Raw genomic sequence first — 57671 nt, 5'->3', positions numbered from 1 at the left:
CTAGTCCTTCTTTCCTGCGATCGCGGCGCGAGCGCCTGCGTTGACCACGAAGGTGAGTACGAAGAGCACGAGGCCTGCGGCGATGTAGGCGCCGGCCTGCAGCTGGTTGTTGAACTCGCCTGCGGCAAGGGCAATCTTGGTCGCGAACGTGCTGCCACCGTCGAACAACGTCCATCCGAAGCTCGACTGGACGCTGCGGATGATGATGTACAGGGCGATGGTCTCACCGAGGGCGCGCCCGAGGCCGAGCATCGAGCCGGAGACGAAGCCGGACTTGCCGAACGGGATGACGGTGGTGCGAACGACTTCCCAGCGAGTGGCGCCGAGGGCGAGTGCAGCCTCGATCTGTCCGCGCGGAGTCTGTACGAACACCTCGCGGGTCACCGCGGCGATGATCGGCAGGATCATCACGGCCAGCACGATGCCGCCGGTGAAGATGGTGCCGCCGCCCGCGATGGACACCGAACCGGTGGAGAACAGCGGGAACCAGCTCAGGTTCTCGTTCAGCCACTCGGCGAACGGGCTGATGGCGGGAGCAAGCACGTAGAGGCCCCAGAGGCCGAACACGATCGAGGGAACCGCGGCGAGCAGGTCGATGACGTAACCGAGTGGGCCTGCGACCTTCTTCGGCGCGTAGTTGGTCAGATAGATCGCGATTCCCAGTGCCACGGGCATGGCCAGGATCAGCGCGAAGATCGACACGGTCGCGGTCACCAGGAACAGGTCGCGAATACCGAAGATCATCGCGGAGGTGTTCGAGGTGTTCCACTGGCCGTTGTAGGTCAGGAAGTTGACCGTGTTGTTCTGCAACGACGGGATCGCGCGCCACAGCAGGAACACGCCGATGGCCGCGATGAGAACGATGACGAAGACACCCGAGCCCGTGGCGAGGGTGGAGAAGATCCGGTCACCTGGGCGCGTGACGGTGCCGCCCTTGGCTTTTTTGTCGGGCAATTGCTTGGGTTCTTCCGTGTTCCGCGGCACGCCGCCCGCGGAAATGCTCGCCGCAGATGGTTCGCCGGTGATCGAGTGGGTGTCGCTCATACCGCTCACGTCTCTCGTTTGGTGGCTTAGAGAGACGGGAGTCCCACCCGGGCGCCGCGGCTGTTGCTCGCGGCGCCCGAAGCGGGGTCTCGTCTCAATTGAATCAGGCGATCGCGTTGATCGCCGTCTCGAGGCGTTCCTTGAAGGACTCGGGCAGCGGGACATATCCGGCTTCCTCGAGGCCCTGCTGGCCTTCGTTCGCTGCGCTCAGCAGGAACGACTTGACTGCTGCGGAGGTGTCGGCGTCGTAGCCGGCGGAGCAGACGATCTCGTAGGTGGCGAGAACCAGCGGGTAGCTGTCCGCTGCGTTCGACGCGTAGAGAGCGTCGATGTCGATTGCGAGGTCGTTGCCTTCACCGGAGAACTCGGCGGTGTCGATGGCTGCGCCTGCGGTCTCGCTGGACAGCTCGACGGGTCCGTTGCCGAAGTCGACCGCGGCGGTGCCGAGGCTTTCCTGGTCGGCGAAGCCCTTCTCGACGTAGGTGATGGAACCGGGGGTGGCTGCTACGGCCTGAGCGACGCCCGAGGATCCGTTGGCGCCTTCACCGACTCCACCGGCCCAGTCCGAGCTGTGGTCGAGGGTCCATGCCTCGGGTGCGGCTGCGGAGAGGAAGCGCTGGAAGTTGTCGCTGGTGCCCGAGGAATCGGAGCGGTAGATCGGGGTGATCGGGGTGGACGGCAGGGTCGCACCCTCGTTCAGTGCGGCGATCGCCGGGTCGTTCCACGTGGTGATCTGGCCGGTGAAGATACGTGCGGCGACGTCCGGGCTGACGACGAGGTTGTCGACGCCTTCGACGTTGTAGGCAACGGCGATCGGGCCGAAGACGAGGGGGAGGTTCCATGCCGGGTTGCTCTGGCAGCGCTCGGCTGCTGCTGCGGCCTGCTCGTCCTTGATGGTCGAGTCGGAGCCGGCGAAGTCGACGAGGCCCGCGACGAACTGGGTACGGCCGTTACCGGAACCGCTGGTCGTGTACTCGACGGCCTGCCCGGCGCAGACACCGGAGTAGATGGACGTGAAGTTGGACATCGCGTTCTGCTGAGCAGACGATCCTTCACCGGTCAGAGGGGTCTTGCCCTCACACGTTGCTGCCGAGTCCGTGCCCGCAGCAGATTCGACGTTCGCGTCACTGCCACATGCGGTCAGCAGCATGGCGCCGATCGCCACTGCGCCTACGAGAGACGCGCTGCGCTTGAGCTTCACCTGTTTCCTCCGGGGAATCTTGTGCCGTGTCTCGTGTCCGCACTCGGGTCGTGCGTGTCACGAGGATCGAGGTGCCGGCCCGTTTGTCGTTCCTCGCACCGGGCGGCGTCGGCGCCACCCGCTGGAAAAGGTAAGGGCCGCCGGTGGACGGCTACCCCCGGGTTGGTTAACGGAAGATGAACAGAGTGGGCTGTATGTCCGGTTCTACGGACGTGCGTAGGCGACGTCGGTATGGAAACGCGTGAAACCGAGTCGCTCGTAGGTGTGCACGGCGGCAGCATTGTCCGCTTCGACGTACAGGAGTACGTCTCGCAAATCCCTGCCACGCAGGTAGTGCAGGCCCGCAAGCGTCAGCACTCGGCCGAGCCCTCGGCCCTGAGCCTCGGGGTCGATGCCGACGACGTAGACCTCGCCGATCTCGTCTTCCCCCGCCTCGGCGGGGTGGACCTTGGTCCAGTGGAAGCCGAGGAGCGTGTCGGTCCCCTCCTCGAACGCGAGGAACACTCCGGCCGGGTCGAACCAGGCCTCGTCACGCCGTTCGGCGATGTCCTTCTCGGTCCATCCACCCTGCTCGGGGTGCCACGAGAACGCCGCGTTGTTGACGCGGAGCAATTCCGCGTCGTCCTGATGCCCTCGATACGTCCGAAGCGAAACATTGTCCGGCACAGTGACGTCCGGCAACGCAGGCTCGGCGAGCGGACGCCTGAGCTGAAGCAACTCGCGAGCGACCGACAGCCCGAGCGTGGACGCCAATGCCCGTGCGGCATCGATGTTTCCGTGCGCCCAGATCCGGGCCCCGGCCCCGCCGTCGGCGAAGGATCGGTCGATCAACTGTGTTCCGATTCCGCGAGTGCGGAACTCCGGGTCCACCACGATCTCGGTCATCGTGGGCGATCCGGGAGCGGTGCCCGCGTACCCGACGACGCGTGAACCGGCCGTCGCGACCAGATGGGTCGTGTCGTCGCCGGATCCGACGGATTTCAGTGCCTGTTCGGACAGCGGCGCCGTGCCGTCGACCTCGGTTGCGCGTGCGGCGATCGCCCGGATCTCGTCGACGACGTCTGGCGCCATCTCCGCGGAATCGATGCGAGCGATATCGATCGAGAGAGTCATCGTCGGTCAGTTCGTACTTCCGTTTGTCGCGCCGCCCAGTGAACTGAACTCGGCGCTGTCCGATTCGTTGTCGTCGTCGCCGTCGGGAGTCGCCGGGCCTCCCTTGGAGCTACGGCTGGGTCGCACGGCCTTGTAGCCGACGTTGCGGACGGTGCCGATGAGCGACTCGTATTCGCTTCCCAGCTTGGCCCGCAGACGCCGGACGTGGACGTCGACGGTTCTGGTGCCTCCGAAGAAGTCGTATCCCCACACTTCCTGGAGCAGCTGGGCACGGGTGAAGACACGTCCCGCATGCTGGGCCAGGTATTTGAGGAGTTCGAATTCCTTGTAGGTGAGGTCCAACGGTCGACCGCGCAACCGGGCCGTGTAGGTGCCCTCGTCGATGACGAGCTCACCGAGCGTGATCTTGCCCGATGCCTCGGGACTCGCGATGCCGCCCGACCTGCCCACGAGGAGCCGCAACCGCGCGTCGATCTCGGCGGGGCCGGTCCCGGGGAGCAGGATGTCGTCGAGACCCCACTCGGAGTTGACCGCGACGAGGCCGCCTTCGGTGAGCACCGCGACCACCGGAATCGCGGAACCGGTGCTACCGAGCAGCCGGCACAGTCCGCGCGCTGCGGCGAGGTCGGTACGGGCGTCCACCAGCGCGATGTCCGCGGAACCTGCCTCGAGCAGCGAGGAGACCTCGGTCGGAGCGGGCCGCACGTGGTGAGCCAACAATGCCAAAGACGGCAGTACGGCCTCCGGGTTCGGATCGGAGGTCAGAAGCAAGAGCTCCATTCAGCCTCCATTCTTACCGCTGTCACTCAAAGACTCCTTCGCCGAGGTCGAGTCCTTGTTCAGGCAACAAGACTAACCCGTCCGACATACCTGTCGCGTGCCGCCGTGCCCGAAAGCCCCGGCGGGCATCGGTCACAATGGGCGTCATGCGCAAACTGATCATCGGACTCGTGAGCCTGCTGGCACTTGCCGTCGTCGTGGACTTCGGAGCGGCCGCGTACTCCGAGTACCGCGTCTCACGCGCAATCCGCGACGGCGGAGATCTGACCTCCGACCCACAGGTGATCGTCCACGGGTTCCCGTTCCTGACCCAGGCCGCCGACGGCAAGTATCAGAACGTGGAGATTCGAGCCCAGGACGTACCGACCGACTACGTGGAGTCGACGACCATCGAGGCCAACCTCCGCGGCGTCGCGGTACCCCTCTCCGACCTCGTCGACGGGTCGGTGGGAGCAGTGCCCGTCGACGAACTCGACGGCCGAGTGCGCATCGAGGCGACCGACCTCGGACGGTTCCTCGGTATCGTCGACCTGCAGGTTTCCGCTCCCCCCGCGGACAAGTCGGACGGCACGGGCGGGTCGGGCGGCTCCGGTATGACCACGAACGGCGGCGTCGTCCTGACCGGCACGGTGCCCGTGGGTCCGATCGAGACCAAGGTCGCCGTCCAAGCGGACCTCATCCTCGACGGTGACAGCGTCGACATCGTTGCGAGCGACTTCTACTTCGGCCCGGAGGGGAACGCCGATTTCAGCATTCCGGACTTCGCGAAGCCTGCGGTTCTCGGGCTCTTCACCAAGACCATCGACAGGCAGACGCTGCCGTTCGGGATTCTGCCAACCGATGTCTACGCCGAGGGTTCGCAGATCGTGATCGAGGGCAATGCAAAGGACGTGACCATCGATCTCGAGCAGATCGAGAAGCCATGACCGGAATCACAATTCTCGTGGTGACGCTCGTCGTCGCCACGGTTGTCGGGCTGGTCCTCCGGCATCGATCCGGCAGGGTGCAGGTCACCGAGTCGCACGGTTCGATCGATCGCCGCGCGCTGCTTCTCGACGCCGGGGCCGTGCCGGGCGCGGCAACGGTGCTGCACTTCTCGGCGGAGTGGTGCGGTCCGTGTGCTGCTGTCCGCCGGGTCGTCGACCAGGTGATCGGCGGCTCGACCGACGGAGGAACACCGCCGAGCGGGCCACGTGAACTCGAGGTCGACATCGACGCTCACCCGATGCTCGCGAAGGAAATGGGCGTCCTGTCGCTACCGACGACGTTCGTGCTCGACGCCGAGCTGGTGGAACGAGCCAGGATTTCCGGCGTTCCGAAGGCCGACGCCCTGCGTTCCGCCCTCGAGAACCTGTAGTTCTGCTGGTCCGCGACGTCCGGTAGGATGCACGGTGTGTTCACCGCCCACGAGCTGATGCTCACCAGTCGCCGCACGGTCGATCTGTGCCGACTGGGCGGTTGTTGCTGTCGCTGCCACTGATCTCACCGCCGGCCTCGTGGCCGCGCATCCATCCGGTTCGAGATCGTCGGCGAATCTTTCGTGTTCGCCGCGCCCATGCAGTTGTCTGTCATCAGCCCAGCACGCAGGAGCACGCCGTTGTCCCCAGAATCTCCATCGCCCACAGCTTCTTCCGCCGCAGTCGACCAGGTCGATGTTCGGGGGCCACGCTTCGCGGCGTGGATCACCACGGCTGTCCTGGTACTCGTTCTGGTTCTGTCCACCTTCCAGACCACCGCTGCTGCGGTGCTCCTGGCAGTACAGGCCGTCGTGTTCGCGATCGGCGCTGCGCGGGGGCCGAGGAAGAGCCCGTACGGGGCGTTCTTCGGACACCTCGTCGCGCCGCGACTCGGACCGACCACCGAACGTGAACCCGTCGCACCGCTGAAGTTCGCTCAGCTCGTCGGCTTCCTGTTCGCTGCAGTCGGCGTCCTCGGCTTCGCGCTCGGCGCTCCCCTCGTGGGAACGATCGCGACCGGCTTCGCGCTGTTCGCGGCGTTCCTCAACGCAGCCTTCGCGTTCTGCCTGGGCTGCCAGATCTATCCCCTCGTAGCGCGACTGCGGACACAATCCGCACGCGCTTGATCGCTCGACCCCTCCACCGACCGAAGTAACGCAAAAGATCGAAAGGAAACCCATGGCTCGCTCCGACGTCCTGGTCTCTGCCGACTGGGCCGAGCAGAACCTGAACGCCCCGAAGACCGTTTTCGTCGAGGTCGACGAAGACGCAAGCGCCTACGACGGCGGTCACATCGAAGGCGCAGTGAAGCTCGACTGGCGCAAGGACCTCCAGGATGCGGTTCGTCGCGACTTCCTGAACCAGGAGCAGTTCTCCGATCTGCTCTCGTCGAAGGGCATCTCCAACGACGACACGGTCGTCCTCTACGGCGGCAACAACAACTGGTTCGCTGCATACGCGTACTGGTACTTCAAGCTGTACGGCCACAAGGACGTCAAGCTCATCGACGGTGGACGCAAGAAGTGGGAACTCGACGGCCGCCCGCTGTCGAAGGACGTCGTCACCCGTGACGCCGCGCAGTACCGCGCCGAGGCTCCCGACCTGTCGATCCGCGCGTTCCGCGACGAGGTCATCGACGCGATCGGCAACAAGAACCTCGTCGACGTGCGGTCGCCCGACGAGTTCTCCGGCAAGATCCTCGCCCCCGCCCACCTCCCGCAGGAGCAGGCACAGCAGCGCGGCCACGTCCCCGGCGCCATCAACATCCCGTGGAGCACCACTGCCAACGAGGACGGCACCTTCAAGGACGACGACGCTCTCGAGGCGCTCTACAAGGAAAAGGGATACGACGACGGCAAGGCCACCATCGCCTACTGCCGCATCGGCGAGCGTTCGAGCCACACCTGGTTCGTGCTGAAGGAACTTCTCGGCAAGTCGGACGTCAAGAACTACGACGGCAGCTGGGTAGAGTACGGCTCCCTCGTCGGAGCACCCATCGAGTTGGAGGTTCACTGATCATGTGTGCTGCACCCGTTCAGGGCCAGGCCATTCCGGCAGGCGTCGACGTCGAGAAGGAAACCGTCATCACCGGTCGTGTCCTCGGAGGCGACGGGGAGCCTGTGGGCGGTGCGTTCGTGCGCCTGCTCGACGGCACCGGTGAGTTCACCGCCGAGGTCGTCGCGTCGGGCACCGGAGACTTCCGTTTCTTCGCAGCTCCCGGCAATTGGACGCTGCGTGCACTGTCGGCGTCGGGCAACGGCCAGGCCGACATCGCGCCGGAGGGCGCAGGCATCCACTCGGCGGACGTGACCGTCGGAGTCTGATCTCTCCCGTAGACCGAAAGAACCCCCGCACCGATCGGTGCGGGGGTTCTTTTCTGTGTGGTGTCAGCCGTGCGTCGTCTCGGGAACGATCTCGGTCATCGGCTCGGTCGACGGATCCGGCACCACGCTGTACTGCGGCGGGAAGACTCCGGGGGGAACCAGATTCAGCGACTCCAGGAACGCACCCAGATCGCTGTCGCGCGTGACGGTGCCCGGGGTGGGCAATGTCTGCGGATTCGGCTCACGCGCAGCCTCGGGGAGGGACTCCGCATCCCGGGCCGGAGCCGGGTCCACCTCGGAAGGCGCCAGGGGTGCGTCGTTGGTGTTCTTGCGTTCGCGTTCGGTCTGCGCCAGATCGGTCACCCAGGCGACGATCTTCTCGCTCTCCCATTCGCGGCCGTCGCCCGGATTGTTGTTCCAGTACAGGAGGTGCTGGAGGAAGCCGATGAAGATGTACGGCCCGACGACGACGTCGACGATGCCCTTGTTGTTCTCGACGAGGCCCTCACCCTCCTGGCGGAGCTTCTCGCGCACCTTGTCCGCACCGGGGCCGAGGGCCCAGTTGAGATCGGCGAGGAGCTGGTCGGGAGTCAACTGCTCCCAGGCCTTCTGTTCGTCGACCTCGTAGAGCTGATCGGACACCTTGAGCAGAACTTCGAGCAGCGTCTCGTCGGATTCGAGCCAGTCCTTGTTGGTGGCGATGTCGACGATGGCGCGGGTGGCGATGGAGCTCACGGCCCGCGCGAAATCGGCGACGGTCTGCAGCGGGTTGAGAATCGTCAACCGCATCTGCCCGAGAATGCCGAGAGCCAACTGCAGCGCGACGATGTTGTCCGGCGCGTCGCAGGCCAGATCGTACGGTCGGCACGACCATGTCACCTTGTCGTTCAGCGTTCCGTAATCCTTGGCGGTCTGCGACTGGAAGCCACCGTCGGTCGGGCCGGGCTCGTCGAAGTTCGGCACACCCGCCGGCCGGTACGGCGCACCGATCATGACGACTCCTGCGATGTCGTCGCCGGTGACCAGTGCGTTCGGATCACGATGGCCGAGCTCCATGGAGACGCGTTCGATGACTTCACCGCCGACGCTGTAACCGAGCAGGACGAACTTGGTGTTGTCGCCGCACTTGGTCTTGTACTCGTCGAGCAGGCGGTTGGTGGAGGCGATGCCCTCTGCGACGGACTGTTGGTAGGTGTCGACGTCGGAGAGCACGCCGACGCCGTAGGTCGACGGGTACGGAACGTAGAGCCAGCCGACTGAGCCAGGGCTGTTCGCGTTCGTTTGCCCGACGGGCAGTGTGACATTTCCCACCCAGTTCGACGCCGGGGACCGCGGCTCCTCGTTCAGGGGGTCGCGGTCGGCGTCGGAGTCCGTCGCACCGGAGACTGCGAGCATCAGCACGTCCGGGCAATCCTGGGCGTAATTGTTGGGGTCGATGTTCGGTTCGTCCGAGGATCCGGAGGACGAACCACTGTCCGCAGAGCCGCTGTCCGGGGCAGCGGAGGCTGCGGCGGGAACCACCAACAGCAGGGCCGTTGCAATTGTCGCGGTAGTGAACAGCCAAGAGCCAGCACGTGATCGGCGCTGCATGTACGGGTCCTTCCCCAGAACTTCGAAACGTTTTCGACAGCCGTCAGCGCCGGATCTCGATACTCCCCCGACCCGACGCCAGAAGAAACGTACCGTGCAGAACGCGATCTGTAGAGACGGGACGTGAATCGGACCATTCCTGTGGGCGATCGTCAGTGAGAAGCCACTATTGCGGTCACGACAATGTCGGGGCGCGGTTCGATCCTGGACCTGGCTGGGGTTAAACTCGGCGACGTGGTCATCTTCTTCGAGGTACTGCTCGCCGTCGCTGCAGTCGCCATCATCGCGTTCTCGCTCTATGTCGTCTACCGCCTGGTCACCGACGAATCGTGAGTGATCGCGCCGCCGACGAATCGGACGAGACCCGGTCTGCCAACGAGGCCATCGCCGAGGCAGCCGAGAAGTTCGCGTCCTCGTCGACGCGCAACATCCCCACGCTGCCGGATCTGCCGCATCCCGAGGACACGGCGAATCTGCGGCTGGGGCCGGATCTCAATCCCGCGCTGCTCGCACTGCTGCCGCTCGTCGGCGTGTGGCGCGGCGAAGGCGAGGGCCGCGACCCGGAATCGGGCGAGGAGTACGCCTTCGGTCAGCAGATCGTCGTCTCCCACGACGGCGGCGCGTACCTGGGCTGGGAATCGCGGTCCTGGCGTCTGGACTCCGACGGCAACTACGCGCACCCCGATCTCCGCGAGACGGGCTTCTGGCGGGTCAGTGGCGGCGACGGAGAGAAGGGCACCGAGAACGAAGAGGTCATCGAACTGCTTCTAACTCACAGCACCGGCGTCGTCGAGCTGTACTACGGCCACGCACTCAACCAGTCGTCGTGGGAACTCGCTACCGATGTCGTCATCCGGTCGACGTCGGGTGCGCTCGTCGGCGGCGCGAAGCGCCTGTACGGCATCGTCGAAGGTGCGGATCTCGCCTACGTCGAGGAACGCATCGGAGCCGACGGCGAACTCGCACCGCGGCTCTCCGCTCGGCTCGCCCGGTACATCGGCTGATTCAGTACATCGGCTGATTTCAGCCCTACACACCATGAGCATGCGAACGGCCCCCGAGCCATACCTGCGCTGATGCAGGTCTCGGTCGGACGGACCGAGAGCTCGGGGGCCGGGTAGCTGCCGTGGATTCGCTCGCCGCTCGCGCGGTAAAAGAATCCGTCAGCGGTAGCGGCTAGCTGGCAGCCACCTCACGCGTCCTAGAGTTCTTCAACTTCAGACCACCTCCTCTCTCGTGTACTCGACAACGTACGCCCGGATTTCGAGGCTCGCAAAGGGTTTTTTCGAAGTTCGGCCGACAGCGAACGCCCGAGGTCCACGACCTGGTCCGCACGGGTGTCCGGCGGCAGCTGGTGAGTGACGAGAACAACCGTTCTGTCCTCGTCGACGAGGCCGCCGTCGCGATCGAGCAACCGCCGGATCAAGTCGGAACCGGACACGTCGTCGAGATGTTCGGTCGGCTCGTCGAGCAGCAGTACCGGCGCGTCCGACAGCAGGGCGCGTGCCAGCAGTAGGCGTCGACGCTGACCGCCGGAAAGAGAGGCAGCACCGGCGACGAGAGTGGTGTCGACGCCGTCCGGGAGCTGGTCCAGCCAATCCCCCAAGCCGACCTTCGTCAGCGCCGCTCGTGCCTGGTCGGCGTCGACGTCGCCTCGGACGACCCGAAGATTCTCGAGTATCGACGTCTCGAACACGTGGGCGTCCTCGGCGAAGAACCGTGCGCCCGGCAGTTCTGCATCCCCCAGTCCACCGTCCGACGGCACGAGCCCTGCCAGTTCCATGAGCAGTGTCGTCTTGCCCACGCCGCTCGGCCCGACGACGGCGATTCTGGCGGCGTCGTGCGGTCCCTGAAGCGCCGCGCCTGTGCCCACCCGCCGAGGCTCGGGCGCGTCGGCGTCGTCCAACAGCGTCGTGATGCGCGACGCGGACAGACGCGCGCGCGTCAGAGTCACCGCTGCGGCGGGCAGGACCGATGTCGCTTCGAATGCCGCCAGTGGAACCAGCACGATGATGGCCAGGGCCATGGGCGACAGGGCGCTACCGGTGCTGCCGTACAGCGAGATTCCGACGAGCAACGATCCGAGCACGGATGCGCCGATGGACAGTGGGAGAGCCGCGTCGGCGAAGGCGGTGGGCATCGATGCGCGGTCGCGGGCGGTCACCGCGGCCCGGTTGGCGGCGGAGGCGTCGGCGAGGGTTCGTGTCAGTTTGCCCGCGACTCGCAGTTCCGGTGCGTGGTCGAGCGCGCGTACCGCGATGAGGGTGAATTCGGTTCGTGCGGCGACGCCTTCGGTTTCGGTGATCAGGGCTGCGCGTGCGGCCAGGATCGGTGCGACGACCCCGGCGAGCAGCAACGCGAGAAACAGGATCAGCGCCGCGCTCGGCGAGATCAGTGCAATCAGCACGGTTGCGCTGATCATCAGTATCGCGGACACGCAGATCGGAACGAGGGCGCGTACGACGACGTCGCCCATCGCGTCGATGTCGGCGCCTACCCGTGCCATCAGGTCGCCGCGGCGTAGGTCCAGAGTTGCGCGAGCATTGCCGTCGGCGAGTCGCTCGTACAGCCTGGTGCGTGCCAATGTCATTCCGCGGAGGGCGGTGTCGTGGGTGGCGAGGCGTTCGAGGTAGCGGAAGACGCCACGGGAGATGCCGAGGGCTCGCACGGCGACGACGGCGACGGTCAGGTCGAGCACCGGCGGCATCTGCCATGCTCGCGTGATCAGCCAGGCGGAGACGGCGGCGAGCGTCAGAGCGCTGCCCAGAGTCGCGACGCCGGCAGCCACGCTCGTCGCCACTCTCGCGGGCCGCAGTTCGAACAGCGCGAGTGCTCGTCGGAGATCGGTGTACATCTACGCGGCCCTCACGTTCACCACGACGTCGGCCCACGCCAGAACCGACGGCCGGTGCCCGACGACTATCACGGTCTTTCCCTGGTCGGCGATCTCGCGCAGGGCGGTGAGGACGCGTGCCTCGGCTGCGTCGTCGAGATGCGCGGTCGGTTCGTCGAGCAGCAGGACGGGTTTGTCGGTGGACAGGACCCGGGTCAGGGCGAGCCTCTGCACTTGGCCGAGGGACAGGCCGACGCCGCCGGTGCCCACTCTCGTCTCCCATCCGTCGGGTAGTTCGGCGAGGACTCGGTCGAAACCGACTGCGGCAGCGGTGTCGCCGAGCAGATCGATGGTGCTGCCGGTGAATTCCAGGTTTTCCCGCAGGGTTCCCGGTACCAGTACGGGCCGTTGCGGCAGCCAGGCGATCTGATCCCACCACGATCGCAGGTCGAGGCTGCGGGCGTCCACGTCGCCGACGACCACTCGGCCCTCGCACGGCTCGGTGAGCCCGAGCAGGATGTTCAGCGCCGTCGATTTCCCTGCACCGTTGGGTCCGGCGAGCACGGTGACGGTCCCGGGCGCGATGTCGGCCGAAAGTTCGTACGGTGCAACGGTTCCCTCGGATTCCCGTTGCCGAGTCTGTCCGCGGGCTACGCTCCTCGCGGACACCGATTCGAATCGGATTCCGGTTCCTGCGGCGTCGACGACGGCCGTTCCGGATGCGGTCGGTGCCCGTCGGTCCAGGATCGCGAATGCTCTGTCGGCGGCGGCAACTCCGTCTTCCGCGGCATGGAACTGGGCTCCGACGCGACGCAACGGCACGTACACCTCCGGTGCTAGTACGAGTGCGATGATGCCTGCCTCCAACGCCATGTCGCCGAACACGAGTCGCAGTCCGATACTGACGGCGACGAGGGCAACGCACAGCGTCGCAAGCAATTCCAACACCATCGAGGACAGGAACGCGATCTTCAGTGCCCGCATCGTCGCTCGGCGGTGCGCGTCGCCGAGCGCCTGGACTCTCGCCGCCGGGCCACGCTCGCGGCCCAGTGCGCGCAGCGTCGGAAGGCCGGCGACGAGATCGAGCAGTTGCGCGGACAATCTCGTCATCGATTCGAGCGTCTTCTCCGCGCGCCCCTTGGTCAGCAATCCGATCAGGATCATGAAGATCGGGATCAGCGGGAGAGTGAAGAAGATGATCAGAGCCGACGTGAGATCCTCGGTGAGGATGACCACGAGCGTGATGGGGGTGAGTGTCGCGGCCAGCACGAGCGACGGCACGTATCCGGTCAGGTACGGCGCGAGGCCGCCGAGTGCGCGCGTCACCACGATCGCGATCGACTCGCGTTCGGAGTCCAGGTCCCGGGGATCCATGTGCGACGCCGCATCGAGGACTTCGTTCTCGATCTCCTCCACGACTCGTGACGCGGCACGGTGGCCGTACCGCGCTTGCAACCACGCCGCGAGGGTGCGAACGACGATGGCGCCCAGGAGAATCCACAGCTGCGCTGCCCAGTCGGACATCTCGCGGGCGTCGGAGGTGATGACGCCCGCGAGGACGGTGCCGAGCATCACCGCGGACACGACGACGGCCGCGGTGTCGATCAGGGCGAGTACGACGATGAGGACGAGGTACCGACGGGCGGATCGCGAGTAGCGCCACAGCCGTGGGTCCACCGGTCCGCGGCCGGCCGTGACAGTCGTACTCACTTGGAACGACCGAGCGACAATCCGATCGAATCAGGAATGTGAGCGGTGGAAATGCGCTTGCGGAACACCCAGTACGTCCAGGCCTGGTAGCCGATCACGACGGGCGCCATGAACGCTGCTGCCCAGGTCATCACCTTCAGAGTGTACGGACTCGACGACGCGTTCTCGACGGTGAGACTGAAGGCGGGATCCGTCGTCGACGGCATGACGTCGGGGAACAGTGACCCGAACAGCAGCACGACGACGGCGATGACGGCCACCGTGGTGAACACGAACGCCCACCCTTCGCGGACCTTGGCCGTCAGCGCGACCACCGCGATCAACGATGCCGCGGCGACGCCGACGAGAATCCACGTCCACGTCGTGCCGTGGGCAAGTTGGGTCCACAGGGCGAATCCGCCGCCGACGATCAGAGCTGGGATCGACAGCCGCACAGCCATTCTCACCGCATCCTCGTGGACGTCGCCGGAGGTCTTGAGCGCAATGAAGACCGCTCCGTGGAGCGCGAAGACCAGTGCCATCGTCGCGCCGCCGAGCAGCGCGTACGGACCGAGCAGGTCGAGAAGCCCGGCTGTGACCTTCTTGTTCTCGTCGATCGCCACCCCGCTGACGATATTGGCGAACGCCACTCCCCACAACACTGCTGGCACCCACGATCCGATACCGATACCCAGGTCGCACCGCCGACGCCACACCGGATCGTCGATCTTGCCGCGGTACTCGATGGCGCAGATCCGCAGGATCAACGCGACGAGAATCAGCAGCAACGGGAGGTAGAAGCCGGCGAAGAGCGTGGCGTACCACTCAGGGAAGGCCGCGAACAACGCCCCGCCCGCCGTGATGAGCCATACCTCGTTGCCGTCCCAGACCGGCCCGATCGTGTTGAGAACAGCCCTGCGCCTCTTCTCCCCCACCTCTGCATCGGCGTGACGGCCGAGGAAAGGCATGAGCATTCCGACGCCGAAGTCGAAGCCTTCGAGGACGAAGTATCCGATGAACAGGACCGCTATCGCGATGAACCAGAATTCTTGAAGTCCCATGGTCGTCTTCCTCTAGTACGCGAACGAGAGTTGTTCGGAATCGACGTCCTCGTGGGGGTGCTCGTCGTGTTCGAGCGGTCCTTCGATCACGTAGCGCCTGATCAGGAAGAACCAGACACATCCGAGGGCGGCGTAGAGCAGTGTGAAGGTCACGAGCGAGGCGACGACCAGACCCACCGGGTGGTCGGACACGCCTTGGTCCACGGTCAACCGAATCTGGTCGATTCCGTTCAAATTCGGTGCCACCACCCACGGTTGGCGCCCCATCTCGGTGAAGATCCAACCGGCACTGTTGGCGAGGAACGGCGTCGGAATCGCGGCGAGGCTGAGCCACGAGAACCATTTCTGGTCCGGCACCCTTCCGCCGCGAGTGACCCACAGGCCTGCGAGGGCAAGCAGTGCCGATCCGGCGGCGAGGCCGATCATCATTCGGAATGCCCAGTAGGTGACGAACAGGTTGGGCTTGTAGTTACCCGGTCCGAACTGCTGCTCGTACTGTTCCTGCAGTTGGTTGACCCCTTGGACCGTTGCGCCGAAGTCGTTCTCGGCGAGGAAGGACGTCAGTCCGGGGATGGAGATCAGGTGTTCCACCGACTCGCAGTTGTTGTGGGTTCCGACGGTGAGAAGCGAGAACGATGCACCGGTCTCCGTATCGCACAACGATTCTGCCGACGCCATCTTCATGGGCTGCTGCTCGAACATCAGCTTGCCCTGGATGTCTCCGGTGATCGCGAGTGCGCCGCCCGCGACGATCATGACGACGAAGGACAGCCGAGCCGCAGGACGGAACATGCTGCGCGAGTTGTCGCTTCGCCCCTCGCCCGTCGATGTGCCGCGTGCCTCACGCACCATCCACCAGCCCGAGATGCCTGCCACGAAGGTCGCAGCCGTCAGGAACGCGCCTGCGACAGCGTGTGGGAATGCCGCGAGTGCGGTGCTGTTGGTCATCAACTCCCAGATGCTCGTCAGTTCGGCACGACCGGTCTCGGGGTTGAAGCGTGCGCCGACGGGATGCTGCATCCAGGAGTTGGCGGCGATGATGAAGTAGGCCGATGCGTTCACGCCGATCGCGACGAGCCAGATGGTGGCCAGGTGAACGAGTTTCGGCAGTCGGTTCCAGCCGAAGATCCACAGGCCGAGGAACGTCGATTCGAGGAAGAATGCGACGAGCCCTTCGAGCGCGAGGGGTGCTCCGAAGACGTCGCCGACGAACCGCGAGTACTCGCTCCAGTTCATTCCGAATTGGAACTCCTGAACGATTCCGGTGGCGACGCCGAGGGCGAAGTTGATGAGGAAGAGCTTGCCGAAGAACTTGGTGAGGCGGTACCAGGAGTCCTTCCCGGTGATGACCCACATGGTCTGCATCGCCGCGATGATCGGTGCAAGACCGATCGTGAGCGGCACCAGGATGAAGTGGTAGACGGTGGTGATTCCGAACTGCCACCTCGAGACGTCCAAGGCGTCCATGGCTACTCCGAACTCTCGGCCCGCGGGGAAGATACCGCTGCTTACGGGCGTGCCCCAGCGAGTTCGAGAGTACTACTACGCGTAGTAGTAGCTCAAGCGTCGGCGGCGGAGTCTCCGATCGATTCGACCGCCAGATCGACCATGGAACGCACGTCCTCGGCGATGGCCGGGACCGGAAGTTCGACGCCGTTGAGCGTCGTCACGCGGGCGGCGAGGGTGATGCTCGAGATCAACCAAACACCATCTGCTGCAACGAGATCGGCAGGATACACGTTCGCACGCTCGCAGGTGTACCCCTTGCTCGACGCGACCTGGAACAGTGCGTCGACCGTGGTTCCCGCGAGAATGCCCTGCTCCACCGGGGGTGTGACGAGAGTCTTACCGCGTGCGAGCACCACGGTGGACCGCGGACCCTCCAGCACTCGCCCTTCGCTGCTGGTGAAGATGACGTCGTCGGCTCCGAGACGCGCCGCGTGCCGTAGTGCTGCCATGTTGGTCGCGTAGGACAGCGTCTTGGCGCCGAGCAATCCCCACGGCGCAGACGCCGCGTAATCGACCGAGTAACCGCGGTTCAACGTGACCACCGAGACACCGTCGTCCCGCGCTTTCGTCACCCGTTCGTTCAGCGGCCCTACCGTCGCATAGCCCGTCGGTTCCCCTCCGCTCTCGCGACCGCGGCTGAGCACGAGCCGCAACGCACCCTCCGCGTCGGACGTCCGGGTCCATTCGTCCACTGCGAGGCCGACGACGAGACGCCACGAATCCAGGTCCGGTGTCGGCAGGTCGAGGGCAGCGGCCGACGCCGTCAAGCGGGCCAGGTGAAGTTCGACACCGCACGGCGCTCCGCCGCGTACCAGGAGCGTCTCGAACACCCCGTCTCCGCGTACGGCCGCGAGATCGTCCGCATGCAGCAGCGGAGCGTCCGCGTCGTGAACCTGCCCGTCCAAGGTGACTACTACGCGATCCGACATGAACGCAGCCTACGTGGGCCCTGATGTCCGTTTTCACGTCCCGCGACGACCCGCTGTCACCGTGTCGACCTACTATGGAGGACGTGTCGGATACTGCTGTGATCGCACCGAGCCCACTTCTGACTTTCCCCGACGCCGTGCCGTCCCCGGAGAACACGCCGGACAGTGCCGTCGCGTGGCATTACGGAAACCCGTTCGGCGAACAACGGGACGCGGTGTCGAACGCTGCGGTGATCGACCGGTCCCATCGCTTCGTGATCGCGATCAGCGGTGAAGAGCGGCTGACCTGGCTCAACACCATCTCCAGCCAGCTCGTGTCGAATCTGCCCGACGGGCACTCCGCGGAGAACCTCTCGCTCGACGTCAACGGGCGCGTCGAGCACCATTTCGTGCAGACCGATCTGGACGGTGTCACGTGGATCGACACCGAGGCCGCGCACGGCTCGGACCTGTTGTCGTTCCTGAAGAAGATGGTGTTCTGGTCCAAGGCGGAACCCCGTGAAGGCAGCGAACTCGCCGTGCTGAGCCTGCTGGGCGCCGAAGCCGAGGCTGTTCTGGCCGCAGTCGGCGCGCCGGTGCCCGCGGAGGTCTACGACGCCGCCCCGCTCACCGGTGGCGGTTTCGTACGCCGCATGCCGTGGCCGGGCCGCAACGCCTTCGACCTGCTGGTTCCCCGGGCCGCGTTGGCCGAGTGGTTCTCCAGGCTGCGCGACGCCGGCGCCTCTCCCGCCGGAACGTGGACGTACGAGGCCCTGCGCGTGGAGTCGATCCGGCCTCGAGTCGGCGTGGACACCGACGAGAAGACCATCCCGCACGAGGTGCGGTGGATCGGCGGTGTGACCGAACTCGGGGCAGTTCACCTCGAGAAGGGCTGCTACCGAGGACAGGAGACGGTGGCTCGGGTGCACAACCTGGGGCGGCCGCCTCGCCACCTCGTCCTGCTTCATCTCGACGGTTCCGCGGACGGCCGGCCTGCCACCGGGGATGCGGTGACCGCGGGTGGTCGCACGATCGGTCGCCTCGGCACCGTCGTCGATCACTTCGAACTCGGTCCGGTTGCGCTCGCGTTGGTCAAGCGCACCGTTCCTGCGGGAACCGAGCTCACCGCCGGTCCGTGTGCGGCCTCCATCGACCCGGATTCGATTCCCGATTACGACGACGTCCAGGCCGGCCGCGCCGCCGTCGACCGACTCCGCGGGCGATGATCGCTGGGCAGGTCGACGCGGTGTGCGTCGTGCACGCGGACGTTCCGGTGGGCCGTCGAGGTGTTGTGGACAGCGCCATCGACAAGCGGCCGGTCGATCACCCGGTGCTCGTGCACGCCGACGGGGTGACCGGTGACTACAGCCTGGACACCAAGTTCCACGGCGGCGGCGATCAGGCCGTCTACGCCTACGACTCGGCGGAGGCCGATCGGTGGGCTGCAGACCTGGGCCGGGAGATTCCGCCCGGCTGGTTCGGCGAGAACCTGCGGACGTCCGGGATCGCGGTCACCGACGCCGTCGTCGGTTCGCGGTGGCGTCTCGGTGAGGTGGTTCTCGAGGTGACCATCGCGCGCAAGCCGTGCTCGACGTTCGCTCGGTGGGTGGGCGAGCCCAACTGGGTCAAACGGTTCACCGAGCGCGGCGACGTCGGGGCCTATCTGCGGGTGATCACGCCGGGCGCTCTCGAAGGCGGTGTCGGCATCTCGGTGGAGGATGTGCCGTCACACGGAGTGACCGTTCGAGACCTGCTTCTCGGCCGAAACCCCGAGGGTCTGACGGAGCTTCTCGGTCGCGGCGATCTGCCGGTCAAGGTGGAACGGGACGCCAAGCTCGCGCTCCGAAAACATACCCAATCGTGATTCTTACCGGGACTCAGCACATTTTCGCAGGTTGCGGGCACTGCCTGCGCCGCTGAGATGAAGCAAACAGGCCGGACACGTACTCCGTATGAGCATCCGAGCGATTCGCGCGCTAGAGTGTGTGCCAGGAAGAAATACCAAATCTAACGGGGCGCCCAAATTTCCCCAGGCCGCCCCGCAAGTCCGCGAGGGGGCAACGCCATGGGCCGAGGCAGGGCTAAGGCAAAGCAGACAAAGGTCGCTCGTGAGCTGAAGTACAGCTCGCCGACAACGGACTTGGAGAGTCTGCAAAGAGAGCTCTCCGGTCATTCGTCCAACTCCCACCGTGGCGGTATCACCTCGGGCGGCATTTCCTCTTCGGACGCGGACGGCTATTCCCGCGCCGAAGAAGACGAATACGAGGACTGGCGACGCTGACAGCGAGTTGACAACGAAGTGAGGGGGAGCCGCACGGCGGCTCCCCCTCATTGTCGTTCGTGCTGGTCGCTCAGAAGCGTGGGTGGTTACCCAGCAGAAGCGCTCGCTCGGTCGCGGACTTGTCGCTCGACTTCTTGACCGTTCCCAGAGTCCAGCAGTCGATGTGCCGCGCCGTCAACACGGCCAGTGCACGGTCGACGTCCTCGGGTGCGACGATGGCGACCATGCCGACGCCCATGTTGAACGTCTGCTCCATCTCGGCGCGCTCGACGCGGCCACGCTGGGCGATCAGCGAGAACACCGGCGCTGGGCTCCACGTCGTACGGTCGAGTTCTGCGACGAGGCCTGCAGGCATCACACGTCCGAGATTGTTGGCAAGCCCGCCGCCGGTGACGTGGCAGAACGTGCGCACGTCGGTTTCCGCGGCGAGTGCAAGGCAGTCCTTGGCGTAGATCTTCGTCGGCTCGAGCAATTCTTCGCCCAGGGTGCGGCCGAACTCCTCGACGTGCCCGCCGAGGTCCATGTGGTTGATCTCGAGCAGAACCTTGCGCGCCAGGGAGTATCCGTTGGAGTGCAGTCCCGACGAGCCCATCGCGATCACGACGTCACCGGGACGCACACGGTCCGGTCCGAGGACTGCATCGGCCTCGACGACGCCCACGCCGGTGGCGGAGAGGTCGTAGTCCCCGTCGGCCATGAGCCCGGGGTGCTCGGCCGTCTCGCCGCCGAGGAGCGCACAGCCGGCGATGACGCAGCCCTCTGCGATGCCCTTGACGAGTTCTGCGACCATCTCGGGGACGACGCGCCCCACGGCGATGTAGTCCTGCAGGAACAGCGGTTCGGCTCCGCACACGACGAGGTCGTCGACGACCATCGCGACGAGGTCGAGCCCGAGGGTGTCGTGCTTGCCGAGCGCCTGCGCGACGGCGATCTTGGTGCCGACGCCGTCGGTGGACGCAGCGAGAATCGGTTCGCGGTAGTCACCCTTGAGCGCGAAGAGGCCGGCGAATCCGCCCAGGCCACCCATGACCTCGGGACGCGATGCCTTCTTCGCCAGCGGCGCGAACAGCTCGACGGCCCGGTCACCCGCGGCGATGTCGACGCCGGCCGCAGCGTAGGAAGCACCACCCGAGGAGGTTGCGCTCTGTGGTCGGGTTTCCTCGGTCATGCGGCTCCAGCCTTGTACTCGTGATCGTTGCACACCAAATGCGCGCAATTGCGCTCTAACGGTACCGGAGTCCGATCCGTCGATGCAGGATGCCGTGGATGTAGCCGAGACTATTTAGTTCGCGTAACGTTCTTGTTGCGTCGATGTGCCGGTCGGGGGACTTCGGACCAGGAGGCAACATATGTGCGGAATCACGGGATGGGTGTCCTACGGGCGGGATCTACGTGGCGAAAATCGAACGCTGCGCGCCATGACCGACACCATGACCCGACGAGGACCCGATGACGAGGGACTGTGGACGTCCGAGCACGCAGCCCTCGGGCATCGTCGCCTCGCCATCATCGACCTACCCGGTGGCCATCAGCCGATGATCCACCGCAGGCTCGACGGCACCGAAGCCGTCATCGTCTACAGCGGCGAGACCTACAACTTCCGCGAGCTCCGCGGAGTGATCGGCGGCGACTTCCGAACCAGCAGTGACACCGAGGTGGTTCTTCGCGCCCACGAGAAGTGGGGCGAGAACGCGGTCCCACAACTCAACGGCATGTTCGCGTACGCACTGTGGGACACAGCAACCGAGGAACTCCTCCTCGTCCGCGACCGCCTGGGCGTCAAGCCCCTCTACTACCTCGAAACCGAGGACGGAGTCCTGTTCGGCTCCGAACCGAAAGCGATACTTGCCAATTCACTGGCCTCCAAGAACGTCGGTATCGACGGTCTGCGTCGACTCCTCGGTTTCGTCGCCGATCCGTCGAACGCGGTGTTCGACGGTATGAAGGAAGTTCCGCCCGGTCACGTCGTTCGAGTGACCGCGCACGGTGCACACGAAGTGAAATACTGGGGCCTCGACGATCACGAGCACACCCATGACCTCGACACCACGATCCGCACGGTTCGAGAGCTGCTGGACGACACTGCATCTCGCCAGCTCATCGCCGACGTTCCTCTGTGCACACTCCTGTCGGGAGGGCTCGACTCGTCGGCGTTGACCGCACTCGCGGCCGGCCGGCTCGCCGCCGAGGGCACCGGACCTGTGCGGTCGTTCGCGGTCGACTTCGTGGGGTACGCGGACAACTTCGTCGCCGACGGTCTCCGCGACGCGCCCGACACGAAGTTCGTGCAGGACGTGGCCCAGCACGTGGCGTCGGACCACCGAGACATCGTGCTGAGCAACGACGACCTGCTCGATCCGGTTCACCGGGCAGCCGTGCTGGCCGCACGGGACTACCCGGGACTCGGCGACATGGACACCTCGCTGTATCTGCTGTTCAAGGCCGTACGCGAGCAATCGACGGTGGCGCTGTCCGGCGAGTCCGCGGACGAGGTGTTCGGCGGGTACGCCGATTTCCACGACCCGAACGTGGTTGCCGCCGATACGTTCCCATGGCTGGCCGGGTCGATGGCGCAGGGCAGGGACACGACGTCGCCGTTCTCGCTCGATCTGCAACGTCAGCTCGACATGGAGGGGTACTACGAGAATGAGTATCGGCGGGCGCTGGCGGAAGTTCCGAGACGACCCGGTGACGAGGGCCTGGAAGCCCGGATGCGCGAGATCTCCTACCTCTACCTGACTCGCTTCCTTCCGTTGCTGCTCGAGCGCAAGGACAGGATGAGCATGGCCGTGGGGCTGGAGGTTCGGGTGCCGTTCTGCGATCACCGCCTGGTGCAGTACGTGTTCGGTACACCCTGGGCGTTCAAGACCTTCGACGGCCGCGAGAAGAGCCTTCTGCGTGCCGCGACGGCGGATCTACTGCCGCAGTCGGTCGTGCACCGTGTGAAGAGCCCGTACCCGAGCACCCAGGATCCGCAGTACTCGAAGACGATCCTGCAGGAGCTCGGCGCCGTTCTGGACGATTCCAACGCACCGATCGCGGCCCTGCTGGACCGAACCGGCGTCGAGAAGATCCTGGGCGCTCAGAACGATCCGCACGCCCGGCATGCCGCGGAGCGGGTAGTCGGCATCAACTCCTGGCTGGCCGATCACACCATCAGTCTGTAGCGGCTCCGCCGCACGTCAGCGGATCAGGGCCTGCTGAGAGCACTCACGTTGGCGTTGGTGGATTCCGACGCCTGTCCGGCGGCGGTGGCGAGCATGCCTTCGAGGACGTGCTTGCCCAGTGCGTTGTCGGCGGGAAGCTCGATGGGGTACTTGCCCGTGAAACATGCGGTGCACAGCCGAGATTCGGGCTGCTCCGACGCCGCGATCATGCCTTCGGTGGAGATGTAACCGAGGGAGTCGGCACCGATGGCTTGACGCACCCCTTCGAGGATTCCGTCCTCGGAGTCGACGCCGTTGGCGATCAACTCGGCGGGAGACGCGAAGTCGATACCGTAGAAGCATGGCCAGCGGACGGGCGGCGACGCGATCCGTACGTGGATCTCGAGCGCACCGGCTTCCCGCAGCATCCTGATCAGGGCGCGCTGAGTATTGCCGCGCACGATCGAATCGTCCACGACCACGAGCCTTTTGCCCCGAATGACCTCTTTGAGGGGGTTGAGCTTGAGGCGGATTCCGAGTTGCCGGATGGTCTGCGACGGCTGGATGAACGTACGTCCCACGTAGGCGTTCTTCATCAGTCCCTGGCCGTACGGAATTCCGGAGCCCTGCGCGAATCCGACGGCAGCGGGCGTTCCCGACTCGGGAACCGGAATCACCAGGTCACCCTCGGCGGGGTGCTCCTCGGCGAGCCGACGACCGATCTCGACGCGAGTGGAGTGCACCGAACGGCCACCGATGACGGAGTCCGGGCGCGCGAGGTAGACGTACTCGAACACGCAGCCCTTGGGTTCCGGCGCCGCGAACCGCGAGGAGCGAACACCGTCGGCGTCGATGGCCAGGAGTTCGCCCGGCTCGATGTCACGCACGAATGCGGCTCCGACGATGTCGAGCGCTGCGGTCTCGCTGGCGACGACCCATCCTCGGTCCAGGCGTCCGAGGGACAGCGGACGGATTCCGTGGGGATCACGCGCGGCGTACAGCGTGTGCTCGTCCATGAAGGTGAGGCAGAATGCGCCCTTCAGAGTGGGGAGCAGTTCCATCGCAGCTTGCTCGATGGTGCGGTCTGCGGCCTTGTGCGCCAGCAGTGCGGTGACGACATCGGAATCCGACGTGCCGTTGCCCTGCAACCGGTCGCTGATCAGGCCCTCTTCGCGGGCTCGCGTCGCCAGTTCGGCGAAGTTGACGAGGTTGCCGTTGTGGCCGAGGGCGATACCCGTACCGGCCGTCGTGGTCCGGAAGATCGGCTGCGCATTTTCCCACGTCACCGAGCCGCTGGTGGAGTAGCGGCAGTGTCCGATGGCGACGTGCCCCGGCATGGCGCCGAGGGTCTGCTCGTCGAACACCTGGCTGACCAGGCCGAGATCTTTGAACACCAGGACCTGGGAACCGTCGGAGACGGCGATGCCGGCAGCTTCCTGGCCTCTGTGCTGCAGTGCGTACAGGCCGTAATAGGAGAGCTTGGCTACATCCTCCCCCGGGGCCCACACTCCGAATACGCCGCATTCTTCCCGAGGTTCGTTCTCGGGTTCGTCTACAGGCTTGCCTACCAGAAGATTTGGACTGTCGACCGAGATATCGGCAGAGGTCACAACACTGCTCCCTTGGGGGACGGGGCGGGGGGCATGTACCAGTCTACGGGCACACAGGCCATGGCAACGCATCGTGGGCGAGTGACATTCCCCGGTTGTCTGTTTTGCGGTAACCGGCTGTCCACTTGGCCTACGTCAGGCACGCAGGATCGGTAACCAATGTCCGACTTCGCTCGCCCTGCTGCCCGACGCCGTGATCGAACCGTCGTTCAGGGCGTCGTCGAACGCTCGGACTCCGGTCGCGACCTCCAGCCACGTGCGCGGATCGGTCTCGACCACATTGGGAGGTGTGCCCCTGGTGTGCCGCGGGCCGACGATGCACTGCACCGCGACGAACGGCGGAACCCGAACCTCGACGCTGGATCCCGGTGCGACCTGGGCGAGCGTGCGGGCGGTCGTGCGCACCGCGTCGGCCAGTGCCGAGCGCGGAGGCTTCGGCGCCGAGGCGTCGTGCACCCAGTCTGCGACGGCCAGAACGGCGGTTCGAACCTGCTCGGGGGTGACCGTCTTACTCGGAGCCATGCCGATCAGCCTATTCGGGTCGTTCCTGCAGGCTCCACTCCCGGCTCAGGACGCGGTCCCCAGTGCACAGAAGTCCGCCCGGCAGGTCACATCCGGCCCTGCGCGGTCGAATTGTATGCAGCCAGGACCGCTCCGGAGGCGTTCACCCCGTAGTGAAGAATCATCGGCGCGAGAACACCGCCGCGGCGTCGGAGCCACGAGAACAACAGACCTGCCAGATAGGTGCCCGCCACCGTTCCGGGAACGGAATCGCCGGCAGCACGGGCGGGATGGATGTGCCAGAGGCCGAAGAACACCGGCGACAGCGACGGGGACACGTCGTCGAACACGGCTCTGAACACCAGCTCTTCGGTGACGACGGTTCCGATCGGGATCCGAAACAACACCCACTCGGCGAGGTTGTCGTCCGACGGTCGAACTCGGGTGGCCAGCGCGGGTACGGATGCGATCACGACCGAACCCAGGGCGGGTACCGCCGCCGCACCGAGCCCCCACTTCAGACCGCTTCGCCATTTGCTCAACCCGAGCGGAGCCCGTGTCACTGCGGCCAGCGAAATCCCGAACGCTGCGTTCACCACCGTGCGCGGTCGGTCAGGCAAGTTCAGCGCAGGTACGACGGCCGTACTCCATGCCGTCGTGACCGCGCCCAGAGCGAGACCTTTCACTTCTCGGGGCCGTCGCGACCTGCGTATTCGTCCATCACGGCGCGCACTTTCTCGGTGTCCTCCGCAGTCCATCCTGCGGGCGCCGCAACGGCGACCCAGCCGTCGAGAACGAGGGTCCCGTAGTTGTGACCGTGACCGTCGGGCACGCCCGCGGCGTTGGTCAGATCGGCTGCGACTTGCCAGAAGGTGACGATCGGGAACCAGCGCATGTCGGGCAGACGGTCGGGGCCAGGAGCTTCCGACAGCCAGTCGGGGCGCTCGAACAGCAGGTCGGGCGACCACCAGACGACCGGGTCGGACGCGTGCTGCACGTAGAGGATGCGGGGACTGAGCCACGGCTGACCCTCGGGCGGGATCCCGGACGAGTTGTCGGCGAAACGGACGACGAGACCATCGGCGTAGACGGGCCGTACTTCGGGGCTACCCGGGTCGCGGCGGTTCTTGAACTGGGACCACAGCCGGTTCGCGTTCGGCGGCCCGACCCACAGGACGCCGTCGACGCTGTCCCGGATCTCGGCGAGACCGTCGAATGCACCTTCACCGGACTGCGTTCCGAGGCTTTCGCCGTAGACGTACAGCTTGGGCCTGGTGGCCTCCGGTTCCTGTAGCCAGCGCTCGTGGACCTTGTCGATCAACGCCTTACCCGCCTCGGCCGCTTTGTCGCGTTCGGCGAGGAACGAGATCCAACTGGGTAGGTAGGAGTACTGCGCGGCGACGGTGGCGACGTCGCCGCCGAACATCAGTTCCTCGGCTTCGATCGCGGTGGGGTTGACCCATCCGGTTCCCGTGGTCGGGACGACGACCAGGGCCTGACGCTCGAAGGCTCCGGTGCGTTCGAGTTCCTGTACGACGATGTCGAGCCGCTCGTCCTGTGTCTCGGCGGTCTCCAACCCGGCGTAGGCGCGGATCGGTTCCAGCGCAGGCTGTCCGAGGCCGTCGGAGATCTCCTGTGCGCTCAGTCCGCTGGAGACGAAGTTGCGTCCTTCGAATCCGAGGGTGTCCCAGGGCGCGAGAGATTGTGGGCTGCCGGATCGCTCGGGTTCGGTGGGTTGTTCTGCGCCTTCGCGAGTTTCGTTGTTCTGCAGGCTGAAGATCGAATTGGTGACGTCGGAGACTGCCCGCAGCAGAACACCTTGGACGAGCGCGATGACCAGAACGACGATGAGGACGACCCCGATGACGTTCGCGACCTCACGGGGCATCTTGACGACCTTGTTGAGCTGGCGCGCGACGAAGCGAACCAGGTCACGCAGCACACGCATGCCCGAGATGAACAGCGCGGCGACGCCGATGCTCAACGCACCGGTGCGGAAGTAGCCGGTGGTGGTCGTTCCCTCGGCGTCCATCAACGCGGCAAGTTCGCGCTGCCATCCGGCGGACAGGTACAGCATGTACAGCGATGCGAGGATCGCGAGCGGCGGGATGGCGAACTTGACGTAGAGCTCGACCCGACGCGGCAGGGGCCACCACGTCTTCCGGTCGAGGTACCACCTCCGAGCCGCCCAGCCGACGGCCACGCCGAAGCCGTAACCGATGGCCGCGTTGATTCCGCCGATCAGTCCCTGGAACAACCAGTCACGCGGCAGCAGCGACGGTGTCAGCGACCAGCAGAAGAACAGCGCGCTGAAGACGATGCCCGTGAAATCGAGTTTCAGCAGCCCCCACGCCCACATGACGAGGGGATGCCGCTCGGGAGAAGGCACCGCGAACTCGATCGGCAGACGGTGATGCGTGTGTTCACGCTCGACCGTGTCGACGGCCCCTTCCGATGCCTCTCCCCCGCTCACTGCCCTACCCGAAAAGTCTGGGAAGGGTGCTCTCGAAAGTGTCACGGAGTTCGGTCATCTCGACGGCGAACTGGCCCTGAACTTCGATCTCGTCCGAACCCTCGTCGACGACGCCGATGCGCGTCCACGGGAGGTTACGGGCGGTGCACATGCCGGTGAAGCGAGTCTCCTCGGTGCGCGGCACAGCGACGAGCACGCGGCCGGAGGACTCGGAGAACAAGGTGACGAACGGGTCGGCGCCTTCGGGAAGCAGGATGCGGCAACCGGTTTCGCCTGCCAACGCTGCCTCGACGACAGCCTGAGCCAGGCCGCCCTCGGAGAGATCGTGCGCGGCGGAGATCAGACCGTCACGAGATCCGGCGAGCAGAATGTCGGCGAGCAGCTGCTCGCGGGCCAGATCGACCTTCGGCGGCACGCCACCGAGATGATCGTGCTCGACCTGTGCCCAGATGGATCCGTCGAACTCGTCGTGGGTGTCGCCGAGGAGGATCAGTGTCTCGCCGGGCTCGAGGCCGAGTCCGGTGGGGACGCGGCGGTGCACGTCGTCGATGACACCGAGGACTCCGACGACCGGCGTCGGGAGGATCGCTTCGGAGCCCGTCTGGTTGTAGAAGCTGACGTTTCCGCCGGTGACGGGAATGCCGAGGGTGACGCAGCCGTCGGCGAGACCGCGAACGGCCTGCTGGAACTGCCACATGACGCCCGGATCCTCGGGCGATCCGAAGTTGAGGCAGTTGGTGACGGCCTTCGGGGTCGCACCGGTGACGGCGACGTTGCGGAACGCCTCGGCGAGCGCGAGTTGTGCGCCCTGGTACGGGTCGAGTGCGGTGTACCGGCCCGACGCGTCCGTGGCCAGCGCGATACCGCGGCCAGTCGTCTCGTCGATCCGAATCACACCGGCGTCAGCGTTCTCGGCCAGCACGGTATTCCCGCGGACGTAGCGGTCGTACTGCTCGGTGATGAACTTGCGGCTGCAGAGCTGTGGGCTGCCGATCATCTTCAGCAGCGTTGCCTTCAGTTCCTCGGCGGTCTCGGGGCGCTTCAGCGACGCCGTGGTGTTCGCGACGAGTGCGTCCTGAGCGACGGGACGCTGCACGGGCCGCGAGTACACCGGGCCCTCGTGGGCGACGGTCTTCGGCGGAACGTCGACGACGGTCTCCCCGTGCCACGTGATCTCGAGGTTGTCACCGTCGGTGACCTCGCCGATCACCGTCGCGAGAACATCCCACTTCTTGCAGACGGCCATGAACTTGTCGACGTTCTCCGGCGTCACCACGGCGCACATGCGTTCCTGGGACTCGCTCGAGAGCACCTCGGCCGGGGTCATGCCGGTAGCGCGCATCGGGACCTGCTCGAGCGCGATGTGCATGCCACCACTGCCTGCCGACGCGAGTTCGGACGTCGCGCAGGACAATCCGGCGCCGCCGAGGTCCTGGATCCCGACGACGAGCTTCTCGGCATACAGCTCGAGACACGCCTCGATGAGGACCTTCTCGGTGAACGGGTCGCCGACCTGAACGGCAGGAAGCTTCTTCCTGCCGCCTCCCGTCTCATCACCGTCGAACGTCTCCGAGGCCAGCACGGACACGCCACCGATGCCGTCGAGACCCGTGCGAGCGCCGAACAGGATGATCTTGTTGCCCAGGCCCGACGCGAACGCGAGATGCATGTCCTCGACGCGCATGACACCTGCACACAGAGCGTTGAGCAGTGGGTTGCCCGCGTAGGAGGCGTCGAACACCGTTTCGCCGCCGACGTTGGGAAGGCCGAGCGAGTTTCCGTAGCCGCCGACGCCGGAGACGATGCCCGAGAGGACGCGACGTGTATCGGGCGCATCTGCAGCACCGAAACGCAGCTGGTCCATGACGGCGATGGGCCGCGCGCCCATGGCCATGATGTCGCGGACGATGCCGCCGACGCCCGTCGCCGCACCCTGGTAGGGCTCGACGTACGACGGGTGATTGTGGCTTTCCACCTTGAACGTGACGGCCCATCCGTCACCGACGTCGACGACGCCTGCATTCTCGCCGATACCCGCGAGCATCGACTTACGCATCTCGTCGGTGGTGGTCTCGCCGAAGTACTTCAGGTGCACCTTGGAGGACTTGTAGGAGCAGTGCTCGCTCCACATGACGGAGTACATCGCCAGCTCGGCATCCGTCGGCCTGCGACCGAGGATTTCCTTGATGCGGGCGTACTCGTCGTCCTTGAGTCCGAGTTCTTTGTACGGCTGCGCAACATCCGGCGTAGCGACTGCGGCGGAGACAGTGTCAATTTTCACAAAGCTGTCGGACACGAGGAGTGGGGTCCCTTCCTGGAGCGAAATGCCAGGGGGAGTCTATCCGTGCAGGGTGACAGGCCCCAAAAGCAGCGTGCAAACATTGTGCCGTGGATACCCCTTCTGTCGCCTCTTCAGGCTCCGCTCCCATCGCGTTGACGGAGAACGATCTGGACGAATCGGGCGTCCTGACGCCTCAGATGGTGGTCAAGGGTGTGGATATCCCCAGAAAAGCCGTTGTCTGCTTCTTCGCGGAAGTGATCGAGTCCATAGCCGGTCAGGGCAAGGCACGCGTCCTGTCGGTGCTCCGATCCGAGCACGGCGAGCACCCCGTCTACGAGATCGAGCGGGGCGGTGAACGGCTCGCCGTGTTCCATCCGGGAGTCGGCGCACCCCTGGCCGCACTGTTCCTCGAAGAGGCGATCGCGCTCGGCTGCTCGGAGTTCGTCGCCGTCGGGGGCGCGGGAGCACTGACCGATCAGCTCGGCATGGGTCACGTCATGGTTGTCGACAGCGCTGTCCGCGACGAGGGAACGTCGTTCCACTACCTCCCGCCCGGACGGGTCGTCGACGCCGATCCTGCAGGCGTCACGGTGCTGCAGAACGTGCTGACGGAGGCCGGGATCGCGCACGTCACCGGTCGATCCTGGACCACCGACGCTTTGTACCGCGAAACCCGAAGCCGAGTCTCCCGGCGCGTCGACGAGGGCTGCCTGACGGTCGACATGGAAGCGTCGGCGTTCTGCGCGGTCGCCCGGTACCGCGGCGTGCGGTTCGCGCAACTGCTGTACGCGGGAGACTCCCTGGCCGCGGACTGGGAGCACCGCGGCTGGACCAAGGCAGGCACCGTCCGCGAACAACTGTTCTGGCTCGCGGCCGACGCGTGTCTGCAGCTGAGCTAGCTAGGCCGACGGAGCCAGGAACGCAGCGAGGGCGTCGGCATAGGCCTTCACATCGGAGGCGCCCATGAGCTCGCGTGCGCTGTGCATGGCGAGCTGTGCGGCACCGACGTCGACGGTCGACAGGCCCGTCCGTGAGGCCGTGATCGGGCCGATCGTCGAACCGCAGGGCAGATCGGCGCGGTGAACGTAGCGCTGCAGCGGCACCCCCGCCTGGTCGCAGGCCAGCGCGAATGCTCCTGCACCCGCGGAATCCGTTGCGTACCTGAGGTTCTGGTTGACCTTGAGCACGGGCCCTCCACCGAGTTCGATGCGGTGCGCGGGTTCGTGTCGGTCCGGGTAGTTCGGATGCGTCGCATGCGCCATGTCACCGGAGGCGCAGATGGATCCGGCCATGGTGCGGAGGAACTCCTCGCGACCGCCGCCGCGGCCCAACACGATTCGCTCGAGCACCGTGTTGAGCAGGTCCGAGAACGCGCCACGGTCGGACATACTGCCGACTTCCTCGTGGTCGAACAATGCCAGCACCGGGGTGACGTCCGTCGGATTCTGCACTGCCGCAATCAAAGCCTGAGTACCCGCGTAGCACGTTCCCTGGTTGTCGAGCCTCGGTGCGCTGACCAGTTCGCTCTGGGCGCCGACGACTGCGCTGGGCGCGAGGTCGTGCGTCATCAGCTCCCACCCGAGAACCGACGACGGGTCGACGCCTTCGCGTTCCGCGACGAACGAGATGAACGATCGCGGTGAATTACCCACGCCCCAAATGGCATTGACGTGTCGTTGCGGGTCCAAGGTCACGCCCTTGCGATCCTCGGACAGGTGAATTGCGAGCTGCGGGACACGGAGAATCGGTTCGTCGACCTTGACGAGCACCTCACGCAGCCCGTTGCCGTCGCGCACACTGAGTCGACCGGACACACCGAGATCGCGGTCGAGCCAGGAATTGAGCCACGCTCCCCCGTACGGCTCGAGGCCGACCATCTGCCATCCCGCCGACTCCAGATCAGGGTGCTGCTTGACGCGCAGGTTGGGGCTGTCGGTGTGTCCGCCGACGATCCGGAATGCAGTACTGCTGCTCTCGGTACTCCAGGCGACGAGCGACCCGCCGCGGATGAGGTAGTACCGCCCTGCCTCGGCCGGCCAGGCTTCGGTCTCGTCGACGCGGACGAAACCTACCTCCTCGAGCTGCACCGCTACGGTGCGGCACACATGGAACGGCGACGGCGACACGTCGACGAAATTGCACAGACCAGCGGCAGACGCAAGAGACGACATGGGAACCATTGTGTCAGTAGCTGCGTCGAACAGAGCAAGGACCACACATCGACTCGGGGGCGTCATGAATCATCTGGCAGCGCAGGCATCGGGACCGGCTACGACAGCCATCGTCCGCAAGAAAGTGATCGAGGCATTCGGCAGGCACGGGGTGAAGCTGACGAAGATCGACGCCACCACTCTGAAGACCGACGACGGCCACCACGTGACGCTCGAGAATCTGACGGCACGCTGCCTCGGTGCTCCGCGGAAGTACTGGGGCGAGATCATCGAGATCCATGTCGCAACCATGCTCGAGTCACAGCGACTGAGTGACCCGCAGTATCTGCTGAACATGCCGGACGACGAGTTCTACATGCGATTGCGTGAGCGGGTCACTGCGCCGAGCGCGTTGCCGGGCAGGGGCGACTTCCGCTATTCGAGTCCGCTGGTCGATGCGCCGAATTCACCACGCCGAGTGCTGAACTTGACGTTTCCGGACCGTGCGTTGACTCTCGAAGGTCGGTATCTGGAGAATCGAGACCTCGAGGCCGCGTGGGCGTTCGGTCGCGACAACACAGCCGCGATGACCTTCGACGATCGCGAAACACTGACCAAGGACGATGTGACGATCGACGTGTGCAAAGGCGATTCGATCTATCTCGCATCCAAGGTCGCGAACATGCCCACGCTGATCGCCGATCACCTCGGCGATTCACCGTTCGGCGTTCTGTTCGTCGTTCCCAATGCCTACGAGATCGACTACTACAAACCCTTCGAGTTCGACGCCACCGTTCGTGCGTCGACACTGCTCGTGCAGTTGGCGCGCATATTCTCTCGGGACACCCCGAATCCGCTGTCCCAGGATCTCTACTTCTGGCGTGACGGGCAGTACTGCCAGGTCAACGGTAGTTCGTCGGCAGATCTGTTCGAGCGGACTCTCGCCGAGCTCTAGTGCGCGCCCGAGACGCAGAATGCGTTTCCGTCCGGATCGGTCAGGGTGACCCAGCGGAATTCGCCCATCGTGTGCTCGTCGACCTTGGACGCACCCGAATCGACCAGAGCCGTCACCTCGGTGTCGAGATCCGCCGTCGTCAGATCCAGGTGGATTCGGTTCTTGCCCGGCGTCGGGTCGTCGACCTTCTGGAAGGCAAGGCGGTACGGCGCCGAGGGCAGCGAGACGGTGTAGAACCACCCGTCGTTCTCTTCTTCGATGGTTCCGCCGGTCCTGGCCGCCCACCACGTCGCGAGCGGTCCAGGATCGGAGGAGTCGATCGTGATCATCACCGGTGTCAGGGTCATGCGTCGGAGAATAGACCCTGCTTCCTGCTAGGCCGAGACGATTGCGTCCAGTGCCGAGTAGAAGATGCCGAGGCCGTCGTCGCTGGGGCCGGTGAGGGGCTCGGTGGCGTGCTCGGGATGCGGCATGAGTCCGACGACGCGGCCGTTGGGCGAGGAGATTCCGGCGATGTCCCGCTGGCTACCGTTCGGGTTGGATCCGCTGTAGCGGAACACGACGCGGCCTTCGCCCTCGAGCTCGTCGAGCACGTTCTGTGATGCCTGGAACCGGCCTTCGGCGTTCTTGACCGGGATCAGGATCTCGGCACCCGTCTCGTAGCGCGACGACCACGCGGTGTCCGAGTTCTCCACTTTCAGCCACTGGTCGCGGCAGACGAAGTGCAGGCCCTCGTTGCGGGTCAGCGCGCCGGGAAGCAGGCCGACTTCACACAGAACTTGGAAGCCGTTGCAGATGCCGAGGACCGGCATGCCGCCTTCGGCCGCCTTGACGACGGATTCCATGACGGGTGCGAACCGGGCGATCGCGCCTGCACGCAGGTAGTCGCCGTAGGAGAACCCGCCGGGGACGACGATGGCGTCCACGTTCTTCAGGTCCGCGTCGGCGTGCCACAGACTGACGGCCTCGCCGCCGGCGAGCGTCACGGCGCGGGAGGCGTCGACGTCGTCGAGAGTTCCGGGGAAGGTGATGACCCCCACGCGGGCGGACGAGTTGCGTGTGCTCATGCTTCTCGGGTGACCTTCCAGTCCTCGATGACGGTGTTCGCGAGGAGCGATTCCGCGATCTTCTCGAGCTCGGCGTCGTCGACGCTGTCGTCGACCTCCAACTCGAACCGCTTGCCCTGCCTGACGTCGGAGACGCCTGCTACGCCGAGACGACCAAGCGCGCCTGCGATGGCCTGACCCTGCGGGTCGAGGATTTCGGCCTTGGGCATGACATCGACAACTACTCGGGCCACGAGGGAGCTCCTTGGATAAGACAAATACCGGCGGTGAAGAGTTTACGCAGCACCAGCGCGAGCCGCGAAACTGCGCTTAGTGTGGAGGAATGAAGCTGACGCACTTCGGACATTCCTGTGTACTCGTCGAGCTGAACGGCACCACGGTGCTGTTCGATCCCGGCAACTTCTCACACGGCTTCGAGGGCATCACCGGGCTCGACGCCATTCTGATCACCCACCAGCACCCCGACCACGTCGACCTCGAGCGTCTTCCTGCACTGGTGGACGGCAATCCGAACGCAGCGTTGTACGCGGATCCGATGACCGCGTCGCAACTCGGCGAGCGGTGGACGGCCACACACGCGGGCCAGACGTTCTCCGTCGGCGGCATCCAGGTGAGTGGTGTCGGCGGAACCCATGCCGTCATCCACCCCGAACTGCCCGTGATCGACAACACTGGCTATCTGCTGGGGACACCGGAGAATCCGGGGCAACTGTTCCATCCCGGCGACTCGTTGTTCGTTCCCGAGCAGAAGGTGGACGTGCTGGCGCTCCCGACTGCGGCGCCGTGGTCGAAGCTCTCGGAGAACGTCGAGTTTCTGCGCGCAGTCGCACCTCGGACCGCGTTCCCGATCCACCAGGCCGTCGTCGCCGAGGAGGCCAGGGGAATCTACTACGGCCGGTTCAAGGACATGGCCGACGAGAACACCGAATTCCGCGAGCTTCCTCAGGAATCCTCCCTCTCCATGTGAGTAAAAATATAGGCCGGGGACAGGAGCGGAGCCTGCGGAGCGACCCGATGGCACTGTCATCTCCACTCACATCAACCGGTCACCTCGGGCGGCAGAGTGTCCAGCATGATCACGGAGCTTCCGTCCCACTGGTAGCGGATTGCGGCGGGGCCACCGTCGGGTGCTGCGAACGCCTCGTCGGCGACGAGCCAGCGATAGTTCACGGTGATCGTGTCGGCGGTCTGGGTTGCAACACTCGTGAAGCTGTACGGCGCTGCCGTCGCCGTGCCGAGGTACACACCGCTGCCGAAGAACAGAATGTGCTCCGGTGTGCTCGCGGTTGCATACGGCGACGCCGCAGCTTCCACCCACGTGAACGCCGCACAGGGATCACCTGTCCGGCCTGCGGTCCAGGCTTCGTCCGGGAAGTATCGCGGAATGGATGCCACAGCATCGGCGACCACGGCAGCGTCCACACATGTCTTCGGCTGGACCGGGGTCACTGTCGGAGCTGCGTCCGCCGTCGGGATCCTGATGTCCGACGGAAGGGCAGGGACCGGCGACGGAACCACGACCGACGGCAGCGCGCCCACCGAGGGTGCAACCGTCGGCGTCGCGGCCTGCTGCCCCGGCGCGGCAGTGGATTCCGACACTGCGGTCGCTGTGCCGCCATCGGTGTTTCCGCAGGCCACAGCGGCCATCATGCAGAGGGTCACGAGCACGATTCTTTTCATGGCGCCGCCTCGACATCGATTGCATCGTCGAGGGTTACATCCACTGGACCAGGTGGTCCGTTACGTCACGATCTCATAACCCCGCGAGCGGTCAGGCTGCTCTCACCCTGCGAACGTGTTCGTACACGCCCGGTGTTGCACCGCTGTAGAGCGCCAGGTCGACCGCGTCCAGGATTGCCTGCCGGGGACCGCTGCGGCCCAGTTGTTTTGCGCTGACCGCCAATCGGACGGTGCCGCCGCGTCGGGCGGTACGTCCGGCGCCGATGACCAGTGCTCGACACCACCAGGGTTCGGCTTTGAAGCCTTCGCCGATGCCCAGGACTCGTGCCCGTACGAGCGATCCCGATTCCAGATCGTGAATTGCACTGAGGCCGGCGATCATTCGAAAGCCGGCCTCGGGCAGAGCGGCAACTGCTCCGGGTGATGCGATCCACCGCGGCGCTGCGAACACCCTTGTGCGCAAGCCGGTCTGCTCCATGACCCGGTCGGCGGCCATGAGCCGCAGCCGTGCTTCGTGACGTGGAAGTGCTGCGAATTCGGCTCGGCGACGCTTGGTCGCGGCCTGGTCGTACCCGTGCAGGACTATCGCATCCCCCAGGTCCCGACGCCCTCGCAGCCAGTCCTGGGTGTTCTCGTCTTTCGTGAGCCGGTACTTGTCCTTCAGCCGCGGCGCAACGAGAAGCGACTGCGCGACGCCACGCTTGTCCAGTTCGAGGGCGAACTCCGCTGCGTTGTCGCAGGTGTCGTCCCTGATTCCGCTCACCGACACGATCAGTGCTCCAGACATGCCGCGAGCCTCGCACACCGATGTGAACGAGGCTCGACGGCAGAATTGATCGCGTCTAAACGGCGATGTTCTCCTTGGGCAGGATCTTGTCGATCGCAGCCAGTACTTCAGGGGCGTCCGGCTCGGTACGTGGGCGGAAGCGGTTGGTGACGACGCCCTCGGGTGAGATCAGGAACTTCTCGAAGTTCCACTGGATGTCTCCTGCGACGCCTTCTGCGTCCTCGGTCTTGGTGAGCTCCGCGTAGAGCGGGTGCCGGTTCTCTCCGTTGACCTCGATCTTCTCCGTGATGGGGAAGGTGACGCCGTAGGTGGTGGAGCAGAACGTTTCGATTTCCTCGGCGGTGCCGGGCTCCTGACCACCGAACTGGTTGCAAGGAACGCCGATGACGGACAGTCCCTTCGCCGAGTATTCGGTGGCAAGCTTCTCGAGTGTGGCGTACTGAGGCGTCAGGCCGCACTTCGAGGCGACATTCACCACGAGGACGGCTCTGCCCGCGTACTCGTCGAGCGAGGTGGGCGCACCGCCCAGCGTGTTGATGCCGATGTTCTGGACTTCAGTCATTCCACGAACTTACCTGTGGGTACCGACTTCTGGTGAGTTGGCTGTCCGAACACACAAGAGCGACCCTCCGAGTGGGAGGGCCGCTCTTGTACTACACGCCTGGTGACGGGGGGTGCGCGTCACCAGGCGGGGTCTTTTACGCCTTGGCTGCGGCTTTATCGAGCTCGACGCGCTTGTCGTCTTCCGGGAGATGGTCGTCGACCATGGTCTCCTCGTCGAACGGCAGGTCTCCGTCGAGGACGGTCTTGACGCGTGACGCGTCGATCGTCTTGGTCCAGGTTCCCACGAGAAGGGTTGCAACTGCGTTGCCGGAGAAGTTCGTGAGTGCCCGGGCCTCGGACATGAACCGGTCGATGCCGACGATCATGCCGACGCCGTCGAGCAGTTCGGGGCGGTGGCTCTGCAGGCCGCCCGCGAGGGTTGCCAGACCGGCACCGGAGACTCCGGCAGCACCCTTCGACGCGATGATCATGAAGAGCAGCAAGGAGAACTGCTCGGGGATCGAGAGCGGCATGTTCATCGCGTCGGCGATGAAGATCGACGCCATGGTCAGGTAGATGGCGGTGCCGTCGAGGTTGAACGAGTATCCGGTCGGGACGACGATGCCGACGGTGGTGCGCTCGACGCCGACATGCTCCATCTTGGCGATCAGACGCGGCAGAGCCGACTCGGACGAGCTCGTCGCGACGATGAGCAGGTATTCGCGCCCCAGGTACTTGGCCAGCTTGAAGATCGAGAAGCCGGACACGAACTTCAGGATCAGGCCGAGGAAGCCGAACACGAAGATGAAGCACGTGATGTAGAACGCCAGCATCAGTGTGCCGAGCTGAACGACAGCGTCGAATCCGGTCTTGCCGACCACACCGGCGATGGCGCCGAAAGCGCCGATCGGGGCGAGCCACAGGATCATCGTCAGGATGCGGAACACGAGCTTCTGCACTGCGCCGATGCCCTTGAGGATGCCCTCGCCCTGCTTGCCCATGGCCTGGAGTGCGAAGCCGACGAGGATGGCGACGAACAACGTCTGCAGCACCGAGCCTGCGGTCAAGGACGACAACAGCGACTCGGGGATGATTCCGGCGATGAAGTCCATCGTGCCGCCTGCACCTTCGGCGTCCTCGGCGTACTCCGAACCACCGCCTGGCACGATGTTCAGGCCGGTGCCTGGCTGGATCAAGTTGCCGACGACCATGCCGATGCCGAGGGCGATCGTCGACATTCCGATGAAGTAGGCGAGCGCGAGCCCGCCGACCTTGCCGACACTGGCTGCAGCTTTGACCGAGCCGATGCCGAGAACGATGGTGCAGAAGATGACCGGGCTGATCATCATCTTGATCAAGCTGACGAACAGGGTGCCGAGCACTGCGAGCTCGACACCGAAGTCCTTCCACAGGAGACCGACGGCAACACCGGCGACCACGGCGATGATCACCGCGATGTAGAGCCAGTGCGTCTTGTCGCGCTTCTTCTTCGGTTCCGGCGCCGGATTCCGGTTTTCAGCATCGATGCTGGTAGTCATGGGTACGTCCTTTGTGACTAATGGAGTGAGTTGGATCACGCCTTGCTAGAGGACGATGTTGGTGGAATTCGTGACCGTAGTCACGAATACGTTCATTCTGTTCACGAGAACCGGGTACGAAACAAAGGAACGAAACGTGGCGAAGCGTCCGACGAGCGTTGCAGGGCAAGTTCTGATCCTGCAATTGATCGTCATGGCCGTCATCGTGCTTGCCGGCGGGTTCCTGACCATCGTCAACGAGCGGTCCAACAGCGACGAGGCGACCCGCCGCGAGGTCATCGCCGTCGCGGCGAGCATCGCCAACGAACCGTCGACGCCGACGGCGATCGCCTCGGACGACCCCACTGCGTACCTGCAACCGGAGACCGAACGAATTCGAAAGGTCACCGGCGTCGACTTCATCGTCGTGATGGCGCCGGACCGAACTCGTTTCACTCACACCACCGTCGACCTGATCGGTCAGCCGTTCAGCGGCAACATCGATCGCGCACTCGAGGGTGAGACGTTCACCGAGACCTACGTCGGGTCGCTCGGTCCCTCGATCCGCGCGGTGACGCCGGTGACCGACTCCACCGGCGCCATCGTCGGCCTGGTGTCGGCCGGGGTGACGAGGGACAAGATCAGCGATCAGTTCCTGGCCGGGCTTCCTCTCATCGTCGGGGTGGTGATCTCGGCCTTCATCGTCGCCGCCGGCGGCTCGGTGGCACTGAGCCGACGACTTCGTCGTCAGACGTTGGGCATGGCGCCGGACGAGTTGCGTTCGATGTACGAGCATCACGACGCCGTTCTGCACTCCATCAGCGAAGGGTTGCTCGTGTTCGGCAAGCGGGACACGGCGGAAATCGTCAACGACGAGGCCAGGCGGCTCCTCGATCTCCCCGACGGCCCTGTTCGACGGACGGACCTGCCGGAATCACTGCAGCACATGACGTCCGGCGGCGAACTCCACCTGACCGAAACCCGCGTGCTGGTCGTCAACTCCGACCCGGTGATGTGGGAGGGTCGACGCCTCGGCGACGTTCTCACGATCCGCGATCGAACGGAATTGCAAGGGGTGATCGGTGAACTCGATTCGGTGCGGAGCTTCGCCGAATCGCTGCGTTCGCAGGCGCACGAGTCCGCGAATCGCCTGCACACCGTCATCACGATGGTGGAACTCGGTCGGCCGCAGGAAGCTGTCGAGTTCGCGACTGCGGACCTCGAACTGTCGCAGAACTTGATCGACCGATTGATGAGTGCCGTGGGTGAACCCGCTCTGGCCGCCTTGTTGTTGGGCAAAGTCAGTCAGGCAGCCGAGCAGAGCGTCGAACTCACGATCACCGAGGACACAGCACTCGAACATGCCGGCATCGTCACTCCGCGGGAATTGGTCACGCTGGTCGGTAATTTGATAGACAATGCAATCGATGCGTCGAAGGAAGCAGAGCAGCCGTGGGTCGAAGTGACGGTGCGTGATTCGGAATCGGAGCTGATGGTTCGGGTGTCCGACAGCGGCCCGGGGATGCCCGCCGACGTACTGAGAACTGCACTGACCCGCGGATACTCGACCAAATCCGGGTCGCGCGGCCTGGGTCTGGCACTGGTGACACAGGTGGTCAATCGGTATCGCGGATCGCTGACCTCCGAGGTCACCTACGGTTCGGTGTTGACCGCGACCATTCCGCTGGGGAGGCCCTCGTGATCCGAGTGTTGATAGTCGAGGACGAACCGTTGATCGCCGAGGCGCATCGCAGCTACGTCGAGCGCGTTCCGGGTTTCACCGTCGTCGCCCTGGCGCACACAGGGTCGGCCGCACTGCGGGCCGCAGCCGAAGCCGTCGAACCGATCGACCTGGTGCTGCTGGACATCGGCCTGCCCGATTCCAACGGCATCGACGTCGCCGCAGCGCTCGGCGGCCTCCGGCCCAGCCCGGACGTCATCGCCATCACGTCGGAGCGTGACCTCTCGGTGGTCCGATCCGCCGTGGCCCACGGTGTCGTTCTGTACCTACTGAAGCCGTTCACGTTCGCCGCGTTTCGGGACAAGCTGGACCGGTACCGCGAGTTCCACGACGCCCTTCCCGCGGGAGAGAACGCCGCGAGCCAGCGGGACATAGACCGCGCGATGTCCCACCTGCGCACCGCGGACGAACGCGCCTCGACCCCGAAAGGCATTGCACCGCAGACGATGGACGGCGTCACCGCAATCGTCCGCGACGCCCCCGACGGGCTCAACGCGTCCGAGGCCGCCAAGCTCGTCGGAGTCTCGCGCGTGACGGCCTGGCGGTACCTCGAGCGCCTCGCCGACGACGGCCTGGTCACCCGGAACACCGAGTACGGAAAGGCCGGTCGCCCGCAGGTCAGGTACGTCTGGCGCTGACACTCACATACGGGCGCCGGTCTGCTGCACGATCCAGGCGTATTCGAAGGCGGCTTCCTTCCACTTCTCGTATCGTCCACTGACGCCGCCGTGGCCTGCGCTCATCTCGGTCTTGAGCAGCAGGTCGGAGTCACCGGTCTTGGTGGCACGCAGTGCGGCAACCCATTTGGCGGGCTCGACGTAGAGCACACGGGTGTCGTTGATGGACGTGATCGCGAGGATCGCTGGGTAGTCCTTGGCTTCGACGTTCTCGTAGGGACTGTACGACTTCATGTAGTCGTACACCTCCTTGTCCGCCAACGGATTGCCCCACTCGTCCCACTCGATGACCGTGAGCGGCAGCGACGGGTCGAGAATGGAGGTCAGTGGATCGACGAACGGAACGTTCGCGAGGATGCCGTTGAACAGCTCCGGCGCCAGGTTCGCGACAGCACCCATCAGGAGCCCGCCCGCGCTACCACCGTCGGCGACGAGGTGTTTCGGCGCCGTCCGACCCGTGTCGATCAGATGCTGTGCAGCGGAGACGAAATCGGTGAACGTGTTCTTCTTGGTGAGAGTCTTGCCGTTCTCGTACCAGTGGCGGCCCATCTCGCCGCCACCGCGCACGTGTGCGACGACGAAGACGATTCCGCGGTCCAGTAGCGAGAGCCTGGCTACGGAGAACGCCGGATCCATCGATGCTTCGTACGATCCGTAGCCGTACAGCAGGGTCGGAGCAGGGCCTTCGGGAACGTCCTTGCGCAACACGATGGACAGCGGAATGCGGGTCCCGTCGGCCGCGACGGCCCAATCTCGATGCTGGACGTAGTCGTCGGCGCGGAAATCACCCAGGACGGGCTGCGCCTTACGGAGCAGCAACTCGCCTGATTTCACGTCGTAGTCGTACACCTGCCCAGGGGTGATGAACGAGGTGTAGACAAGACGAAGAAGTGGCTGCGTCCACTCGGGATTCGAGCCGGCGCCGACGGCGAAGAGTTCTTCCTCGAACTCGAGTTCCTCGTAGTCGCCGTACCCCTCGGGTCCGATCGGCCAGATAGCCAGCCGTGTCAACGCTTCTCGGCGGTAGTTGAGTACGAGATGGTCGGCGAACGCGTCGACGTCCTCGAGCCTGACGTCGTCGCGGTGCGGAATCAGAATGGTCTGGTTCGACGGATCGTCGACGGGTGCGTCGGCGAGGAGAAAGTTCTCCGCCTTCTCGCCGTCGGTTCCCCAGCCGTTGACGGAGCCGTTGTGCTGGATCAGGAATCGATCCTCACCGTTCACCACGGCATGCTCGACGCTGTACTCCACACCGGTTTCGCGCGGGAGTACGACGCGGAATTCGCCTTCCGGATTCTCGGATTCCAGGACGAGGCATTCGGAGGTGATCTTGGAGCCGACCCAGATCATCAGGTACTTCTCGCTACGGGTGGAGCCGAATCCGACCCAGTAGCTCTCGTCCGGCTCGTGGAAGACCTTGACGTCCTCGGAGGATGGTGTGCCGAGCTTGTGCCGCCACACGGTGTCGGGACGCCAGGATTCGTCGACGGTTTGGTAGAAGACGTGACCGTGGTCGATCGACCACGTCGCTCCGGTGGAGACCTTCTCGATGGTGTCGGGCAGCATCTCATCGGTGCGCAGGTCCTTGAAACGCAACGTGTACCGCTCGTCGCCCTCGGTGTCGGTCGAGTAGGCCAGGAGGTTACCGTCCTGGCTGATCGAGAATGCTCCGAGGGAGAAGAAGGTGTGCCCCTCGGCCTCGATGTTGGAATCGAGAAGGACTTGCTCGCCCGGCACCTCACCGGACAGAGTGGGAGGTGTCCAGTCGTCGGGAGAATCCACGGCGCAACGGCATTGGAGGCCGTAGGACTTGCCTTCGATGGTCCGCGAGTAGTACCACCAGTCGCCCATACGCGTCGGGACCGACAGGTCTGTCTCCTGGGTGCGTGACTTGATCTCGTCGAAGATCTGTCCGCGGAGTTCCTCGAGACCGGCGGTCTGCTGCTCGGTGTAGGCGTTCTCGGCTTCGAGGTAGGCGATCACCTCGGCATCTTCCTTGTCCCGCAGCCACTCGTAGTTGTCGACGACGGTGTCGCCGTGGTGGGTCCGTTCGAGGGGGACCTTCTTGGCAATCGGTGGAGTAACTGTCATGGCTTGACCCAATCGTCGAAGTTGAGGCCTGAAATGCGTTCGTAAGCCTCGATGTACCGTGCACGAGTCGCCGCGACGACGTCGTCGGGAAGAGCGGGCGGCGGCGTGTCACCGTGACGGTCCCAGCCCGATTCGCCCGTCAGCCAGTCGCGGACGTACTGCTTGTCGAAGCTCGGCTGGACGCGACCTTCCTCGTAGCTGTCGGCCGGCCAGTACCGCGAGGAATCCGGGGTGAGCACCTCGTCGGCGAGAACCAGGTTGCCGTCGGCGTCCTGCCCGAATTCGAACTTGGTGTCGGCGAGGATGATTCCGCGGTCGAGTGCGAAATTGGCAGCTCGGGCGTAGATCTCGAGGGTGTCCTCGCGAAGTTTGAACGCCAATTCCTCCCCGACCTTGTCGACGACGGCGGCGTAGTCGACGTTCTCGTCGTGCTCGCCGAGAGCCGCTTTGGCCGCGGGCGTGAAGATCGGCTCGTCGAGCTTGCTGGATTCGACCAGACCGTCGGGCAGGCCGACACCGCACACCGCGCCGGTCCGCTGGTAGTCCGAGAGCCCCGAACCGGTCAGGTAACCGCGAGCGACGCATTCGATCGGCACCATCTCGAGGCGCTTGACGACAAGAGCCCGTCCGAGCAGTTCCTGAGGGATCCGCTCGTCGAGCGGATCACCGGCGAGGTGATTGACTCCCCCGAGCTCTTCGAAGAAGAACACGCTCATCGCCGTCAGGACACGCCCCTTGTCGGGGATCGGCGTATCGAGGACGTGGTCGTAGGCGGAGATGCGGTCGCTTGCGACGAGAAGCAGGTGGTCGTCGTCGACGATGTAGAGATCGCGAACCTTGCCGCCGGCCAGATGCTGGTAGCTACTGAGTGTTGGGCGCACGAAACCAACCCTATCTGGGCCTGATGTCGCCATGTCTCGGCGACAGGAGAACAATGGTTGCTGATGGCAACCAACGAGATCGCAGACGTCGGCTTCCGGTCCGAGCGCGGGCCGGTACTCATCGCTCTGATGCTCAGCACGTCGCTCGTCGCACTGGACTCCACGATCATCGCGACGGCCGTGTTGACCATCGTGGACGATCTCGGTGGTTTCAGTCAGTTCCCGTGGCTGTTCTCGATCTATCTGCTGGCCCAGGCCGTGTCCGTGCCGATCTACGGGAAGCTTGCCGACCTGTTCGGCCGCAAGAAGGTCATGCTGTGGGGCATCGCAGTGTTCCTCCTCGGCTCGATTCTGTGCGGCCTGGCGTGGTCGATGCCCGCGTTGATCGCTTTCCGTGCGGTTCAGGGACTCGGGGCGGGGGCGGTGCAGCCGATGTCCGTCACGATCGCGGGCGACATCTACACCCTGCAGGAACGCGCCAAAGCCCAGGGCTACCTGGCCAGCGTGTGGGCCATGTCGGCAGTGCTGGGGCCTGCACTCGGCGGTGTGTTCTCCGAGTTCCTGTCCTGGCGCTGGATCTTCTTCGTCAACATCCCACTGTGCGCACTGGCCGCCTGGATGCTGATCCGACGCTTCCACGAAGGGCCCGTCGACCGCTCGAAACCCACGATCGACTACCTCGGTGCGGGTCTGCTCACCGTCGGCGCGGCTGCGCTGCTTCTCGGGTTGCTGGAAGGCGGACAGTCCTGGGCATGGGCGTCGGGCACGTCGGTGGGGATCTTTGCACTCGGGGTCGTCTCACTGGCGTTGTTCACCTGGCAGCAGACCCGCGCGCCCGAGCCGATACTGCCGCTCTGGGTGTTCACCCGGCGCGTCCTCGTCGTCAGTAGCCTGGTGTCCCTCATCGTCGGGGCAATCGTGCTGGGGTTGACGTCGTACGTCCCCACCTTCGTGCAAGGCGTCCTCGGCACCGGTGCCATCGTGGCCGGCTTCGCTCTGGCAACCCTCACGCTCGGCTGGCCGATCGCGGCGTCGCTGTCCGGCAAGTTCTATCTGAGGTTCGGATTCCGCGCGACGGCGTTGACCGGCGGGTCCATCGCGCTGGTCGGAACCGGATCGGCAACCCTGATAGGCGCGCAGTCGCAGATCTGGATGATCGCCGCCGTCTGCTTCGTCGTCGGGCTCGGCATGGGTCTCATTGCAAGCCCGACGCTGATCGCCGCGCAGTCGTCGGTCGAGTGGTCCGAGCGTGGCGTCGCGACGTCGACCAACATGTTCGCGCGCTCCATCGGCAGCGCCGTCGGCGTCGCGATCTTCGGTGCAATCGTGAACTCGCATGTCTCCGGGGATCCGGAACCGCAGCAGCTGTCCGACGCCATTCATCTGGTCTTCCTGGGCGTCTTCGGTGCGGCAGTACTCATGCTCCTCGCCGCAACGTTGATGCCCAAGGCGGCTCCGCCGCAGGTGAGTCGACGGACATCTCAGCCGTGACGATCTACTGGGCGAACAGCGTCTGCACCTGATCCAGGGTCGAGATAACCCCGTCGTAATCCGGTCGGTAGCTCGTAGCAGGCAGCTCGAAGACGTTGCCGGACGCAAAGGCAGGCAGACTCGCGTAGGCGGGATCCTGTTTCAATTCGTCCAAGCTACGACCGGCGACCGGAACGACGATGATGACGGGTGCGCTCGCCACCGGAGCCAGGAGTTCGGGGCTGATGATGAACGAGTCACCCGAGCCGTAGAGCTCGGGGTTGTCGGCTTTGGTGAGCACGTCGTCCGGTTCGAGGCCGACGTTCTTCAGCAACTCCGGCAACGTTGCAGTCTGCGGGATGAACGCGGGCTCGTTGGTGCTCAGCGACAACAGGTACGACACGGGCGATCCCGGCACCGTGATGGCCCCTTTTACTTCGGCGACCTTGTCGTCGTATGCCTCGAGCAGTCCGGCAACCTTGTCCGACTCACCCGCAGTGTCGGCAACGGCTTCGAGCTGCCCCTGCCACGTGTTGACGGACGCGGGTATCAGAACAGTCGGCGCGATGGCGGTCAGCTGGTCGTATGCTTCGTCTGCCTGGACGGCGGAAATTCCCTGTCCGCCACCGATGATGAGGTCGGGTTCTGCCTGTGCGATCGCCTCGATGTTCAGCGCTTCGCCTGCGGGCAGTTCTTCGGTGCCCTGCTCCTCCGCCTTCTCGGCCCACTGCGGTGGGAACCCGCCGTCGAGGTTGGTCACGCCCAGAAGCCGCGTGTCGGTGATGGCGATCGGTGCGTCGAGGGTGAAGAGGTATCCGGCCAGTCCTGCAGACAGCACCGCGATGCGTTGCGGATCGGCCGGCACGGTGACGTCTCCCTTGTCGGTCGAGATCACCCTGGTCTCGCTGCTTGTGGCTCCCGTCTCGGTGTCGTCGCCGGGCGAGCTGTCGCTACTGCATGCGGTGAGACCGATCGTCACTGCGGCGAGCGCGGCGATCACGCGCACACTGCGCCGCCGAAGAAGTGAACCGGACAACGTAAATCCTTTCGAAAGCGCGAGACATCAGTAGTGCTCGACCAACTCAGCATTCTAGATCGATCACTCGCAGTTGTGGTGGGTCAGCTTTTGCGGTGCACCACACCGCGCGAGACGAGATCGACCGTCAGGACCACCGCCAATGTCTGAGCGAGCAAGAGTCCGGTCAACACGAGTATCTGCACGGCTCCGGCCTGGATGGCCGAACCGCTGGCCAACAGCACACCCACGAAAGCTCCGGGCAGTGTCACGAGCCCGACCGTCCGCGTCTGATCCAACCCAGGCAGCAGCGCGTCCCCGGCAGTGGGACGAACGACTTCGAGCCGCGAATCACGTTCGGTGAGGCCGAGACTCAACGCGGCTTCTACTTCACCGTGCCGCTCGGACAGTGCATCCAGAGCTCGACGAGCCGCAAGCGACGTCGCTGTCATCGTGCCGCCCAGAATGATGCCACCGACGGGCACGATCGCAATCCCCTCGGCAGGAACGACTCCCGTCGACAAACACAATGGAACGACGACGCCGATACCCACGGCCAGTGGGACCGTCAACCACAGCCCGGATCTCCCGGCCTCCGAACGACGAATGGACGTGAAGGCAGCCGCAGCGAACATGACGACCAACACCAGCAACGAAGACCACAGATGAGCGAGCGCCGCGGCCAGGACCAGCGACACCGCGGCCAACTGCAGGAACCCACGGCCAGCTGCCGACGGCACCGTCCACACTCGCCCGATGGCAGAAACTCGATACACCAAGGCCGCCAGCAGGACCATGACCACGCACAGGACTGCAAGGGGAACGCCGGGCTCGACCAGGGAAGAACTCACTCATAGATTATCCACGTGAGTGGAAATATAGGCGGGAGCCTACATTTCCACTCACAGACCGACGCGCTCCAGCATGGCGTCGAACTCCTCGCTGGCCTCGGCTTGACTGCGGCCTGCGGCCAATGCGCCGTTGTACACCGCCAGTGCTTCTTCCTGGTACTTCTTGTATTTTTCCAGCCACTGCTCGGAGTTGGCGCGCCAGTACCCGATGATCTCGAATCGAGTCACCGGGTAGCCGAGCTCCTTCCGGAAGTACTTTCGCACGACGCGGGACGACGCAGCCTCACCGGCGAACCAGATGTAACCCTCGCCGTCGGGCAGTTCCCACTGACGTGCCGCGTCTTCGAGCACACTCGCGGAATCACCGTTGCCGGAGCCGAATCGCCAGTCGTACGTCACGTCGCCGGCTGTCTCGAACTCCTGCTTGTCACTGCGCTCGAGCACCTCGACGATCGCGTGAGCTTTTGCGCCACTCGGCAATTCCTCGATGATGCGTCCGAGCGCAGGCAGACCCGTCATGTCTGCGACGAGCAACTGCCACTGCGCCGTAGCCGGGATGTTGTACCAGGAACGTGGCCGCGTCCACAGCAAAACCTGGCCGACCGTCGCGTTCAGCGCCCAGGTGGCAGCAACACCGCCTTCGTGCGCGACGAAATCGATGACAAGGTGCCCGGAGTCGGCATCGAACCGACGGACGGTGTAGTTGCGGCCCTCGGGCGCATCCTCGATGCCGTGGAACCACCATTCGCCGTCGACCTCGGTCATCGCAGGCGGACGATCCTCACCCTCACGCGCGAAGAACAACGTCACGCATTCGTCGGGGGCCCCGATGCTCACGTAGTCGGCAACGTCCTCACCACCGAACGTCACCCGCACCATGTGCTTGGTGATCTGCTCGACGGCAACAACTTCGGCGTAGTAGAAACCCTTGCTCATTCTTCCTCGTCCAGATGTTCGTGGGTATCGGAGACACCTCGGCGCCAATATCCCGTGATCGAGCTGTCCCCCTTGCCCAAACCCAGATCCTTCCGGATCCAGGACCGCAGCGGACGTATGTCCCCGGCCTCGCCGGCGAGCCAGACGAACACCGAAGCGCCGTCCGGAATCTTCGTCGATCGTACTGCCGTCTCGAGCCCCGACGCCTCACCGTGCGGCGTCACAATCCAGTGGACGTCGATTCCACCCGGCGGGTCCAGCTTCTGAATGCTCGATTCGGTGTGCACTTCGATGTACACGTCTCCGCGGGTGTCACGCGGCATCTCCTCCACCCAGCGAGCGATCGCAGGCAGCGCGGTCTCGTCGCCGACGATGACGAAATGGTCGTATCCCGGATCGATGATCACCCCGCCGGGAGGTCCCGCGACATGAAGGGTGTCACCCGGCCTTGCCGCGATCGCCCACCCCGATGCCAGCCCATGTCGGTGCACGACGAAATCGATATCGATCTCCCGCTCCTCGGGACGGTACTTCCGGACTGTGTACTCACGGGTGGTCGGGAAGGGCTCCGGCCAATCGAGATGGTCGCCGTCGGGCACCGGTAGCCGCAGCTCACCGGTGTCGACGTCGGGGAAGATGAGCTTGACGTGCTCGTCGGCGACCTGACTGACAAATCCATCGGCCCCGGCTCCACCGAACGTCACGCGGATCATCGTGTCGGTGATCATCTCGGTCCGGACGACCTCTGCCGCACGGATCTTGATGGGATAAGGCTGGCGTCGGGCGGGCGTAGGCACTACAGGCTCCTGATCGATTAACATTCGAAGTTAGGCTAACCTATAGAACTAGTCGGGCGCACCCCCTGTGATTCGTCGAACCCCTACGGCCAACCCCGTCGACGCGTCCGCTCGCAGCACCGGAACCCCACCGTCCATCCCCTCCCACTGGAACACGAGCCTGCCGACGTATGACATCCGCCTGGAATCCGCCCAAGCACATCCCCGTTTTCTTCGACATTCCGGACACGCCGCCGCAGCGTCGAATCAGAATCCGCGACGGCATGTCGCCGCTACGCCTCTCGGCGTCGATCATCCGATCGGCAGGCTGGCATGCGGCACTCGGGTGCCTGCTCCTGGTGCTGTACAACACCGCGACGACGCTCGTTCCGCTGGCATTGGGTGCAGCCATCGACCGCGGCATCGGGCCGGTCACCACGGGCACCCCTGCCGGTGAGGCCGTCGGTGGGTTCCTGCAGTGGCTTGCCGTCATCGCAGGCCTCTATGTGGTCATGAACTTGACGTATCGCTTCGGCGGGCGCATCGGTTGGTTCGCTGTACAGCGTGCGAAGTACGAGCTGTCGTCGCGAGTGATCGAGCGCATCCTCGACGCACGCGGAACCGCAGGCGGACCGCAGCTGCCAGGGCGGCTGCTGTCGGTGGCAACCTCCGACAGCGACCGGGCCAGCAGCGCAATCTATTTCGCGGTGTATCCACTCGGCCATATCGTCGCAATCGTCGTCGCGGCTGTGTCGCTCTTCGCCATCCACCCGGTTCTAGGCTTGACCGTCATACTCGGGTCGCCATTGCTGTTGGCGCTCATGGCGGTTGTCGCGCGTCCACTGCAGAGACGCGCAGAGGAAGAACAAGATGCCGTCGCGGACGCGGCAGGCATCGCCGCCGATCTGGTGTCCGGCTACCGAGTGATCACGGGCATCCACGCTCAGCGCGCCGCCACTGACCATTATCGAGGTGTGTCCCGATCGGCCCTGCGCGGCACACTCGCGGCCAACAGGGCAGAGGGCGCGGTCATCGGCATCAACAATGCGCTGACCGGTCTGTTCGCGGGCGTGGTGACCGTCATCGCTGCAATGCTCACGTTCAACGGCTCCATCACGATCGGCGGCCTTATCGCCGCTGCCGCCATGGCCCAGGTGCTTCTCGATCCGCTGAGAAGTCTCATCGAGGACGCCGCAACGTTGGGTGCGATGGTGTTGGCGTCGGCCAAGCGTGTTCTCGATCAACTGCACATCGGCCCCGATCCGGAGGCGCTCGGAACCGCTCCGATCCCGGAGTCCCCGACGCTTCGGATCCACTCGCCCCAGATGACCGACCCGATTCTCGTCACGCCCGGCGAGTTTCTCGTGATCGACCCGTCCGCGATCGATGCCGACGGGCTCGTCGCCGCGATGACCTTGACCTCGCGCGGCGAGCAAGACAAGACCCCGGGCATCACACTCGACGGACGTCCCTTGCGAGAACATGACCCGGCCGAGGTCCGCCGCCGAATACTCGTCTCACCCCATCAGCCGGACCTCCTCGAACCGACGTTGTTTGCCAACGTGGCGTCCGCGGAGGCAGTTCCGGGGTCGGACGAGCACACCAGCGCCCGCGGCGCGCTGCAGGCAGCCCGCTGCGACGGCCTGGAGCACGAACTTCGCGACGGCTACGACACCGATATCGGCGACGGCGGCAGAACCCTGTCCGGTGGCCAACGCCAACGCGTCGCACTCGCCCGCGCACTGCATCGCCGTCCGCCGGTACTCGTTCTGCACGATCCCACGAATTCCGTGGACTCGGCCACCGAGCACGACATCGCCACCAGGGTACGTTCTGCGCGAGAAGGATTGACCACGATCGTCATCACGTCCTCGCCCGCCTTTCACGCAGTGTCCACGCACAGCATCGCAGGAGAACATTCGTGAGCGATACCGAAATGCAGCGTCTGCCGGTCGCCGACTGGCGCGAGATGCGTAACGAGATAACAGAACTCGCCGAGGGCAAGAAGCTGAGGATCGCGGGCATCCTCCTACTTCTGCTGATCTCGGCAGCCACGACGCTCGTCCTTCCACTGACCATCGGGTGGATCGTCGACACAGTCACCGCCAGTGAAGCGTCGGGAATTCCAGCGGTGTTCTGGTGGCAGTTGACTGCACTGGTGGCCGCTGCCCTCATCGGCGGCGTCGTCGAGTTCTTCGGCATGGTGGCGCTCGGACGCGTCATCGACACGATGGTCGCGGACCTGCGCGAGAAGTTCATGGCGGCGACACTGGATCTGACGGAGACCGAGGTGGAACGAGTGGGTGTCGGAGACATCGTGACTCGTGCCGCATCCGACACGCGGAACGTGTCCGACGAACTCCCAGCAATTCTGCCGACGCTGTCAGCAGCGATCTTCACGATCGTGCTGACCGTCATCGGGGCAGCGGCCATCGACTGGCGCTTCGGCATCGCGTTCTTGCTTGCCGCGCCGTTGTACGTACGGGCATTGAGGTGGTACCTCCCCGCGGTGCCGCCGGTGTACGGCGCACTGCGCTCGGCAGACAGCACCCGCGGCGAACGCGTACTCACCACACTCACGGCGCTTCCAACCGTTACCGCATTTCAGGTAGGCGATGCACGTATCAACGACATCCAGAGCGCAACATGGGATGTGGCACGGTGGGAGGTGCGCGCTCGAATCATGCAGAACCGTTTCTTCAGCCGCATCAACCTCGCCGAGGCGGTCTGCCTGCTCCTGATCGTCGGATGTGGTTTCGTTCTGGCTGCGCGGTACGGCACGTCACTGGGTTCGATCACCGCCGCCTCGCTGTTGTTCCTGCAGGTCACCGGACCGATCTCGATGCTGATGTTCGTGATGGACGACTTGCAGTCCGCCGCAGCATCTCTCGCTCGGGTCGTGGGTGTCACGAAGAACTACGCCGCCCCGGCCGCCGCGCCGGACTCGACCGTGAGGCGAACCGGCCCCGTCGTCTCGGTTCGTGATGCATCCTTCTCCTATCTGCCGGAGCACCCCGTGCTGAACGGCGTCGATCTGACGCTCCACGCCGGGGAGCACCTCGCGATCGTCGGCACGAGCGGTTCGGGCAAGACAACGCTCGCCCGTCTGATCGCCGGCGTGCGCGAGCCGGGCGGCGGAACCATCGAGGCATCGGTACACCGATCGCGGATCGCGTACCTGAACCAAGAGGGACGAGTCTTCTCGGCAACACTGCGCGAGAATCTGGCGTTCGCCGCGCCGGATGCTTCGGACGAGTCACTTACGCACGCACTGTCACTCGTCGGCGGGGATGTCCTTCTCAGCTCGCTCCCCGGTGGCCTCGACACCGAACTCGGCGAGGAAGGTCACCGCATCACCGCGGCGGACGTTCAGCTGCTCGCGCTGGCCAGGCTGGTCCTGCACGACCCCGCGGTGGCGATTCTGGACGAGGCCACGGCAGAAGCAGATTCGCGCAACTCGGCTCTGCTCGACGAGGCCACAGCGAAGGCACTACATGGCCGGTCGGCGATCGTCATCGCGCACCGACTCTCGCAGGCGCGTGCGTGCGACCGTATCGTCGTCCTCGAGCGGGGGTCCATCGTCGAGGAAGGCACCCACGACGAGCTACTCGATGACGCGGGCCGCTACGCCGAACTGTGGGCCGTGTACAGCGCCGACATACAACCCCATTCCGAGGTAAGGCTAGGTTAAGCTGAGCTAGGTTAGGCTATCAATGTCAGCCTCGCCGGACCTACGCCGAGGAGCACCCGTGAAGACCTGCATCGCCACCGTGTCACTCGGCGGAACGCTCGAGGACAAACTCGACTGCATCGCCGCGGCAGGCTTCGACGGCGTCGAAATTCTCGACGCCGACCTGACGGCTGCATCATCGAGCACCGCAGACATCCGTCGGCGATGCGACGACCTCGGATTGACCGTCGACCTCTACCAACCGTTCAGGCGCGCCGAAGGTGTCACCGAAACCGAATTCGCCGACGTACTCCAACGTTTCCACCGCGAAAGCGACATCATGGAGGCGCTCGGCGGAGATGCAATCCTCGTCGTCTCCAACACCGACGACGACGCCATCGACGACCGAGACCTCTCCGCCTCGCAATTGCACGCACTCGGCGAGGCCGCAGCAGAACATGGCGCCACCGTCATGTTCGAAGCGCTGGCCTGGGGCACCCACATCAACCGCATCGCCGACGTCGAAGATGCACTGAGGCGCGCCGACCACCCGTCGTTGTCACTCGTCGTCGACACCTTCCACCTCTATGCGGTGGGAGACGGAATCGAACAGATCCACGCCCTCGACCCCCGCGGTATCGGCTTTCTTCAGGTCGCCGACGCCCCGTGGATGGATCTCGAGCTGATCCAGTGGAGCCGAAATCACCGCTGCTTCCCCGGAGAAGGCGAGTTCGACGTACTCGCCCCCGTTGCCGGCGTGATCGAAGCCGGATACACCGGTCCGCTTTCACTGGAAATCTTCAACCCCGGATACCGCGAACGCCCCGCAGCCGACGTCGCGGCACACGGGGCAGAATCGCTCGACGCCTTGATTTCTCGTCTGCAATACACCACAACGTGAGCGGAAATGTAGGCCTGACCTACATTTCCGCTCACATAGGAAGGGATAGATGACCGCGTCCACTCACGACCTCGCACCCCTCGTCCTGGACGGAGTCGTCCCCTATCCACCGGAGTTCGCGCAGCGCTACCGGGATGAGGGCATCTGGGTGGACCAGACGTTCACGGAGTTTCTGTTCAGCTCGATCGAGCAGCACTCGGAGGAGACTGCACTGATCTTCGGTGACACCCGGATTACGTACGGCCACCTGGGCGAGCGGATTCTGACGCTCGCGGCCGGGTTCGAGCGTCTCGGAATCCGGCGCGGCGACCGCGTCGTGGTCCACCTCCCGAACATTCCCGACTATGTGGCGCTGGTGTTCGCACTCTACGAGATCGGCGCAGTACCCGTCCTCACCCCGATCGCGTTGCGCCTGCACGAAATCGGTTACATCGTCGAAGAATCCGGTGCCCGCGGGTACATCGCCACCGCCGCGCACGACGGGAACGATCTCGCAGCCCTCGCAGCCGAGCTGAAGTCGACGTCGTCCACACTCGAACACACGATCATCGTCGACGCCGATGGACTTGAACCGCTTCTTGCACAGGGCACACTGGAACATCGTCGACGATCGCTCCCGTCGGACGTCGCTTTCCTGGCATTGTCGGGAGGCACGACCGATCGCCCCAAGCTTGTCCCGCACACCCACGAGACGTACCTCGCCTCCGTGCGGGCGGCAGCCGCGATGACCGATATCACCTCGGACACAGTGCAACTCGTCGTGCTACCGATGTCGCACAGCTTCGCGATGCGCTCCCCCGGTTACCTGTCCACTCTCGCTGCCGGCGGCACAGTCGTCATGGCGCCCAACGGGAGTCCGGACGTGAGCTTCCCCCTCATCGACGAGCATGGTGTGACCATCGTCGCGCTGGTTCCCCCGCTCGCGCTGGCGTGGTTGAACTCGTCACTGAAAGAGCGATACGACCTGTCCACGCTCGCCGTCATCCAGGTCGGCGGGGCGAAGTTCAGCCCCGACTCGGCGCGACGAGTTCGGCCCGAACTCGGGGCGACGGTCCAGCAGTCCTTCGGTATGGCCGAGGGCCTGCACACCTTCACACGACTCGATGCGGACGAGGACATCATCACCACTCGCCAGGGGCGCCCGACCACCGACTACGACGAAATCCGCGTCGTCGACTCTCATGGCCAGAATGTCGACAGAGGCACCGCCGGTGACCTTCTGACCCGTGGACCGTCGACCATCCGCGGTTACTACAACGCCCCTCAGCACCAGAACGTGTTCACCGAGGACGGCTTCTACCGCACGGGTGACATTGTCGTCCAGGGCGCCGACGGATACCTGACGGTCACCGGACGCTCGAAGGATCAGATCAACCGTGGCGGGGAGAAAGTCGCACCCGCAGAGGTGGAAGACCTGCTGCTGGCGCACGAGTCGATCCACGAGGCCTCCGTCCAGGGCATTCCCGACGCCGTCCTCGGTGAGCGTGTCAAAGCATTCCTGCTCCCACGCGAGGGTGTGGATCCGAAATCGTTGTCGCTGACCAAGGTTCGGCAGTTCCTGAAGGCCAAGGGGCTCGCGACGTACAAGCTTCCTGACGTCGTCGAATTGGTCACCGAGTTCGAGCGCACCGCCGTCGGAAAAATCAGCAAGAGAAAGTAGAACCGCTTCGCGTGTCGACGAGTGTGGGGCCGGATCCTTTCCCGGCCCCACACTCTCGCGTCCCTACGTTTTCTGCGCAGACTGCTGCAGGTCCTCCAGAACCGCAAGCCAGCGTTCCAGCCGTGGATCCTCTGCCAACACGATGTAGTCCACCTTCTCCACCCCTGCGCTGCGCCACTGCTCGACGAGTTGCATCACGCGCACGGAATCCATTCCCTGCTCGCGCAAATCCAATTCGTGGTCGAGCTCGTCGACCTCCACGTACAGCACGTTCGCCACATCTTCCTGTACCTGTTCGCTGCTCAGTGTCATCGCTGTTCGGCTCCTTCGTCGCCTGGTTCCAGTAGTCGGGTGAGCTGCGCACCCCAGTGGGCTCGTCCGCGCGCGGTGAGGATCACCGACGTGTGGTTTTCGCCGTCGGCCACAGTGATCACGGCCCGCGGGAGATGGACACGCCAGGCGCCCCGTCCAGCGGTGAGCCCCTCCGCCTCGGAGTTGTCGATGGTTTCCCCGGCCAACACGACGAGCGAGCCGCAGTCGAGTCGGCCGCTGGTCGGTTGAGCCATGAGTTGTTCACATCGGTTACCGGACACCGCAAAGGCTTTGACGAGCGTCTGGTTCGCAAACAACGCGCGGCTTCCCTCGTCGCCGAGAATGACCAGCAAGTCCTCGCGTCTGCTTTCCAGGTACTCCAACTGGGCATCCCGGTCGTCGACGAACGACACGTCGGGCGCAGGCGTCTCGGGCGTCTCGGGGGCGCTGGTCGGATAGGTGTCGAGGATCGTCAAGGAATGGATCTCCTCTCCTCTCGAGCGAAGCTCCTGTGCCACGGCGAACATGATGTGTCCGCCGTAGGACCAGCCGAGCAGGTCGTACGGCCCGGTCGACTGCACACGTTGCACCGCATTCGCGTAGACGACCGCCAGTTCGGCGAGCGTGTCGAATTCGATGTCGACACCGCCGTGTGCCGGGTCCTGCAACCCCACGATCCCCAGTCCGTCCGGCACGTAGTCGGCCAACACGTCGTACGCAGCAGCATCGCCGCCGTACATCGTGTGCGCACAGAACAGAAAGCGACCGGACGAGGATGGCAACAGCGGGGCGAGTATCGCGTCGGCCACGTCGGTCGGGGTGACCGTACTCGCGGCGCGATCCTGCGCTGCAGCAGCCAAACCTGCGACGGTCGGGTTCCGGAGCACGTCGTTCAGGAGCAACGACGTACCGATCTCCTCGTTCGCCCGAGCGACCAACCGGACAGCGAGCAACGAGTGCCCGCCGAGACGGAAGAAGTGGTCGTCTGCGGCGAGCGTGATGTCGTCCGCGAGTCCCAACACCTCGCGGAACAGCCGCCCGAGTGCTTTCTCCGCATCGGTCTCGAGTTCCTGTCCGCCGGTGAGTGCTCCGGTGAGGTCGGGTGTGGGTAGTGCGCGGCGGTCGAGTTTGCCGTTGGGGGTGACCGGGACGGTGGTGATGGGAATGAACACCGTGGGGATCATGTAGTCCGGTAGCCGGTCGGTGAGGTGTGTGTGTAGTTCGTCGGGATCGACGTCGGTGCCGACGTAATAGGCGGCAAGGTATTTGTCATTGCCGCCGGGGTGGTCAGCAGCGATGACGACCGCGGTCGAGACGGCAGGGTGCTGCTGCAGGACGACGCGGATCTCGTCGAGTTCGATGCGGAAGCCGCGGATCTTGACTTGGTCGTCGGAGCGGCCGAGGTAGTCGAGTTCACCGGCGTGGTTCCAGCGCACGAGATCACCGGTGCGATACAGACGCTGCCCGGATCCGGTAGCGACGAACCGGGACGCCGTCAGATCCGTGCGGCCGATGTAGCCGTCGGCGAGTTGGACACCACCGAGATACAGCTCACCTGTCACCCCGACGGGTACCGGGCGCAGCCAGGTGTCGAGGACGTGGGTGGTTGTGTTGGCGACCGGTGTTCCGATGGGCACGGTCACCACATCAGCGAGCGCGTCTGCGTGGATGGGTGCTGCGGTGACGTCGACGGCGGCTTCGGTGGGGCCGTAGAGGTTGTGCAGGTCGGCGCCGGTGAAGAGTCGGTCGGCGTCGGCGGCGTTCGCGGCGGGGAGGGCTTCGCCGGAGAAGAACACCCGCCGCACCGACGCCAACCGGTCCGGGTCAGGAGTCGCTCCGAGGAACGCCGCGAGCATGGCGGGCACGAAGTGCAGGACGGTGACCTGACGGCGGTCGATGACCTCGGCGAGATAGGACGGGTCTTTGTGGCCTCCGTCTTTCGCGACGACGAGGGTGGCGCCGACGACGGCGGGGAGGAAGAATTCCCAGACCGAGACGTCGAAGACGGCGGGGGTTTTCTGCAGGATCCGATCACCGGGGCCGAGTCCGTAGTCCTCGGCCATCCAGGTGAGGCGGTTGATGATCGCCTGGTGGGAGATCATGACGCCTTTGGGGCGTCCGGTGGTGCCGGAGGTGAAGATGACGTAGGCGATATCCGCGGGGGTGAGGGCCCGCGCCAACACCGGTGCCACACGCTTGCCGCGTGTCAGACGTGCCGAGACCGCCGGAGTATCGAGGAAATCACCGTCGAGCACCACTGTGGGTGACGCGTCGTCGAGGATGTGCCCGATCCGCTCGTCCGGATACTCGGGGTCGATGGGGACATACGCTGCGCCGGCGCGGATGACGGCGTGCAGGGCGGTCACCAGCTCGATGCTGCGCGGGAGGATGACGGCGACCCGGTCGCCGACCTGAACCCCACGTTCGATCAGAACGTGTGCCAATGCGTTGACGCGGGCATCGAAATCGGCGTACGACCAGTGCGTTCCGGTGTCGTCGATGACGGCAAGCGCGTCAGCAGACACACTCGCTCGCTGCTGAATCACCGCATCGACCGTCGAATCCGCCACCGACACAACCGGACCCGCCGAGAGTGTGGAGATCTGGTCCGAATCGGCTGCGGGCAGGGTATCGAGCGCTGCCAGTCGTGTGTCTGGTGTGGCGGCAAGGGTTTTCAGGACGCGTTGGAAT

The 57671-nt window shown here is 65.0% G+C and carries 52 protein-coding genes; 20 read left to right on the top strand and 32 right to left on the bottom strand.

What is annotated here, in order from left to right:
- From pstC to BH95_RS25290, 4 genes are all read right to left on the bottom strand, one after another.
- A complete protein-coding gene (gene pstC, locus BH95_RS25305; RefSeq protein ID WP_020111543.1) occupies positions 1-1044 on the bottom strand; it encodes a phosphate ABC transporter permease subunit PstC in 1044 nt (347 codons plus the stop codon).
- A 103-nt stretch (positions 1045-1147) separates the two neighbouring features.
- Positions 1148-2245, bottom strand: a complete 1098-nt coding sequence (gene pstS, locus BH95_RS25300) for a phosphate ABC transporter substrate-binding protein PstS (RefSeq protein WP_037184801.1) — start codon at positions 2243-2245, stop codon at positions 1148-1150.
- Positions 2246-2449: 204 nt separating this feature from the next.
- Positions 2450-3358 carry a mycothiol synthase gene (gene mshD / locus BH95_RS25295; RefSeq protein ID WP_037164937.1) on the bottom strand — a complete coding sequence of 303 codons (909 nt, stop codon included), beginning with the start codon at positions 3356-3358 and terminating at the stop codon, positions 2450-2452.
- A gap of 6 nt (positions 3359-3364) precedes the next feature.
- A complete protein-coding gene (locus tag BH95_RS25290; protein ID WP_033190675.1) occupies positions 3365-4138 on the bottom strand; it encodes a winged helix-turn-helix transcriptional regulator in 774 nt (257 codons plus the stop codon).
- Positions 4139-4284: 146 nt separating this feature from the next.
- On the opposite strand from BH95_RS25290, the gene BH95_RS25285 reads away from it, so the two are divergent.
- The 5 genes from BH95_RS25285 to BH95_RS25265 all read left to right on the top strand — a co-directional run bounded on the left by BH95_RS25285 (position 4285) and on the right by BH95_RS25265 (position 7418).
- Entirely contained in the window at positions 4285-5064 is a 780-nt protein-coding gene (locus tag BH95_RS25285; RefSeq protein ID WP_026348174.1) for an LmeA family phospholipid-binding protein, read from the top strand.
- Positions 5061-5495: a thioredoxin family protein gene (locus BH95_RS25280; RefSeq protein WP_037184800.1), complete on the top strand. Its 435-nt coding sequence runs from the start codon at positions 5061-5063 to the stop codon at positions 5493-5495. The genes BH95_RS25285 and BH95_RS25280 overlap by 4 nt, the downstream gene beginning before the upstream one ends.
- Positions 5496-5678: 183 nt before the next feature.
- Complete coding sequence (locus BH95_RS25275; protein ID WP_020111546.1) at positions 5679-6221, top strand: DUF4395 domain-containing protein; 543 nt, start codon at positions 5679-5681, stop codon at positions 6219-6221.
- Positions 6222-6273: 52 nt separating this feature from the next.
- Positions 6274-7110 carry a sulfurtransferase gene (locus BH95_RS25270; protein ID WP_019667355.1) on the top strand — a complete coding sequence of 279 codons (837 nt, stop codon included), beginning with the start codon at positions 6274-6276 and terminating at the stop codon, positions 7108-7110.
- Positions 7111-7112: 2 nt separating this feature from the next.
- Complete coding sequence (locus tag BH95_RS25265) at positions 7113-7418, top strand: DUF1416 domain-containing protein (RefSeq protein ID WP_019667356.1); 306 nt, start codon at positions 7113-7115, stop codon at positions 7416-7418.
- 63 nt (positions 7419-7481) lie between these two features.
- Here BH95_RS25265 and BH95_RS25260 read toward each other — a convergent pair whose 3' ends face one another.
- A complete protein-coding gene (locus BH95_RS25260; protein WP_037184799.1) occupies positions 7482-9008 on the bottom strand; it encodes a cutinase family protein in 1527 nt (508 codons plus the stop codon).
- A 329-nt stretch (positions 9009-9337) separates the two neighbouring features.
- On the opposite strand from BH95_RS25260, the gene BH95_RS25250 reads away from it, so the two are divergent.
- A complete protein-coding gene (locus BH95_RS25250) occupies positions 9338-10012 on the top strand; it encodes an FABP family protein (RefSeq protein WP_019667359.1) in 675 nt (224 codons plus the stop codon).
- Positions 10013-10209: 197 nt separating this feature from the next.
- On the opposite strand, the gene BH95_RS25245 is transcribed toward BH95_RS25250, so the two are convergent.
- The 5 genes from BH95_RS25245 to BH95_RS25225 all read right to left on the bottom strand — a co-directional run bounded on the left by BH95_RS25245 (position 10210) and on the right by BH95_RS25225 (position 17029).
- On the bottom strand, positions 10210-11862 hold the full coding sequence (locus BH95_RS25245) for an amino acid ABC transporter ATP-binding/permease protein (RefSeq protein ID WP_037184798.1): 1653 nt from the start codon (positions 11860-11862) through the stop codon (positions 10210-10212).
- Positions 11863-13551: a thiol reductant ABC exporter subunit CydD gene (gene cydD, locus BH95_RS25240; RefSeq protein WP_020111549.1), complete on the bottom strand. Its 1689-nt coding sequence runs from the start codon at positions 13549-13551 to the stop codon at positions 11863-11865.
- Positions 13548-14591 carry a cytochrome d ubiquinol oxidase subunit II gene (gene cydB, locus BH95_RS25235; RefSeq protein ID WP_019667362.1) on the bottom strand — a complete coding sequence of 348 codons (1044 nt, stop codon included), beginning with the start codon at positions 14589-14591 and terminating at the stop codon, positions 13548-13550. Before cydB ends, cydD begins: the two co-directional genes overlap by 4 nt.
- A gap of 12 nt (positions 14592-14603) precedes the next feature.
- Positions 14604-16058 carry a cytochrome ubiquinol oxidase subunit I gene (locus BH95_RS25230; protein WP_020111551.1) on the bottom strand — a complete coding sequence of 485 codons (1455 nt, stop codon included), beginning with the start codon at positions 16056-16058 and terminating at the stop codon, positions 14604-14606.
- 92 nt (positions 16059-16150) lie between these two features.
- Positions 16151-17029: an aminodeoxychorismate lyase gene (locus BH95_RS25225; protein WP_019667364.1), complete on the bottom strand. Its 879-nt coding sequence runs from the start codon at positions 17027-17029 to the stop codon at positions 16151-16153.
- Between the two features lie 74 nt (positions 17030-17103).
- Between BH95_RS25225 and ygfZ the strand changes: the two genes are divergently transcribed.
- From ygfZ to BH95_RS28465, 3 genes are all read left to right on the top strand, one after another.
- The gene (gene ygfZ / locus BH95_RS25220; protein WP_037184797.1) at positions 17104-18234 is read left to right on the top strand and encodes a CAF17-like 4Fe-4S cluster assembly/insertion protein YgfZ; all 1131 of its coding nucleotides are present in this window, start codon (positions 17104-17106) and stop codon (positions 18232-18234) included.
- Complete coding sequence (locus BH95_RS25215) at positions 18231-18872, top strand: MOSC domain-containing protein (protein WP_037184796.1); 642 nt, start codon at positions 18231-18233, stop codon at positions 18870-18872. The genes ygfZ and BH95_RS25215 overlap by 4 nt, the downstream gene beginning before the upstream one ends.
- Before the next feature lie 201 nt (positions 18873-19073).
- A complete protein-coding gene (locus BH95_RS28465) occupies positions 19074-19289 on the top strand; it encodes a DUF3073 domain-containing protein (protein WP_080732843.1) in 216 nt (71 codons plus the stop codon).
- A gap of 70 nt (positions 19290-19359) precedes the next feature.
- Here the strand turns inward: BH95_RS28465 and purM are convergent, their stop codons facing one another.
- The gene (purM, locus tag BH95_RS25210; protein WP_019667367.1) at positions 19360-20457 is read right to left on the bottom strand and encodes a phosphoribosylformylglycinamidine cyclo-ligase; all 1098 of its coding nucleotides are present in this window, start codon (positions 20455-20457) and stop codon (positions 19360-19362) included.
- A 181-nt stretch (positions 20458-20638) separates the two neighbouring features.
- Between purM and asnB the strand changes: the two genes are divergently transcribed.
- The gene (gene asnB / locus BH95_RS25205; protein ID WP_080738096.1) at positions 20639-22456 is read left to right on the top strand and encodes an asparagine synthase (glutamine-hydrolyzing); all 1818 of its coding nucleotides are present in this window, start codon (positions 20639-20641) and stop codon (positions 22454-22456) included.
- Positions 22457-22479: 23 nt separating this feature from the next.
- On the opposite strand, the gene purF is transcribed toward asnB, so the two are convergent.
- From purF to purL, 5 genes are all read right to left on the bottom strand, one after another.
- Positions 22480-24045, bottom strand: a complete 1566-nt coding sequence (gene purF, locus BH95_RS25200; RefSeq protein ID WP_026348179.1) for an amidophosphoribosyltransferase — start codon at positions 24043-24045, stop codon at positions 22480-22482.
- A 135-nt stretch (positions 24046-24180) separates the two neighbouring features.
- Positions 24181-24567: a sterol carrier family protein gene (locus tag BH95_RS25195; protein WP_033190668.1), complete on the bottom strand. Its 387-nt coding sequence runs from the start codon at positions 24565-24567 to the stop codon at positions 24181-24183.
- An 86-nt stretch (positions 24568-24653) separates the two neighbouring features.
- Positions 24654-25232 (bottom strand): CPBP family intramembrane glutamic endopeptidase, encoded by a 579-nt coding sequence (locus tag BH95_RS25190; protein ID WP_037184794.1) that lies wholly within the window; start codon positions 25230-25232, stop codon positions 24654-24656.
- Positions 25229-27019, bottom strand: a complete 1791-nt coding sequence (locus BH95_RS25185; protein WP_020111555.1) for an alpha/beta hydrolase — start codon at positions 27017-27019, stop codon at positions 25229-25231. Before BH95_RS25185 ends, BH95_RS25190 begins: the two co-directional genes overlap by 4 nt.
- Positions 27020-27023: 4 nt before the next feature.
- On the bottom strand, positions 27024-29300 hold the full coding sequence (gene purL, locus BH95_RS25180) for a phosphoribosylformylglycinamidine synthase subunit PurL (protein WP_019667373.1): 2277 nt from the start codon (positions 29298-29300) through the stop codon (positions 27024-27026).
- 107 nt (positions 29301-29407) lie between these two features.
- On the opposite strand from purL, the gene BH95_RS25175 reads away from it, so the two are divergent.
- Positions 29408-30199: a nucleoside phosphorylase gene (locus BH95_RS25175; protein WP_230595943.1), complete on the top strand. Its 792-nt coding sequence runs from the start codon at positions 29408-29410 to the stop codon at positions 30197-30199.
- Here the strand turns inward: BH95_RS25175 and BH95_RS25170 are convergent, their stop codons facing one another.
- Positions 30200-31480, bottom strand: coding sequence for a M18 family aminopeptidase (locus tag BH95_RS25170; protein ID WP_019667375.1), 1281 nt, complete (start codon positions 31478-31480; stop codon positions 30200-30202).
- A gap of 55 nt (positions 31481-31535) precedes the next feature.
- Here BH95_RS25170 and BH95_RS25165 point away from each other — a divergent pair, with 55 nt between their 5' ends.
- Positions 31536-32405 (top strand): hypothetical protein, encoded by an 870-nt coding sequence (locus tag BH95_RS25165; RefSeq protein ID WP_019667376.1) that lies wholly within the window; start codon positions 31536-31538, stop codon positions 32403-32405.
- Here the strand turns inward: BH95_RS25165 and BH95_RS25160 are convergent.
- The 3 genes from BH95_RS25160 to purS are packed head-to-tail and all read right to left on the bottom strand — an operon-like array spanning position 32402 to position 33705.
- Positions 32402-32752 (bottom strand): VOC family protein, encoded by a 351-nt coding sequence (locus tag BH95_RS25160; protein WP_019667377.1) that lies wholly within the window; start codon positions 32750-32752, stop codon positions 32402-32404. The genes BH95_RS25165 and BH95_RS25160 overlap by 4 nt on opposite strands.
- A 27-nt stretch (positions 32753-32779) precedes the next feature.
- The gene (gene purQ, locus BH95_RS25155) at positions 32780-33472 is read right to left on the bottom strand and encodes a phosphoribosylformylglycinamidine synthase subunit PurQ (protein WP_019667378.1); all 693 of its coding nucleotides are present in this window, start codon (positions 33470-33472) and stop codon (positions 32780-32782) included.
- On the bottom strand, positions 33469-33705 hold the full coding sequence (purS, locus tag BH95_RS25150; RefSeq protein ID WP_026348182.1) for a phosphoribosylformylglycinamidine synthase subunit PurS: 237 nt from the start codon (positions 33703-33705) through the stop codon (positions 33469-33471). Before purS ends, purQ begins: the two co-directional genes overlap by 4 nt.
- An 89-nt stretch (positions 33706-33794) precedes the next feature.
- Between purS and BH95_RS25145 the strand changes: the two genes are divergently transcribed.
- Positions 33795-34439: an MBL fold metallo-hydrolase gene (locus BH95_RS25145; RefSeq protein WP_019667380.1), complete on the top strand. Its 645-nt coding sequence runs from the start codon at positions 33795-33797 to the stop codon at positions 34437-34439.
- Between the two features lie 71 nt (positions 34440-34510).
- Here BH95_RS25145 and BH95_RS25140 read toward each other — a convergent pair whose 3' ends face one another.
- The 4 genes from BH95_RS25140 to BH95_RS25125 all read right to left on the bottom strand — a co-directional run bounded on the left by BH95_RS25140 (position 34511) and on the right by BH95_RS25125 (position 38020).
- Positions 34511-35152, bottom strand: coding sequence for an LppP/LprE family lipoprotein (locus BH95_RS25140; protein WP_019667381.1), 642 nt, complete (start codon positions 35150-35152; stop codon positions 34511-34513).
- Positions 35153-35243: 91 nt separating this feature from the next.
- On the bottom strand, positions 35244-35939 hold the full coding sequence (locus BH95_RS25135) for a DUF2334 domain-containing protein (RefSeq protein WP_019667382.1): 696 nt from the start codon (positions 35937-35939) through the stop codon (positions 35244-35246).
- A gap of 55 nt (positions 35940-35994) precedes the next feature.
- On the bottom strand, positions 35995-36501 hold the full coding sequence (locus BH95_RS25130) for a glutathione peroxidase (protein ID WP_019667383.1): 507 nt from the start codon (positions 36499-36501) through the stop codon (positions 35995-35997).
- Positions 36502-36637: 136 nt separating this feature from the next.
- On the bottom strand, positions 36638-38020 hold the full coding sequence (locus BH95_RS25125; RefSeq protein WP_019667384.1) for a C4-dicarboxylate transporter DctA: 1383 nt from the start codon (positions 38018-38020) through the stop codon (positions 36638-36640).
- 193 nt (positions 38021-38213) lie between these two features.
- Between BH95_RS25125 and BH95_RS25120 the strand changes: the two genes are divergently transcribed.
- A complete protein-coding gene (locus BH95_RS25120) occupies positions 38214-39701 on the top strand; it encodes a sensor histidine kinase (RefSeq protein ID WP_230621146.1) in 1488 nt (495 codons plus the stop codon).
- A complete protein-coding gene (locus BH95_RS25115) occupies positions 39698-40378 on the top strand; it encodes a response regulator (RefSeq protein WP_019667386.1) in 681 nt (226 codons plus the stop codon). Before BH95_RS25120 ends, BH95_RS25115 begins: the two co-directional genes overlap by 4 nt.
- 3 nt (positions 40379-40381) lie before the next feature.
- Here the strand turns inward: BH95_RS25115 and BH95_RS25110 are convergent, their stop codons facing one another.
- On the bottom strand, positions 40382-42508 hold the full coding sequence (locus BH95_RS25110) for a S9 family peptidase (RefSeq protein WP_019667387.1): 2127 nt from the start codon (positions 42506-42508) through the stop codon (positions 40382-40384).
- Positions 42505-43389, bottom strand: a complete 885-nt coding sequence (locus tag BH95_RS25105; RefSeq protein ID WP_037184791.1) for a phosphoribosylaminoimidazolesuccinocarboxamide synthase — start codon at positions 43387-43389, stop codon at positions 42505-42507. The genes BH95_RS25110 and BH95_RS25105 overlap by 4 nt, the downstream gene beginning before the upstream one ends.
- Before the next feature lie 63 nt (positions 43390-43452).
- Between BH95_RS25105 and BH95_RS25100 the strand changes: the two genes are divergently transcribed.
- A complete protein-coding gene (locus BH95_RS25100) occupies positions 43453-44880 on the top strand; it encodes an MDR family MFS transporter (protein ID WP_037184788.1) in 1428 nt (475 codons plus the stop codon).
- A 4-nt stretch (positions 44881-44884) separates the two neighbouring features.
- Here BH95_RS25100 and BH95_RS25095 read toward each other — a convergent pair whose 3' ends face one another.
- From BH95_RS25095 to BH95_RS25080, 4 genes are all read right to left on the bottom strand, one after another.
- The gene (locus BH95_RS25095) at positions 44885-45895 is read right to left on the bottom strand and encodes an ABC transporter substrate-binding protein (RefSeq protein WP_037184786.1); all 1011 of its coding nucleotides are present in this window, start codon (positions 45893-45895) and stop codon (positions 44885-44887) included.
- Positions 45896-45978: 83 nt separating this feature from the next.
- Positions 45979-46725, bottom strand: coding sequence for an ABC transporter permease (locus BH95_RS25090; protein WP_033190660.1), 747 nt, complete (start codon positions 46723-46725; stop codon positions 45979-45981).
- Positions 46726-46776: 51 nt separating this feature from the next.
- Positions 46777-47661, bottom strand: a complete 885-nt coding sequence (locus tag BH95_RS25085; protein WP_037145130.1) for a siderophore-interacting protein — start codon at positions 47659-47661, stop codon at positions 46777-46779.
- Entirely contained in the window at positions 47658-48458 is an 801-nt protein-coding gene (locus tag BH95_RS25080) for a siderophore-interacting protein (protein WP_037184783.1), read from the bottom strand. Before BH95_RS25080 ends, BH95_RS25085 begins: the two co-directional genes overlap by 4 nt.
- Before the next feature lie 170 nt (positions 48459-48628).
- Between BH95_RS25080 and BH95_RS25075 the strand changes: the two genes are divergently transcribed.
- The 4 genes from BH95_RS25075 to BH95_RS25060 are packed head-to-tail and all read left to right on the top strand — an operon-like array spanning position 48629 to position 54668.
- The gene (locus tag BH95_RS25075) at positions 48629-50362 is read left to right on the top strand and encodes an ABC transporter transmembrane domain-containing protein (protein WP_019667394.1); all 1734 of its coding nucleotides are present in this window, start codon (positions 48629-48631) and stop codon (positions 50360-50362) included.
- Positions 50359-52128 carry an ABC transporter ATP-binding protein gene (locus BH95_RS25070; protein ID WP_244165132.1) on the top strand — a complete coding sequence of 590 codons (1770 nt, stop codon included), beginning with the start codon at positions 50359-50361 and terminating at the stop codon, positions 52126-52128. Before BH95_RS25075 ends, BH95_RS25070 begins: the two co-directional genes overlap by 4 nt.
- Before the next feature lie 58 nt (positions 52129-52186).
- Positions 52187-53008, top strand: coding sequence for a sugar phosphate isomerase/epimerase family protein (locus BH95_RS25065; RefSeq protein WP_037184778.1), 822 nt, complete (start codon positions 52187-52189; stop codon positions 53006-53008).
- A 49-nt stretch (positions 53009-53057) separates the two neighbouring features.
- Positions 53058-54668, top strand: a complete 1611-nt coding sequence (locus BH95_RS25060; RefSeq protein ID WP_037184776.1) for a (2,3-dihydroxybenzoyl)adenylate synthase — start codon at positions 53058-53060, stop codon at positions 54666-54668.
- 63 nt (positions 54669-54731) lie between these two features.
- Here the strand turns inward: BH95_RS25060 and BH95_RS25055 are convergent, their stop codons facing one another.
- Together BH95_RS25055 and BH95_RS25050 are read right to left on the bottom strand one after the other, a co-directional pair.
- Entirely contained in the window at positions 54732-54980 is a 249-nt protein-coding gene (locus BH95_RS25055) for a phosphopantetheine-binding protein (RefSeq protein ID WP_019667398.1), read from the bottom strand.
- Positions 54977-57671 (bottom strand): amino acid adenylation domain-containing protein (locus BH95_RS25050; RefSeq protein ID WP_157773173.1); only part of this gene is annotated, 2695 nt, incomplete at its 5' end. The genes BH95_RS25055 and BH95_RS25050, both read right to left, overlap by 4 nt.

Origin of the sequence: Rhodococcoides fascians A44A (genome assembly GCF_000760735.1) — a bacterium.
Classification (GTDB): Bacteria; Actinomycetota; Actinomycetes; order Mycobacteriales; family Mycobacteriaceae; genus Rhodococcoides; species Rhodococcoides fascians_E.
Note: the sequence above shows the minus strand (reverse complement) of the source record. Positions and strands in the feature narration are given on the sequence as shown.

Bases quoted from the DNA above. Each gene is read 5' to 3' on its own strand.
- pstC (WP_020111543.1), bottom strand. From the start codon at position 1,044: ATGAGCGACACCCACTCGATCACCGGCGAACCATCTGCGGCGAGCATT.
- mshD (WP_037164937.1), bottom strand. From the start codon at position 3,358: ATGACTCTCTCGATCGATATCGCTCGCATCGATTCCGCGGAGATGGCG.
- BH95_RS25290 (WP_033190675.1), bottom strand. From the start codon at position 4,138: ATGGAGCTCTTGCTTCTGACCTCCGATCCGAACCCGGAGGCCGTACTG.
- BH95_RS25285 (WP_026348174.1), top strand. From the start codon at position 4,285: ATGCGCAAACTGATCATCGGACTCGTGAGCCTGCTGGCACTTGCCGTC.
- BH95_RS25280 (WP_037184800.1), top strand. From the start codon at position 5,061: ATGACCGGAATCACAATTCTCGTGGTGACGCTCGTCGTCGCCACGGTT.
- BH95_RS25270 (WP_019667355.1), top strand. From the start codon at position 6,274: ATGGCTCGCTCCGACGTCCTGGTCTCTGCCGACTGGGCCGAGCAGAAC.
- BH95_RS25265 (WP_019667356.1), top strand. From the start codon at position 7,113: ATGTGTGCTGCACCCGTTCAGGGCCAGGCCATTCCGGCAGGCGTCGAC.
- BH95_RS25260 (WP_037184799.1), bottom strand. From the start codon at position 9,008: ATGCAGCGCCGATCACGTGCTGGCTCTTGGCTGTTCACTACCGCGACA.
- BH95_RS25245 (WP_037184798.1), bottom strand. From the start codon at position 11,862: ATGTACACCGATCTCCGACGAGCACTCGCGCTGTTCGAACTGCGGCCC.
- cydB (WP_019667362.1), bottom strand. From the start codon at position 14,591: ATGGGACTTCAAGAATTCTGGTTCATCGCGATAGCGGTCCTGTTCATC.
- BH95_RS25230 (WP_020111551.1), bottom strand. From the start codon at position 16,058: ATGGACGCCTTGGACGTCTCGAGGTGGCAGTTCGGAATCACCACCGTC.
- BH95_RS25225 (WP_019667364.1), bottom strand. From the start codon at position 17,029: ATGTCGGATCGCGTAGTAGTCACCTTGGACGGGCAGGTTCACGACGCG.
- ygfZ (WP_037184797.1), top strand. From the start codon at position 17,104: ATGGAGGACGTGTCGGATACTGCTGTGATCGCACCGAGCCCACTTCTG.
- BH95_RS25215 (WP_037184796.1), top strand. From the start codon at position 18,231: ATGATCGCTGGGCAGGTCGACGCGGTGTGCGTCGTGCACGCGGACGTT.
- BH95_RS28465 (WP_080732843.1), top strand. From the start codon at position 19,074: ATGGGCCGAGGCAGGGCTAAGGCAAAGCAGACAAAGGTCGCTCGTGAG.
- purM (WP_019667367.1), bottom strand. From the start codon at position 20,457: ATGACCGAGGAAACCCGACCACAGAGCGCAACCTCCTCGGGTGGTGCT.
- asnB (WP_080738096.1), top strand. From the start codon at position 20,639: ATGTGCGGAATCACGGGATGGGTGTCCTACGGGCGGGATCTACGTGGC.
- BH95_RS25195 (WP_033190668.1), bottom strand. From the start codon at position 24,567: ATGGCTCCGAGTAAGACGGTCACCCCCGAGCAGGTTCGAACCGCCGTT.
- BH95_RS25170 (WP_019667375.1), bottom strand. From the start codon at position 31,480: ATGGTTCCCATGTCGTCTCTTGCGTCTGCCGCTGGTCTGTGCAATTTC.
- BH95_RS25165 (WP_019667376.1), top strand. From the start codon at position 31,536: ATGAATCATCTGGCAGCGCAGGCATCGGGACCGGCTACGACAGCCATC.
- BH95_RS25160 (WP_019667377.1), bottom strand. From the start codon at position 32,752: ATGACCCTGACACCGGTGATGATCACGATCGACTCCTCCGATCCTGGA.
- purQ (WP_019667378.1), bottom strand. From the start codon at position 33,472: ATGAGCACACGCAACTCGTCCGCCCGCGTGGGGGTCATCACCTTCCCC.
- BH95_RS25145 (WP_019667380.1), top strand. From the start codon at position 33,795: ATGAAGCTGACGCACTTCGGACATTCCTGTGTACTCGTCGAGCTGAAC.
- BH95_RS25140 (WP_019667381.1), bottom strand. From the start codon at position 35,152: ATGAAAAGAATCGTGCTCGTGACCCTCTGCATGATGGCCGCTGTGGCC.
- BH95_RS25135 (WP_019667382.1), bottom strand. From the start codon at position 35,939: ATGTCTGGAGCACTGATCGTGTCGGTGAGCGGAATCAGGGACGACACC.
- BH95_RS25130 (WP_019667383.1), bottom strand. From the start codon at position 36,501: ATGACTGAAGTCCAGAACATCGGCATCAACACGCTGGGCGGTGCGCCC.
- BH95_RS25125 (WP_019667384.1), bottom strand. From the start codon at position 38,020: ATGACTACCAGCATCGATGCTGAAAACCGGAATCCGGCGCCGGAACCG.
- BH95_RS25120 (WP_230621146.1), top strand. From the start codon at position 38,214: ATGGCCGTCATCGTGCTTGCCGGCGGGTTCCTGACCATCGTCAACGAG.
- BH95_RS25110 (WP_019667387.1), bottom strand. From the start codon at position 42,508: ATGACAGTTACTCCACCGATTGCCAAGAAGGTCCCCCTCGAACGGACC.
- BH95_RS25100 (WP_037184788.1), top strand. From the start codon at position 43,453: ATGGCAACCAACGAGATCGCAGACGTCGGCTTCCGGTCCGAGCGCGGG.
- BH95_RS25085 (WP_037145130.1), bottom strand. From the start codon at position 47,661: ATGAGCAAGGGTTTCTACTACGCCGAAGTTGTTGCCGTCGAGCAGATC.
- BH95_RS25075 (WP_019667394.1), top strand. From the start codon at position 48,629: ATGACATCCGCCTGGAATCCGCCCAAGCACATCCCCGTTTTCTTCGAC.
- BH95_RS25060 (WP_037184776.1), top strand. From the start codon at position 53,058: ATGACCGCGTCCACTCACGACCTCGCACCCCTCGTCCTGGACGGAGTC.
- BH95_RS25055 (WP_019667398.1), bottom strand. From the start codon at position 54,980: ATGACACTGAGCAGCGAACAGGTACAGGAAGATGTGGCGAACGTGCTG.